38 protein-coding genes (2 of these 38 cut by a window edge) are annotated in these 57,671 nt (G+C 42.6%); 16 read left to right on the forward strand and 22 right to left on the reverse strand.

Going from position 1 to position 57,671, the window contains the following annotated elements; genetic code table 11:
- The 5 genes from BLR84_RS04965 to BLR84_RS04985 all read left to right on the forward strand — a co-directional run.
- Positions 1–3,508, forward strand: the 3' portion of a protein-coding gene (locus BLR84_RS04965) for a hybrid sensor histidine kinase/response regulator transcription factor (protein ID WP_176851951.1). 557 nt of this gene lie to the left of the window's left edge; 3,508 of the gene's 4,065 nt are visible here — the last part of the coding sequence; the start codon falls outside the window, past its left edge; the stop codon is at positions 3,506–3,508.
- A gap of 378 nt (positions 3,509–3,886) precedes the next feature.
- Positions 3,887–6,931, forward strand: a complete 3,045-nt coding sequence (locus BLR84_RS04970) for a SusC/RagA family TonB-linked outer membrane protein (protein ID WP_090465164.1) — start codon at positions 3,887–3,889, stop codon at positions 6,929–6,931.
- A gap of 18 nt (positions 6,932–6,949) precedes the next feature.
- Positions 6,950–8,575, forward strand: a complete 1,626-nt coding sequence (locus tag BLR84_RS04975; protein ID WP_090465167.1) for a RagB/SusD family nutrient uptake outer membrane protein — start codon at positions 6,950–6,952, stop codon at positions 8,573–8,575.
- Positions 8,576–8,659: 84 nt separating this feature from the next.
- On the forward strand, positions 8,660–9,988 hold the full coding sequence (locus BLR84_RS04980) for a BNR repeat-containing protein (RefSeq protein WP_090465843.1): 1,329 nt from the start codon (positions 8,660–8,662) through the stop codon (positions 9,986–9,988).
- Positions 9,961–11,124, forward strand: a complete 1,164-nt coding sequence (locus tag BLR84_RS04985) for a glycoside hydrolase family 43 protein (protein ID WP_255366858.1) — start codon at positions 9,961–9,963, stop codon at positions 11,122–11,124. Before BLR84_RS04980 ends, BLR84_RS04985 begins: the two co-directional genes overlap by 28 nt.
- Positions 11,125–11,638: 514 nt before the next feature.
- On the opposite strand, the gene BLR84_RS04990 is transcribed toward BLR84_RS04985, so the two are convergent.
- From BLR84_RS04990 to BLR84_RS05030, 9 genes are all read right to left on the reverse strand, one after another.
- On the reverse strand, positions 11,639–15,289 hold the full coding sequence (locus BLR84_RS04990; protein ID WP_090465170.1) for a hypothetical protein: 3,651 nt from the start codon (positions 15,287–15,289) through the stop codon (positions 11,639–11,641).
- Positions 15,290–15,310: 21 nt separating this feature from the next.
- Positions 15,311–16,198 (reverse strand): ABC transporter ATP-binding protein, encoded by an 888-nt coding sequence (locus BLR84_RS04995; protein WP_090465172.1) that lies wholly within the window; start codon positions 16,196–16,198, stop codon positions 15,311–15,313.
- Positions 16,195–16,938: a hypothetical protein gene (locus BLR84_RS05000; RefSeq protein ID WP_090465174.1), complete on the reverse strand. Its 744-nt coding sequence runs from the start codon at positions 16,936–16,938 to the stop codon at positions 16,195–16,197. Before BLR84_RS05000 ends, BLR84_RS04995 begins: the two co-directional genes overlap by 4 nt.
- Positions 16,925–17,329, reverse strand: a complete 405-nt coding sequence (locus BLR84_RS05005) for a GntR family transcriptional regulator (protein ID WP_090465177.1) — start codon at positions 17,327–17,329, stop codon at positions 16,925–16,927. Before BLR84_RS05005 ends, BLR84_RS05000 begins: the two co-directional genes overlap by 14 nt.
- Positions 17,330–17,340: 11 nt before the next feature.
- Positions 17,341–18,111, reverse strand: a complete 771-nt coding sequence (locus tag BLR84_RS05010) for a hypothetical protein (protein WP_143013828.1) — start codon at positions 18,109–18,111, stop codon at positions 17,341–17,343.
- Positions 18,104–18,952 (reverse strand): ABC transporter ATP-binding protein, encoded by an 849-nt coding sequence (locus BLR84_RS05015; protein ID WP_090465181.1) that lies wholly within the window; start codon positions 18,950–18,952, stop codon positions 18,104–18,106. The genes BLR84_RS05010 and BLR84_RS05015 overlap by 8 nt, the downstream gene beginning before the upstream one ends.
- Positions 18,953–19,305: 353 nt before the next feature.
- Positions 19,306–20,154, reverse strand: coding sequence for a carboxylesterase family protein (locus BLR84_RS05020; RefSeq protein WP_090465183.1), 849 nt, complete (start codon positions 20,152–20,154; stop codon positions 19,306–19,308).
- 161 nt (positions 20,155–20,315) lie between these two features.
- Entirely contained in the window at positions 20,316–21,107 is a 792-nt protein-coding gene (locus BLR84_RS05025; RefSeq protein ID WP_090465185.1) for a helix-turn-helix domain-containing protein, read from the reverse strand.
- 23 nt (positions 21,108–21,130) lie between these two features.
- Positions 21,131–22,111: a GlxA family transcriptional regulator gene (locus BLR84_RS05030; RefSeq protein WP_090465188.1), complete on the reverse strand. Its 981-nt coding sequence runs from the start codon at positions 22,109–22,111 to the stop codon at positions 21,131–21,133.
- 281 nt (positions 22,112–22,392) lie between these two features.
- Here BLR84_RS05030 and BLR84_RS05035 point away from each other — a divergent pair, with 281 nt between their 5' ends.
- Both BLR84_RS05035 and BLR84_RS05040 read left to right on the forward strand, forming a co-directional pair.
- Positions 22,393–23,268 carry an alpha/beta fold hydrolase gene (locus BLR84_RS05035; RefSeq protein WP_090465190.1) on the forward strand — a complete coding sequence of 292 codons (876 nt, stop codon included), beginning with the start codon at positions 22,393–22,395 and terminating at the stop codon, positions 23,266–23,268.
- 98 nt (positions 23,269–23,366) lie between these two features.
- Entirely contained in the window at positions 23,367–23,960 is a 594-nt protein-coding gene (locus BLR84_RS05040; protein ID WP_090465192.1) for a dihydrofolate reductase family protein, read from the forward strand.
- 362 nt (positions 23,961–24,322) lie between these two features.
- On the opposite strand, the gene BLR84_RS05045 is transcribed toward BLR84_RS05040, so the two are convergent.
- From BLR84_RS05045 to BLR84_RS05065, 6 genes are all read right to left on the reverse strand, one after another.
- Positions 24,323–24,796 (reverse strand): YybH family protein, encoded by a 474-nt coding sequence (locus BLR84_RS05045; RefSeq protein ID WP_176851952.1) that lies wholly within the window; start codon positions 24,794–24,796, stop codon positions 24,323–24,325.
- A 156-nt stretch (positions 24,797–24,952) separates the two neighbouring features.
- Positions 24,953–25,429 carry a hypothetical protein gene (locus BLR84_RS05050; protein ID WP_143013829.1) on the reverse strand — a complete coding sequence of 159 codons (477 nt, stop codon included), beginning with the start codon at positions 25,427–25,429 and terminating at the stop codon, positions 24,953–24,955.
- 208 nt (positions 25,430–25,637) lie between these two features.
- Positions 25,638–27,011 carry a right-handed parallel beta-helix repeat-containing protein gene (locus BLR84_RS05055; protein ID WP_090465201.1) on the reverse strand — a complete coding sequence of 458 codons (1,374 nt, stop codon included), beginning with the start codon at positions 27,009–27,011 and terminating at the stop codon, positions 25,638–25,640.
- 261 nt (positions 27,012–27,272) lie between these two features.
- Positions 27,273–29,027 carry a phospholipase D-like domain-containing protein gene (locus tag BLR84_RS05060; protein WP_090465204.1) on the reverse strand — a complete coding sequence of 585 codons (1,755 nt, stop codon included), beginning with the start codon at positions 29,025–29,027 and terminating at the stop codon, positions 27,273–27,275.
- Between the two features lie 99 nt (positions 29,028–29,126).
- Positions 29,127–29,249: a hypothetical protein gene (locus BLR84_RS30345; protein WP_255366859.1), complete on the reverse strand. Its 123-nt coding sequence runs from the start codon at positions 29,247–29,249 to the stop codon at positions 29,127–29,129.
- 143 nt (positions 29,250–29,392) lie between these two features.
- Complete coding sequence (locus BLR84_RS05065) at positions 29,393–30,565, reverse strand: metallophosphoesterase (protein WP_090465207.1); 1,173 nt, start codon at positions 30,563–30,565, stop codon at positions 29,393–29,395.
- 152 nt (positions 30,566–30,717) lie between these two features.
- Here BLR84_RS05065 and BLR84_RS05070 point away from each other — a divergent pair, with 152 nt between their 5' ends.
- Together BLR84_RS05070 and BLR84_RS05075 are read left to right on the forward strand one after the other, a co-directional pair.
- Complete coding sequence (locus BLR84_RS05070) at positions 30,718–33,168, forward strand: TonB-dependent receptor (protein ID WP_090465210.1); 2,451 nt, start codon at positions 30,718–30,720, stop codon at positions 33,166–33,168.
- Positions 33,169–33,280: 112 nt separating this feature from the next.
- Positions 33,281–33,754, forward strand: a complete 474-nt coding sequence (locus BLR84_RS05075; protein WP_143013830.1) for a hypothetical protein — start codon at positions 33,281–33,283, stop codon at positions 33,752–33,754.
- A 26-nt stretch (positions 33,755–33,780) separates the two neighbouring features.
- Here the strand turns inward: BLR84_RS05075 and BLR84_RS05080 are convergent, their stop codons facing one another.
- Complete coding sequence (locus BLR84_RS05080) at positions 33,781–34,056, reverse strand: DUF4342 domain-containing protein (protein ID WP_090465216.1); 276 nt, start codon at positions 34,054–34,056, stop codon at positions 33,781–33,783.
- Positions 34,057–34,194: 138 nt separating this feature from the next.
- Here BLR84_RS05080 and BLR84_RS05085 point away from each other — a divergent pair, with 138 nt between their 5' ends.
- Positions 34,195–34,491 carry a hypothetical protein gene (locus BLR84_RS05085; protein WP_090465219.1) on the forward strand — a complete coding sequence of 99 codons (297 nt, stop codon included), beginning with the start codon at positions 34,195–34,197 and terminating at the stop codon, positions 34,489–34,491.
- Positions 34,492–34,588: 97 nt separating this feature from the next.
- On the opposite strand, the gene BLR84_RS05090 is transcribed toward BLR84_RS05085, so the two are convergent.
- Positions 34,589–36,229: a serine hydrolase domain-containing protein gene (locus BLR84_RS05090; RefSeq protein ID WP_090465222.1), complete on the reverse strand. Its 1,641-nt coding sequence runs from the start codon at positions 36,227–36,229 to the stop codon at positions 34,589–34,591.
- A gap of 229 nt (positions 36,230–36,458) precedes the next feature.
- Between BLR84_RS05090 and BLR84_RS05095 the strand changes: the two genes are divergently transcribed.
- Positions 36,459–37,262 carry a carbonic anhydrase gene (locus BLR84_RS05095; RefSeq protein ID WP_090465849.1) on the forward strand — a complete coding sequence of 268 codons (804 nt, stop codon included), beginning with the start codon at positions 36,459–36,461 and terminating at the stop codon, positions 37,260–37,262.
- Between the two features lie 138 nt (positions 37,263–37,400).
- Here BLR84_RS05095 and BLR84_RS05100 read toward each other — a convergent pair whose 3' ends face one another.
- Genes BLR84_RS05100 through BLR84_RS05115 form a run of 4 tightly spaced genes read right to left on the reverse strand, consistent with a single transcriptional unit; the run spans position 37,401 to position 48,853 of the window.
- Positions 37,401–38,327 (reverse strand): PorP/SprF family type IX secretion system membrane protein, encoded by a 927-nt coding sequence (locus BLR84_RS05100; protein ID WP_090465225.1) that lies wholly within the window; start codon positions 38,325–38,327, stop codon positions 37,401–37,403.
- Positions 38,328–38,351: 24 nt separating this feature from the next.
- Positions 38,352–47,102: an MBG domain-containing protein gene (locus tag BLR84_RS05105; protein WP_090465228.1), complete on the reverse strand. Its 8,751-nt coding sequence runs from the start codon at positions 47,100–47,102 to the stop codon at positions 38,352–38,354.
- A gap of 10 nt (positions 47,103–47,112) precedes the next feature.
- Positions 47,113–48,276 carry an ABC transporter substrate-binding protein gene (locus tag BLR84_RS05110; RefSeq protein ID WP_090465232.1) on the reverse strand — a complete coding sequence of 388 codons (1,164 nt, stop codon included), beginning with the start codon at positions 48,274–48,276 and terminating at the stop codon, positions 47,113–47,115.
- Between the two features lie 31 nt (positions 48,277–48,307).
- The gene (locus BLR84_RS05115; RefSeq protein ID WP_090465235.1) at positions 48,308–48,853 is read right to left on the reverse strand and encodes a phage tail protein; all 546 of its coding nucleotides are present in this window, start codon (positions 48,851–48,853) and stop codon (positions 48,308–48,310) included.
- A 174-nt stretch (positions 48,854–49,027) separates the two neighbouring features.
- Here BLR84_RS05115 and BLR84_RS05120 point away from each other — a divergent pair, with 174 nt between their 5' ends.
- The 3 genes from BLR84_RS05120 to BLR84_RS05130 are packed head-to-tail and all read left to right on the forward strand — an operon-like array spanning position 49,028 to position 51,696.
- Positions 49,028–49,981, forward strand: a complete 954-nt coding sequence (locus tag BLR84_RS05120; RefSeq protein WP_090465238.1) for a metallophosphoesterase — start codon at positions 49,028–49,030, stop codon at positions 49,979–49,981.
- A 50-nt stretch (positions 49,982–50,031) separates the two neighbouring features.
- On the forward strand, positions 50,032–50,724 hold the full coding sequence (locus BLR84_RS05125; protein WP_090465240.1) for an aspartyl/asparaginyl beta-hydroxylase domain-containing protein: 693 nt from the start codon (positions 50,032–50,034) through the stop codon (positions 50,722–50,724).
- 6 nt (positions 50,725–50,730) lie between these two features.
- Positions 50,731–51,696: a sulfotransferase gene (locus BLR84_RS05130; protein ID WP_176851953.1), complete on the forward strand. Its 966-nt coding sequence runs from the start codon at positions 50,731–50,733 to the stop codon at positions 51,694–51,696.
- 68 nt (positions 51,697–51,764) lie between these two features.
- Here BLR84_RS05130 and mgtE read toward each other — a convergent pair whose 3' ends face one another.
- Complete coding sequence (gene mgtE, locus BLR84_RS05135; RefSeq protein ID WP_090465245.1) at positions 51,765–53,141, reverse strand: magnesium transporter; 1,377 nt, start codon at positions 53,139–53,141, stop codon at positions 51,765–51,767.
- A gap of 270 nt (positions 53,142–53,411) precedes the next feature.
- Between mgtE and BLR84_RS05145 the strand changes: the two genes are divergently transcribed.
- Both BLR84_RS05145 and BLR84_RS05150 read left to right on the forward strand, forming a co-directional pair.
- Positions 53,412–56,081, forward strand: coding sequence for a GH116 family glycosyl hydrolase (locus BLR84_RS05145; RefSeq protein ID WP_143013831.1), 2,670 nt, complete (start codon positions 53,412–53,414; stop codon positions 56,079–56,081).
- Between the two features lie 30 nt (positions 56,082–56,111).
- Positions 56,112–57,671, forward strand: the 5' portion of a protein-coding gene (locus tag BLR84_RS05150) for a family 20 glycosylhydrolase (protein WP_090465254.1). It continues 795 nt past the right edge of the window; 1,560 of the gene's 2,355 nt are visible here — the first part of the coding sequence; the start codon lies at positions 56,112–56,114; the stop codon falls past the right edge of the window.

Consider the following 57,671-nt stretch of genomic DNA (forward strand, 5'->3'; position numbering starts at 1 on the left):
CCTATGGATGTTTGTAAAGGATGTTGGGTTATGTCTGTATGATATACGAAAAAATAGCATTACCGAATTTAACAGGCAACTCCAGTTTGCCAGTTGCCTGATCGATGACGGGCATAATCATATTTGGATAGGAACAGAAAATGGGTTATATATCTGTAATATTAATACCCGGGAAATTAACAGGTTTAATCCGCCTTATAGTAAACTTACCAGTGATAACATCTTTAATTTAAGCCTCGATGAAAAAGCAAATTTATGGATAGCCACCAATGGCGGAGGGCTGAATATTTTAAATACCAACACCAATAAACTAAGCTATATAGTAACCGGCGAAGAAAAAGGATCTTTACGTAGTGGTGCCGTAAACGCAGTTTATGAGGATAAAGAATCAAGAAAGTGGATAGCAACATTGCGTGGAGGGGTTAATATAGTAGATACTGAAAACAAGCCCTTTGATCAGTATAGTCATGATCCGTTTAACAAAAATACCGTCGTCAATAATTTTATACTTTCTTTTTGCGAGGATGAGCTGCATAATATCTGGATCGGAACAGATGGGGGAGGGTTAAGCTACTGGAACACTAAAAATAATGTATATACCCACTATGTACACAATCAGGATCAGGGTTCATTGAGCAGCAATTTTATTGTCAGCCTTATTAAAACCTATGATAATAATATGTGGGTAGCCACATTTAGCGGTGGGATTGATGCATTTAACAAATTAACCGGACGTTTTAAGCACTATACCTGTTATAATACTTACGCTAAAACGGCCGATAAAAATTTATGGAAGTTATATGAAGATTCGCACTACCGTTTGTGGGCCGGAACAACGCGGGGAGGAGCTTTGTATCTATACAACCGGAAAGCTGATAGGTTTGAACTGTTTGATAAAAACCTGGTTGATATACATTCATTATATGAAGATCAGGATGGAAGGCTTTGGGCTGGTGATTACACTCATTTAATTAAAATTGATACCCTGAATAAAAAGCATCAATATTTTACCATAGGATACGCCATACGATCTATCACCGGAGATGAATTACATCGTTTATGGGTTGGAACAGAGGGGGGCGGACTTTTGTTATACAACCCTGATCACAATACCTACAAAAGATATACACAAGTTAATGGTCTGCCCAGCAATTCAGTACTTAATATTCTTGTTGATGATAACAACAATTTGTGGTGTAGTACCTATAACGGGTTAACCCAATACTCGCCGCAGAATAACAAGTTTACCAACTTTAATGTATCAGACGGTTTGCAGAGCCATCAGTTTAATTATAATGCTGCTTTAAAGCTTCAATCGGGAAAAATGCTATTTGGCGGTATTAACGGTTTTAATCTTTTTAATCCGGATAGCATTAAGATCAGAAACCATCAGCCCGGTCTTCGTCTAACCGGATTGAAAATAAATAACATTGATGTTGAGGGCAATAGTTCACATACAGGATATCAACCTATAGTTAGCCTCAAAAAAATTATATTACCCTATGACCAAGCAACTTTAACCATTGATTATACAGCGCTTGAATACTCATTTCCTGATAAAATTGATTATGCTTATTACCTGGAAGGATGGGATCACGGTTGGAATTATGTAGGCAAAATGAAAACGGCATATTATACCCGTTTAAATGAAGGAGATTATACACTTAGAATTAAAGCAACCGATACTAAAGGGCATTGGATGGCCGAACAACTGATAATTAAGGTAACCATTATGCCGCCATGGTATCGGACATGGTGGGCCTATATATTGTATGCACTTATTATTTCGGCAATTGTATATGCCTTCTGGACATACCGCGTAAGGCAGGCAAAGCTTCAATTTGAAATTGAGATTGCCAACCTTAAGGTGGAAAAAGAAAAAGAGCTTAATGAAAAGAAACTATCATTTTTTACAAACGTTTCGCACGAGTTTAGAACACCGCTAACTTTAATTATTAGTCCCATTAAAGATCTGCTCAATCAAAATAAAGGCAATACCGATGAGTTGAATATTATTTACAGCAATGCCCGCCGCCTGCTTGGTTTGGTTGATCACCTGCTGCTTTTCAGAAAAACAGAGAGTGAAAATACACAGCTAAAAGTAAGTAAATTAAACTTTGTAAGTTTATGTAATGAGGTATTTGCCTGCTTTATTCATCAGGCCCGGGTTAAAAAGATAAATTACACCATTTACTGTTCCTGTGATCAGATAGATGTATATGCTGATCTTGAAAAAATAGAAATTGCGCTGTTTAACCTGATATCTAATGCCATTAAGTTTACGCCCAACCATGGAATCATCAATATTATAATTCAGGAAGATGAAGAGCAGGTGTATTTTAAAATCACCGATAACGGCATTGGTATAAATACAGATATAGGCGATAAATTATTTGATAAATTTTATCAGATCAAAGATAAAAACTACTTCAGAACAGGCTTTGGTATAGGTTTATACCTGGTAAAGGTTTTTATTGAAATACATCAAGGCAATATTAGTTATTCAAACAATGTAAACGGCGGAACCACTTTTGTAATGAGTTTACCAAAAGGAAAAAAGCATTTTGCTAATGAGCAATTGGCCGAAGATATTACGCCTGATTATACTTATGTTAATGAATTTATTGACCATGATAACAAAGATGCCATTGTTCAGGAGAAAGGGATTAATAAGCTTGAGTTATTCATTTCAGACAAGTATTCTATTATCATCATTGATGATAATGATCAGATGAGAAGCTATATCAGGAAGATATTTGCGCCTGATTACACTGTTTTTGAAGCTGATAATGGTACAGTTGGTTTTGAACTGATAAAGAAGTACATCCCTGATGTGGTCATTAGCGATATTGTGATGGATGGCATGGATGGGTTGGAATTATGTAAGATGGTAAAGGAGGATCCCGCCATTAACCATATTCCTGTTATTCTGTTAACCGGTGATGCTACCCCTGATATTATGGTAAAAAGTATAGAGGAAGGGGCAATTGACTTTTTGCGAAAACCATTTGAAAAAGAGTTGCTTATAGCCCGTGTCAAAAGTGTTTTACGGAGCAAGACCGAGCTGCAAAAGTATTTTTATAAAGAAATTACTCAAAAAGATGCAACACGCCGGATATCTCAGGAGCATAAGGATTTCTTAAACAATTGCATCGCTGTTATTGAACAGAACTTTACCGACGAGCTTTTTGATGTTGATGTATTAGCAAAAGAAATGAGTATAAGTTATTCAACACTTTTTAAAAGAATTAAAGGCATTACCGGGCAGTCTGTTAATAATTTTATCAGGTTTGTGCGCTTGCGTAAAGCCGCTGAGCTTTTGATCCATACCAATTGTAATGTTAATGAAGCCGCCTTTCAGGTTGGGTTTAGTGATATGAAATATTTTCGCGAACAGTTTAACAAACAGTTTTGTGTAAACCCCTCCGAGTTTATAAAAAAGCACCGGGCAAATTTTCAAACCTCTTACCGGATGAGTGAATTTGTTAAGGAAAATCCAGTTAAGTAATTAATGATTTATTCTGTTGCCTAACGTTTATTGATTTTGAAGGATAGCAGAAGCTATGACAATAAATAAAGGTTCTTTTAACACTTATTTTGCTTGATCTCGCCCAAAAGGGCCGAAAATGCTTTAAACAGGTATTTTAACCCCCACAATTTATAGTTTTACCCCCCTCGTACAACGGTAAATAACGCTTATTTAGTTTCAACCGGTTAGCAATAGTATCAGCTTTTACTATTCTTCTAAAACAATTATAAACTAAGCCATCAGTATGAAATGTTCAAAAACCAATAGCAGGATTTTGCCTCGCTGGATATTAAACCTGTCGGGTTAACACTTATTTATTCTCCTAATCATTATTAAACTTATTTAACCCTAAAAATTATGAAAATAAAATCTACTTATTTAACTCGTTACACCATGTGGTTATTGATGGTAATGCTCACAAGCATAAGCCAGTTAACCTATGCGCAAACAAAAATTAATATCAAAGGCGTTGTAAAAGATGCCTCCGGCAATGTATTACCGGGTGCTACCATTAAGGTGGCAGGTACCAGCCAGGTTACCGTTACCGATGTAAATGGCGTTTTTAAGATCAACGTAAACGATGGCACTACGTTAAGCATATCATTTGTAAGCATGGTTACCAAAACCATACAGGTTGATAAAGAGCATACCGTAATTAACATAGTACTTGAAGATAAAGATAAGCAGCTGAATGAAGTTGTGGTAGTGGGTTATGGTACCCAAAAACGTTCAGACGTAACCGGTTCGGTGGTGTCAGTACCCAAAGCACGTTTGTCGCAATTGCCGGTTACCAATGTGCTACAGGCTTTTGAAGGGGCGGTAGCGGGGGTAAGCGTAACAACTACTTCATCTGTGCCGGGTAGTTCTCCGTCGGCTATTGTGAGGGGGCAAAACTCTATTAACGCAGGTACTGGCCCATATGTGGTGGTTGATGGTATCCCGCTTAGCAAAACCGGCGGCTCGCTTAATGATATTAACCCTAATGATATTGCCTCCATGGAGATATTAAAAGATGCCTCGGCGGTAGCTATCTATGGTACTAATGGCTCAAATGGAGTAATACTGATCACCACAAAAAGGGGTACCAGTGGTAAACCTGTGATCCGTTATAACGCTTATGCCGGTGTTGAAAACATAGCACATATCCTGGAGCCACGTGATCCTTCAGCGTATATACAAAAATATGCAGATTATATGTCTCAAACAGGTCAAAAGCAAACAAGTCCAGTTCCTAATAGTTCTGAACTTCCTAACTATCAGGCTGGTCGTACAATTGACTGGATGAAAGCAGTAACCCAGCAAGGTGTTATGCAAGATCATAACCTGAGCATATCAGGTGGTAGCCCCGATGTTAAATATTATGTTTCTGGTGATTATATGAAACAGAAAGGTGTGATACAGGGCTATCAATATAACCGTATAAGTATCCGCTCAAACCTTGATGTTAATGTTACCAGTTTTTTAACGGTAGGCACATCTGCTTTTTTTACCAATAACAATTATGATGGAGGCCGCGCTAACTTACTGTTTGCGACTGCCATGAGTCCTTATGGTAATAAGTATAATGCTGATGGCACCTATGCAATTTATCCCATGAATCCTGAGCTTTTATATACTAACCCGTTATTGGGCCTTGTTACTGATCAGGTTAACCGCAGTGTAAACCTTAATGGTAATGCCTATGCCGAGCTAAAATTCGGGGGAATACTTAAAGGGTTAAAATATCGTGTAAACGCAGGCTATTCTTATTTACCAACACGTATTGACAGCTACAGCGGCCGTCTGGCCAATACCCCACTTGGCTATGCTACTGCAACCAGCTCTGAAACCAATTCATATACCATTGAAAACCTTTTGTATTACAATAAAGATATAGGTAAGCATCATTTTGATCTTACCGGACTTTACAGTGCCCAACGAAAGCGGTATTTTATTTCAAGTTTTGCCGGAAGTGGTTATGTAAACGATCTGTTGTCATTTAATAATATTGGAGCCGGGGCTACAATATCAGCCCTGAGTATCCCAGGTACAACAGCTTTGGGTACTTATTCAGATCGTTATGCGCTTAATTCCCAAATGGGGCGCATTAACTATTCGTATAACAGTCGCTACCTTTTCACTTTCACGGCCCGGAGGGATGGCTCATCTGTATTTGGCGCTAACACAACAAAATATGGTTGGTTTCCTTCAGCAGCTCTGGGCTGGAATATAAGCCAGGAAGATTTTCTGAAAAATTCAACTATAGTCAATAGCTTGAAATTAAGGGCATCTTATGGTAAAACAGGTAATGAAGCTATCAGCGTTTACCAAACTATTACTACTGATAGCCCCGTTAAATCCCCTTTCAATGGTGTTGGTGTTACAGGTGTACAGGCCAGTAACCTGGGTAACCCCAATTTGCATTGGGAAACAACTGTTGGTACTAATATCGGGGTCGATTATTCGTTATTTAACAACCGAATAAGTGGCTCGGTTGATGCCTACAGTACGCGTACATCCGGTTTATTGCTGCAAAGGAGCCTGCCCCTTATAACCGGTTATTCAAGAATATTGGATAATATAGGTAAGGTGGCTAATAAAGGTATTGAGGTTACGCTTACTACCCGTAATATAACCGGGAGTGATTTCCGTTGGGAAAGTAACATTGTGTACGCAATTAATCGTAATAAAATTGTTGACCTATATGGTGACGGTAAGGACGATTTGGGTAACCGGTGGTTTATCGGGCAGCCAATCAACGTGATATATGATTACAAGATGACAGGTGTTTGGCAAACAGGTGAGGATGCATCTAAACAAGATCCCGGCGCAAAACCCGGCGATTTAAAGTTTGCAGATACTAACGGTGATGGTAAAATCACAGCGGATGACAGAGTAATACAAGGCCAAACCGCGCCGAAATGGACAGGTGGTTTAACTAATACATTTCATTATAAGCAGTTTAATCTGAGTGTATTTATTCAAACCGCCCAGGGCCAGATGAGAAATAATGCTGACTTGAACTACGCAGATGAATCAGGCAGAAGAAACACACCTGCTGAAATTGGTTATTGGACACCTACCAATGGCAATAACTCATTCCAGGCATTATCATATACCAATACCCGTGGGTATGGTTACCCGCGCGATGCCAGTTATACCCGTATAAAAGATGTAACCTTTAGTTATGTTGTTCCGCAAAAAATATTGGATAAAGCACACCTGGCTGGTTTAACTTTTTATGCAAGCGGGCGTAACCTGTACACCTTTACTAAATGGATAGGGTGGGATCCTGAGCAAACCTTTTATACAAGAGGAACCTCAAATTCATCAGCCAATCAGCAAGCCTATGCGTCCGATTGGACTAATAACTACCCCGTAACACGCACATTTGTTTTAGGTGTAAATATCTCATTAAAATAAACTGATAAATATAAAGACATGAAAAAGTATTCAAAAATATTGGTTTCAGTATCAGTGCTTATTATTGCATTTGCATCCTGTAAAAAAAACTACCTGGATGAAAAACCATATTCATCATATACGCCGTTAACACTTACAGATTCCCTTGGGTTTGAAGCTTCTGCTGTAGGTTTGTATAATTATGAAAGCACAATTTTAACCTATTCAAGCGCACAAGGCTGGCCCAGTGTATGGCAGGTAGGTACCGATGTGGCCAACGCCACCGCAAATCAGCAGGGAATTGAAGTGCCTTACTACAACTATGCACAGCTTACGTCAACTGATGGAGCTGCCTCCTATATATGGGGTAAATACTATGCGTTAATAAATAATGCCAATATCATAGTTGATGGCGTAGAAAGCCCCTCAACAACCAAAATTGGGCAGGTAGGTAAAAATGCTTTTGCGGCCGAGGCTAAATTTTTCAGGGCTTATGCTTATAACAACCTAGCCACACTTTTTGGCAAAGTGCCACTGATTATACATACTATTACCGCACCTAAAACAGATTTTGTACGTGCGTCACTTGATGCTGTAAACGCGCAAATTGTAAGCGATCTTACCTTCGCCATCAGTAATCTGGCCGACCTTTCAGCAGGTACAGGTAAATTAAATTCGCAAGGTAAACCCGTTGGCCGTGCCAACAAGTATATGGCTATGCAACTGCTTGCCGAAGTTTATTTGCGTATGGGGAAAAATGATTTGGCCGAACAGCAGGCCCAGGCCGTTATTAACAGCGGTAAATTTAGCCTGATCAAAGCCCGGTATGGTGTGAGGGCAGGCGGAGCAGGCGATTATTATTCTGATATGTTTGTTTACGGGAACGAAAGGCGCGCCCAGGGAAATTCCGAAGCTATATGGGTGCTGGAGCAAGAAAATCCAAGCACGGTGGTGGGTGGTAATACGGATGCCGCGCAACAGCGACGGGTATGGGGAGCCGCTTATTACAATATTAGCGGATTGGTTATTAGCGATACTTTAGGTGGCCGCAGTATTGGCAGGCTCAGGTTGAGTAATTGGGTGTTATACGGTCTTTATCCAACGGGTGACATGCGGAACTCGCAATACAGTATACGTCGCCGGTATTATTATAATGATGTTACTAAACCCGCTACTTATGGCCAACAGGTGCCATTTACCGGTCCGGATACCTTATATAAAATATGCCCGAGCACAACCAAGTGGGGCGCTTATGATCCAAATGATGTTTTTGGATATGCCATGATCAAGGATTTTATGATGATGCGTTTAGGAGAAACCTACCTGTTACTGGCCGAAGCACAGGTAAAACAAGGCAAAACCGCCGACGCTGCAACATCAATAAATGTATTGAGAACAAGGGCAAATGCACCACAGGTTACCTCCGACCAAATGAACCTTAATTTTGTTTTGGATGAGCGTGCCCGCGAGTTGATCGGTGAAGAAAATCGCCGGATGACACTAATGCGTACAGGTACTTTGGTTGAACGCTCCTTGCGTCTTAATTCAAATGACGTACAGCATCCAACAACCGGTTTGGCAGCTAAAAATTTACTCTTGCCTATACCATTGTCAGAAATTCAATTAAATAAGGATGCTGTTTTAGAGCAGAATCCCGGATATTAGTTTTTTTAATAAATAAGGGCTTAAATGTAAGCCCTTATTTATTACTTTATGCCGGTGTAATATATTTTATTGATGAGGCCTTTGATGATTATACGTAAATGCTGTTTGCTTCTTTTGGTTGTTTTATACCATATACTGCCAGGTTACGCACAACTTATTGCTGTTAAAACCACAACCATAGGTATGGGTTGGGCAAATAACTCGGTTAACACGGTTATTTTTCGTAAAAATTCGCTGGTTACTTATAAAGGCACACAGTATGCAGCCTATTATGATAATGATCAGTTTGTGGTACTGGCCAAAAGACCAAGTGGTTTTAATCAATGGCAAATTCTGCGCACACCCTATCAAGGCGACGCCACCGATGCGCATAAAGCCATCTGTATCATGGTTGATGGAGCCGGTTATCTCCATGTGACCTGGGGCCATCATAACCAACCCTTAAACTATGCTGTGGGTACATCGCCGGGCAGTCTTGAACTGTCAGCAAAAAAAGTGATGACCGGCGATAAAGAAAACAAAGTATCCTATCCCGAATTTTATAAACTACCCGGTGGCGACCTGTTATTTCTTTACCGTGATGGTGCTTCGGGTAACGGCAACCTCATGCTGAATCGCTACAGCACAACAACTAAAAAATGGAGTAGGGTACAGGATGGTTTAATTGATGGCGAGGGCGGCCGTAACGCTTATTGGCAAATGGTTATTGATAAGCGAGGTACTATACACCTGTCGTGGGTATGGCGCGAAAGCCCCGATGTAGCCAGCAATCATGATATGTGCTACGCCCGCTCAACTGATGGCGGACTTACCTGGGAAAGATCGACTGGCGAGAAATATGTTTTACCCATAACAGCGGCTTCGGCTGAGTACGCCTGTAAAATACCTCAAAAAAGCGAACTGATTAACCAAACATCCATGTTTGCGGATGATGAGGGTAATCCTTTTATTGCCACTTACTGGCGCGAAGAAGGGCAAACCGTACCTCAGTATCATTTGGTTTATAACAACGCTGGTAAATGGCAGGTAAGTAACCTGGGTTTTCGTAAAACAGCTTTTAATCTTGGTGGGGGAGGAACAAAAAACATCCCCATATCGCGCCCGCAGATCGTTGCCTGGAACCAGGGCAAGTGGATGGCAGCAGCTCTTATTTTTCGTGATGCAGAACGCGGCGACAAGGTTTCTGTAGCCATAACCAATGATCTGAATAGCAATAAATGGCAGGTAAGTGATTTGTCGGCAGCAAATGTTGGGGCCTGGGAACCAACATACGATACAACGCTATGGCAGAATAATAAAGTACTTGATCTGTTTGTACAAAAAGTAGTACAGATTGATGGCGAGGGTCGGGCCAATATTCCGCCTCAACTGGTACAGGTATTGGAATGGAAACCCACCAAACGGATAAGATAAACTTTAGTATGATAGCAGCTTTTTATAAAAAACGAAAACCGTTAGCCCTCTTATTGATGGTGGTAATGATAGGTATTGGCCAATATAGCAGGGCCCAGCAAAAAGAATTTCACCCCGGGCAGTTATGGCCTGATAATAAAGGCGTACATATTAACGCACATGGTGGTGGGATACTTTACCAAAAAGGAACTTACTATTGGTTTGGGGAACACAAAATTGCTGGAGGTGCAGGTAACAGGGCTATGGTTGGTGTGCATTGTTATTCTTCAAAAGATCTTTATAACTGGAAAGATGAGGGTATTGCATTGCATGTCTCTGATGATCTTCAAAACGATATTGCCAAAGGCTGTATACTGGAGCGCCCTAAGGTGGTTTATAATAAACTCACCAAAAAATATGTGATGTGGTTTCATCTGGAACTGTTGAACAAAGGCTACAGCGCTGCACGTGCGGGTGTTGCCATAAGCGATAAAGTAACGGGCCCTTACCAGTTTATAAAAAGCTACCGCCCCAATCCCGCACAGATGCCTTTTTACCCGGCTACTGCTTTAGAAAGCGAGAAGGTGAATTGTGCCAGCCCGACTAATAAAAGTGACAGTTTTTTTTGCCGTGATCTGCCAGGCGGGCAAATGGCACGCGATATGACCGTTTTTGTTGATGATAATGGCAAAGCTTACCATATTTTTTCGTCCGAAGAGAATTTTACATTGGATCTGGCCGAGCTGACCGACGATTATACCGGGCATACAGGTAAATTTATCAGGGTATATGCAGGGCACCAAACAGAGGCCCCAGCTTTATTTAAACGTAACGGTATATATTATATGATTGGTTCAGGTTGTACAGGTTGGGACCCCAATGCCGCACGGTGGTTTTCGGCACCAAATATATGGGGACCCTGGACATATCATGACAATCCCTGTAAGGGCCCCGGCAGTGATAGTACTTATGGTGGTCAAAGCACATATGTTTTACCCGTTGCCGGCAAAAAAGATGCTTTCATTTTCATGGCCGATAAATGGACGCCGAAGGATGCTATTGATGGCCGATATTTGTGGCTACCCATTAGTTTCAAAGGTAATGATATAGAGATAAACTGGATAAATAGCTGGAATTTGGATACATTTAAAAAGTAATATGAAAAGTTTAAAAGTCGTCGTAATCTTTTATGACAACAATTAATTAGCTGTATAGGTCTTATTCTTATAAGGCCCGTTTTCATTTGATCCTGAGCGTTTATTTTGACATTAACCCCAAGAAACATATCCGATTGAAGTTTATTATTAAAGCCCTTGCCGTTTAAAGCAAGGGTTTTATAGTTTTCATTTACCGGCCTAATCCCTTAAGCTACATTCTGTTGAACTTGCATTAAAACCTTTCCGAAACCTATCTGGCCGAAAGAGCCATTCAAAATGCTCCGGCATAATTAAAGATCAGTTCTTATATAATTTGGTATCAAAGCAAAAACAGATAACCGTTTGACACCGACCCATCGTAGTCTTAGCCTGGCTTTATTATGGTACTGGCATTCGGGTAATTATTGATGAGTCTGGTTAAAATACAGTCCATAGGCAATAATATAAAATAAATGTTTGCAGGTGTTTTGATTGCCGTGGAAGAACACTATTATATGCCTCCACGCCAATCATATCAGTTAATCTGGTCAATTGTCTTCATATTATCATTTGGGTTTCTGTCTATCAGCGTACCAAATGGGTCAACTCCAACGGCGTTTGGTTTGCCTTTAGTTATAATGGTCAGTTGGTGATTGCCCCGGGTTAATTTGTATTTTTGGAGATAGAGTAGATTGGCGCGATTCCGTCCGTTTTTATCCTTTGTATCCGCTGCGAAGATTCCAATATCGATGTAATCATTCATCTTTAATGCCGGCACGTCGTTACCTTTGCTATCTATCCAAACTTTGTTAATATTTACTTTCAGGGTTACTTTATACTCGTTCTTGCCGGCTATTTTTGTAGCTGTTACGGTGTTAACCTTGCTGTCATAAAGCGTCACTTTTTGCCAGGTATCGGTCATGTAATACTGCAAAGAATCCGGAACATGTTTTTGCAGGTAATGATAAAGGTTATTTGCACCTGCAAAAGGCGGCTGGCTTTTAAATGCATAAGCGTTTTTAAACTCACGGAGGGCATTGTTCAGGCTGTCTTCGCCAATGAGATTACGTAAACCGTACATGGCCACGCTTGCTTTGCCGCTCCACTCAAACCATTGGTTGGCCCTGATCAGCGAATGCTCCCTTTCTTCCAGCCTGCGCCTTACAAAAAGATAATACCATAACTGGTCGAGCACAATGGCCCGCATGTTGGCTTTTCCATATTTTTTTTCGGCCATTACCAATGCATCGTAATTGGCAAGACCTTCTGGTATCACCAATGAGCCTACGGTATTGTTTGGAGCTACCTGGAAACGCCACCACTGTTGGGCAAGATTACGAGTAGTGGTAAAGTACAGGTAATCAAACTCATTTGGATTAGTGAAATGCGCGTTCCAGCTATTATACTCGGCATAGGTATCAAGTATGGTAGTTGAAGATTCACGCGGACCATAAGTAGAGGTTTCCGCAAGCCGGATGTTTTTGAATGGATATGGCCCATAAACGGAGCTATAATATTTAAGCCCTTCTTTATAAGCGTCTATAAAGCGGGCGGTATTTTCGTTATGTTCCGGGTGATGATAAACGTCAATATATATTTTATGGTCGAGCATGATACTATCACGGCTATCGGCAAACCGGGCCGAAATAATACCGAAAGGCACATACATACCCGGCTTATCCTGAATGTAATGAAAATAGTTGCGACCACTCTGTTTCCATTGTTTTACCAGCTCGCCGTGAGTTACAACAGATTGGTCACCAGAAGTGCTTACCGTAACATCAAGACTTAGCAGGTCAGCAGATTTTCCGGCTTTTAGGGTTTTAATACCAATTGGATCATTTTGAGGTATTTCACTTTCTGCTGTTTTGGGTGGTAAACCTGCCTTTTTACGAACGTATGGACTACCAACCTCATCATCGTCGTCATAGCCCAAACCAGGTAGGCCGCCTGTAAAGAAGGTACCGTTATGCAACAGGTTAACTGAATAAAGTCCGTTGGTGAAGCCAGTATGGGTAACCGACGAATTAACCTCCAAAACAACCGAATCCCCGGGTGCAAGCGACTCCCTCAATTGGTATAATCTAAAATCGGCTGTATCCTGCTTCGGCCTAAACCAGTTAAAAAATCCCCGCGAATAAAATAGCGGATTTGTGAATGGAACTGGTTTCCCATTAACGGCTATGAAATAATTCAGGCCATCGGCATCAAGCAGCATTTTTGAAATGGGCTTATCTGTTTTGTTTGTTATAGTGACCTGGGCTTTTACAAATTCCTGTTGTTTATCTGGGAAAATATCAACTTTCATTTTTATGCGGGTTACCTTGGGCAATGGCAGCGACTGATATTTTTTTAAGACTTTTTCATAAATAATAGCACGGTCTTCCTGCTCATCTTTGCTTAAATAATTATTTAGGTAACTTACATTATAATAGATATATGCGCCTACTATTAAGAACATAGGGATGAGAACCGCTGCAAATAGCTTCGTTTTTTTATTGAACCGTTCAGGTATCAGTTGTAACCGTTCTTTAAATGATGAGCTTACACCACGGTAATAAAACAATGCAGCCACAATGATCAGTACTCCACCCCCTAAAAGCCAGTAAAGGTTAAACCAGCTTATTGGCCCAATCATGTGCCCCATACCGTCCATATCCGAAATGCCTGTGTTTGGTGTGTAGGAATACAGCAATAGATGGTAATTGAACATGCCGGTAAGTTCCAGAAAGAAAAAACCTATCCATAAGGTGACACCTACCGCGTAAGCAGCAAATTTATTGTTGATGATAACATGTACCAGGTAACAAAACACAACGATCAGTAGTAGCTTTGGTAATAGGATAATGAAAATATAACTAAAGTATGTACCTAAATGGAGCGCTGTATATCCTTTAGCAAGCTGTACAATTACACCGATAACAAAAGGGATAAACGACAGGCCGGCGCCAATAACGAGTAAAGGGATCAGTTTTGAACCGTTCAATACCCAGTTTGGTGGTGGTAACGAATCGTTGATAAAGGCATAGCGGGTAAGCCGGTCGCGTTGCAGCGTTTCGCCGGTATAAAACATGATAATAAAGAAGATGAAGAACGGGAAAGCATCATTAAAGATACTTAAAAGCATTACAGTTCGGGGCAGATCTTGTACACCGTAATTTCTTTCGCCCAGCCAAAATACAAAACCCAGAAAGATACTGCCACTGCCTACAATGATCCAGAAGTAATTGTCGCGGATGATGTTTAATAGCTCCAGCTTTACAAGGTTTGATAAAACCCGTCGTTCATATTTACCGGCGAAACTCACCGCAGGTATTTTAATCGCCTTATTGGTTGCCTTTGTATTTATATCATCAATGGTGGCTTTATCGCGCTTGCCGCTAAAGAATTTTTCAAAATTAAAGCGGACGTAGGTAAACAGCAGGATGACAAGTCCCAATCCGGGCCAAATGATCCTGTTAATGGCCATAGGGCCACTGATCAGGATCAGGTTATTGTTTTGTTCGGTGGCTGTTGCATTGTTCATTTGATACCGAACGCCGTTCATTCCAAATGGATCCGATATGCCGATAACCGTTGTATTGTTTGTATGGTTGAGGAAGAATAGGGCGATAAAATAAAACAGGAACAAAAGGATACCGCCAAAATAGATCACCTTCACATTGCGGGTTATGGCTACCAGGCCAAAGAACAACGATGAGGTAAAGAACAGGTTTGGTAACGCGATGGTGAAAAATGGATATAAGTAATATAACAGGTGGTTTGGCCCATATTGAGCGCGATCTGTTTTACCAATAAGTGGGCCTATAATGGTGCCGAGATATATGCCGAGTAAAATAGCCAGCGCTATAACGAGCATAAAAACAAACGAACCCAGGTATCTGCCCCAGAAATAGCCGGGCTTGGTAATAGGGTAGGTGAGGTAATAATCTTTGGTTTGATATTCAATATCGCGGTAAATTGCCGAACCCATAACGGATGAGCTGATAAGCATCATCATCATGGTGATACCCGCACACCAAAACGTTATTAAAAAAGGCGAATTGATATGCTCTTTTTCGGCTACCGGCAAAGCGCCTGTAGAAAATGCGAACACGGTAAAAAGCAATACTGCGAAAAAATACAGGTAAAAGGCTGGCCTGCGGACCCTATTCTGGATCTCGAACAGAAATATTTTCAAGAACATAAGTTATTGTTTTTTAAGTGTTTACATGGTATTTACATCAACCCGTTTGGCGATGTTGCTGAAGTACACATCTTCGAGATTGGGGGTGGCGGGAACAAAGCCATCCTGTAGCCCGGTTTCCTGTAATATCCTGATATGGAGCTTGCCCGTTTTAAGTTGGGTAGATATCACATTATAAACATCGCGGTAATATTTGATCTCCGAGCGATCGATAGCTTTGGAATAGATCTTTCCGTTCAATTCATTTACTGCAGTTTCAGGATCGCCGGCGTAAAGTACTTCACCCTGGCAAATAATGGCAAAGTTGGCGCAAAGCGTACTTACATCCTCAACAATATGAGTTGATAGGATAACGATGGTATTTTCGCCCAGTTGGCTCAATAAGTTGTAAAAGCGATTACGTTCGGCCGGGTCAAGCCCTGCTGTGGGTTCATCGACGATAATCAGTTTGGGATCGCCAATAAGTGCCTGCGCTATGCCAAAGCGCTGCTTCATCCCGCCGGAATATGTGCCGAGGTGTTTTTTACGATCTTTGAACAGGTTAACTTTTTCAAGCAAGCCCTGTACCAGGTCTTTTCGTTCGGCATGATTGCCCACACCCTTTAGCTGAGCTATATGATCTAGCATACGCTCGGCCGATATTTTGGGATAAACGCCAAACTCCTGTGGTAAATACCCCAGCAACTGCCGCACCTGCGTTTTGTTTTTCAATACATTAAGGTCGTCAAGAAACACACTTCCTGAATCAGCCTCCTGTAAAGTTGCTATGGTACGCATCAGTGATGATTTACCTGCTCCGTTAGGCCCAAGCAAACCAAACATGCCATTTGATAGTGTGAGCGATACGTTTTTTAACGCATGCACACCATTGGCATAGGTTTTTGAAAGAGAATCGATAATTAATTTCATGGCTGTTTAAGTTTTAAAATATTTTGCGATGCACCATTTACAATAAGTTTGGCACTATCGGCTATATGGTAATTGAATTGCGTATCGCCAGCCTCCCTGATCCATAAACGACTCTTGTTCCTGATATCAAGCTGGGCTTTGCCGATATGATTACCCTTACCGAGGGTAAGATTTGATGCGCTGCCATTAGTTATACCCGTTACGGCATCTAGGGTACCTATGCTATTATTTTGGAGTAGGATGTTACTGGCATGGTCCTGTGTTATTTTTAAATGGTTGCTTGTAAAACCACTTATAATGGTTGAACGCCATTTAAAATCTTCAGCAGCAAGTGTATCTATCACCTGGTTTTCGCCTGCTGTATAACGGGCATCGGCAATAAAGGCGTGGAGTTCAGGACATGAAACATACATGACGTAGGATGATCGCACGTTATGATAATTGGATTTGAAATGTGCTTCCACATTTAAGGTATCTCCATGCTGGTTTATTTTAGCATATTCAATAGCATCCGGATCGGCAAGTACCTTAAAAGGTCCTTTCACAACTATCATGTTTATAGCGGTAGATGATTTGAGATTGATCACCTTAAAGCCACTTAAATTTAACTTGATAAAGTTGCCATATGGATTTCTGAAATCTCCCTTTTTATATTCGGCCCTGAGCTGAAAATCGTATAAGACAACCGATAGCAGGAGCAGGGTTATGGCGGCTGTTAAAAATTTATTACTTGTTTTCATCCTGATTATGTTTAGGTGTTATGGCGGCCTGGTTGTTTTGAAATTGTGTGTATTGTTCGCTGATCTCTTTTATTGAAATATCAAGCAGGTACATGTTCTTAAATAGCTCTGGCAGGTTTTGGCGTACAAAACTCTCTTTACGATATGCCTTAACTTTAACAAAGCCATCGGTGGCAACAAACAAACCAAGTCCGCGTTTATTGTAAATTATTTCCAGGCCCTGCAAAAACTCGTATGAACGCATAACCGTGTTAGGGTTTACTTCCAGTTCAACAGCCATATCGCGCACCGATGGTATTTTCTGATCGGCGGGCCATTTGCCCATCAAGATCTGATCGCACACAAAAGCAGCTATCTGGAGGTATATCGCTTCGTTATCCTTAAATTCCATTTCGTGTTCCTTTAAGCCTGTTTTTCCTTAAGCCTGAAATAAGTAGCTATCCAGAATAGCAATATCACTATCGATAAGGATGCAAAAATCCAAAGCGTTTGTTCGTAACCGACGCTAAGAGAGTAAAAGTTATGGCCCTCCGTAAAATTCAGGAAGCCGAACGGTGTAGCCGGAAATATATTACGCCCCATAATGGATCGCAAAAAGAACGTATTACAAATAATAAGGAATGCATAGCTTATAAAAAAGCAAAAGGCAATTTTAATAAAATGCAGTTTTTCAAAAACGATTGCGCCATACATGCTAATAGCATGCAGCAGCGAAAAAAGAATAATTAATATCGAAAATCTGTCCTGAAAAATGCTGAAGATTTCGCTGTTATGCCCAGGCCAGTGTTTTATGCTGATGAGGCCAAGCAGAACGATATAAAATACAGTCGTATATACGATCATGAACAAAGGGTAAGAGTAAAACCAGCCTACCAGGTATTTTTCAAATGTAGACGCAGGCAGACTCAAAGCCGGTATGGCTTTTCTTTTATCGCCCATATCGGCAAAAATAGTACTGGTGAAAACACTGCCGGCAATGAGCATGAGTATTGCAAACAACGCGGTTTGAAAGCCGGCATCCATAGGTCCGGGAATCATGTAAAATATAAATGAGCCGCCTAATACCATTACACCGGCCAAAACACTAATCGACATTAAATAAGTTCGATAATGCTCAGCGCTGTGCTTAATGAGTAGTCGCGAAAAACGATTAAAGCTGAAAAAATTATTCATGATAGGCAGATGGCTTTAGTGTATTTAACAATTTAGTATTGCCACTTGTAGCAGCGTTAAAAAGCAGCTCAAGATCCATTTTGCTGAACTTTCCTGCGGTGTTTTCTAATATGGCATATTTGCCTTTAAACGAGTCTTCTTCATACAATACAGGCAAACCATCTGTATCGTTAAACACACCAAAAATTAATTTTTCGGTAAGTTCATCAACTGATTGTTCAATCACTATCCGGTGATCGTCCAGTATCAATACGGTATCAATGAGGCTGTCCAGATCGCGTACCTGGTGGGTTGATATCACAATACATCTGTCATCGTTCAGCACGGATGCTATCAGTTTCCTGAATTGCACTTTCGATGGGATATCCAGACCGTTGGTAGGTTCATCCATGATAAGTGCGCCTGTATTGGTGGCCAGCCCGAAAGCTATAACTGTTTTCTTTTGTTGCCCATATGACATTTTGCTCATCGGTAAAGCATCGTCAATATCCAAAGTTTTCAGGTAACCATAAAAATCAATGGTGCTGAATTTGGGATAAAAGCCTGCCGTACGTTTAAGGAATTGCGCTGGTGTTAGCACTGGTACATGAACCTCTTCGGCAATAAAATAAAGCTCCTGTAAAACAGACACAGATCTTTTTGCACTTTCCACACCATTGATCATACATTTGCCCGACGCGGGAAATGCCAATCCTGCAATGTTTTTTAATAAGGTTGATTTACCTGCCCCGTTTTTTCCGAGCAACCCATAAATATGACCGGCACTAAGGTTTAGGCTAAGGTCCTTAAACAAAGAGCGTTTGCGGTCATAACTGAAATTCAAATTGTTTATTTGAATCATTGTTTTAGTGTATTAGTTAAGTAGTACAGTCAAATGTAAGAAAAGAATTTATAAATCAAATCTTATGATGAAATTATTTTACAATTATATCCCTTGAACTTCTTTACATCACATTTAGCTTGAAATTCTTCTTTTTTTAATCTATGTTGTTCTGATATCGTTTCTTGGAAGGCAATGTATCAGAAGCCGCTGGGGATAGATTTAAGAACAAAAGCTGATAGTTATTCGTCTGACCGAACCGAAACTGAGATTTGTAAATAGCAGAAATTTTATTGCCAAGCCCAACTTGCATAAAACCCAGTGTTAGTGGCAGTTTTTAATCAAGATTGTAGCCTATTATTATTTACTATACCTTATTTTTTAAATGAAAATAGCCATGGGAACAAATCCGGTTCAGCAAATACCTTGGCTTCAATGTCATGTTTTAAGCCTGGGTATTCCGTATATTTCGCATTTTTTGCACCGCTTTGTCGCAATGCTTTTATCAGGCTCCTATCTGGCCATGGGTTAATAATGTCATCGACCGCACCGTGAAAGATCCACACGGGAACGTTGACAGCCCTTTTTGGATATAGCTCTACGTTAGCCTGTCCGCATATAGGAAAAGCAGCCGCAAAATAACCAGGATAATGGATGACCAGATCGTAAGCGCCAAAGCCGCCAAGCGAAGTGCCGCCCAGGTAAATTCTTTTTCTGTCTGCGATTTTATGTTTAGCCAAACTGTCCATTAAAAGTTTTACCATCCGTTCCGGTGTTGAAAGGGCCAGGGTGTTCATCTGATGGTTAAATGCTGCTGTTGTATCGTAGGGCGGCCCCGGAGGGTTTTTGAACCACATACTGTCTGCAGGACATTGCGGAAAAACTACAAGCGCAGGAAATTTTTTCCGGAACCGATCCTTTAAAAAATCTTTGCCGGCTCCGTAATACGGAGCACTTCCGCCGAGTTGCCGTTCATTATCATTCCCCCTAAAGCCTGCACCATGCAAGTAAACAATTAAAGGGTATGGTTTTTTGGAGTCATAGTTTTCAGGATATAATATCCGGTAACGCAGCGTGTCTTTGCCCTGAATAAATAGCGCTTTTTGATATAGATGGAAATCCTGCGCCTGGCAGAAATGAGGACTTATCAACAATGCCAAAACTACCAGGATACCCTTGATCAATGTATTTCCCGTGGTCGAAATTTTAAATCTTGTTTTCATCGTTTATTGAATCTTTTGTTTAAACCAGATGACACATTTGTAGCGTATATATTTTGCCTGGGTGTAACAATGGTGTTTGCATTAATTTGGAAATTAAGAACTAAAGCTACGAAGGGGCGCAGCCTTAAAATAGGATGAGATTAGCCTGATGCCTGAACGAGTTACAATTTCTGATATTGCGCCGGTAAAAATCCGGTCACTTCCTTGAAGGTGCGTGTAAAATGGCTTTGATCAAAAAAGCCACATGCATAAGCAACACTGGTAAGCGAATTACCAGGGGATTTTATAAGCGAAAGCGATTTTTCAATTTTTAATTTACGCATGTATTCGCCCAATGTACAGGAAAAATACCTCGGAAAATATTTTGATATAGTTACAGGGTGAACACCTATAATAGTAGCCATATCGTGCAGCGTTATGGTTTCGTTCCAGTCGTCATGCAATAGTTCTTCTATTTTTTTAACCCAGGAAGGTAGTGCAGATGTATTAGCCAGTTTTTCGGAATGAGCTAACAAGTTAAATAACAACAAATGTATGGAAGGCGAGGAAAATTGATCGTCTGTAACTAGTTCTTTATAGATTTTCAGCATTAAAAATATAAAGTCTGGTTTTTTTGTCAGGACAGAAATGCTGTTTTCAGAAGTTAAATAACGTTCGTAGAAATGCTGTTCGATTTCGATATTAACATGCCTGGAATTATCCGCTACATTCATTACCTCGTGATATTCACCCGCATAATTAAATGTCAGTCTGCCGGGGAGTAACTCACTGGTGTCTTTCTTTTTTAATTTGCAGCCGCCATGAATAACAAAACTGATATTGGTATTATCATGACAATGTCGCTCTTTATTAAAGTTACTTTTTTGGTAACATGTAATGCTGGCAATGACGTCATCGTCACCTACCATTGTCATTATATCTCCGGTATACGTTCCTTTTCCTAATGCTTGCATTTAAATCTGAATAAATCAAAATATCAATTTTCTACTGCCACTTTACTATACTTATTTCTGTATTCAATTGGCGTAATTCCAGTAACCCTTTTGAATACATCCCTGAATGCTTTCATATCACTATAACCAACATCAAACATAACTTCCGATACATTTTTTCTTGAGCTTTCAAAACTGCGTTTGGCGGCTTCAATTCTTACCCTTTGTACATATTCAACAGGCGTATTATTGGTAGCCAGTTTAAATCTTCTTTCAAAGGTCCTTTGGCTAATGTCTACTTTATCTGCAAGGCCATTAATAGTTAATTTATCCTGATAGCTTTTTTCGATATAGTTTTGTGTTTGTAAAATCTCCTTATCATTGTGGGCTTTCTGTCCGGTGAAAATTGTAAAAGCACCCTGACTGTTCCGATCTATATCTATGGCAAAATATTTGGCGGCCAAAATAGCGGTATTTCGATCGGTGTATTTTTCTAATATATAAAGCAGCAAATTCCATATCGAATTTGCGCCGCCACTCGAATAAATTTTACCTTCATCAGTAATAACAGAACCCTCTACAATATTTATTTCCGGGAACATATCACGAAACTGATTATAATAAGCCCAATGAGTAGAGCATCGCTTACCATTTACCAGGCCGGTTTCTCCTAACAGGAAAGCCCCTATGCATAAACTTGCGACCTCGCTGCCATTTTGGTGCATTTTTTTTATCCAGGGAATTACTTTCTCATTTGCTTTTATCGCTGTATCAATTTCTCCATAAATGGCTGGTATTATGATCAGATCAGTTTCCTGAATGTCTTTTATTAGCCGGTCTATTTTTACGGAGTATTCGCCATCATTGGTAGCTATATAATTTTTTAAGCCTACATATTCCACATCAAATAAAGGTTTTTTATCAAATGCTTTTAAAAAATCATTGGCTGTTTTAAACAAACGGTAGGGCGGGGTTACGGCCTCAATGGCCGCATTTTCCGGCACATAAACAGACACTTTTTTCATTGGAATAATTATTCGTTAATAAGTTGTTTTTTTAATAGTACTCATAAGTGCTGCACAGTTTGGTTTTTTAATGGTAATGAAGCTATCATGAGCTGTATTTTTCATTCATGTTTGTGAACTGTAGCTCATGATGGTTTCATTGTTATATTTTCTTTTCCTAAAGATAAATATGTTTTGGCGGAATTTACCCTCTAAGTTGTCGTTTTTACACAGCCCCAGATCCTGAAGTAAATCCCAACTTTGTATTGTCAATAAGTTTCAAACTAAATTTAAATATCGACATGAAAAATTTATTCAAAACACCTAATCCTCTTAAATCAATACTACTAATGGCAATCATGATGTTTGCAGCATCTCAATCAAAGGGGCAACAAAGTAAACCTGCCGACAGTGGCTACGTACCTGTTAATGGAACTAAGGTTTATTACGAAGTGTATGGTGAGGGTAGGCCTATCGTTTTACTGCATGGTGCTTTTATGACCATTGAGGGGAACTGGGGGCAATTAATACCTGAATTGTCAAAAACAAGAAAAGTAATTGCCATTGAATTGCAGGGACATGGACACACGCCGTTTTCAGACAGAAAATTATCACATGCTATTTTAGCCAGTGATGTGGCAGGAGTAATGGATCACCTGAAGGTTGACAGTGCCGATGTGGTAGGATATAGTTTTGGCGGCTCTGTGGCTTACCAGTTTGCTATACAAAGCCCTAAACGGTTAAGAAAATTAGTGATCATCTCTTCTACTTATAAAAGTACTGGTTGGAGGCCCGAAATAGCTAACGCGTTTAAAGGTATGAAGCCTGAAATGTTTGCGAATAGCCCGATGAAAGCAGCATATGATGCGGTAGCACCCGACAAAACAAAATGGACAAAGTTCTTAGAACAAATGATCGCTTTTGCCGGAGAGCCATTCGACTTGGGTGACTCCAATATTGCGAAAATTTCTGCACCGGTATTGATCATCTCAGGCGACAATGATGGCCTGGATAAAGTGGAGTTGGCGAAAACGTATCAATTACTGGGAGGTGGTGTATCTGCTGATCTGGCACCGATGCCAAAATCGCATTTGGCCATTGTTCCTTCGCAGAGCCATGTTGGCCTAATGATGCAAACTAACACCATATTAGGTTATCTGAATGGCTTTTTAAAGTAAGTATAATCGTATCTGGGATTAAAAAGATGCTTCGATAAATACTTTCGAACCATTAAATAAAAAATGAACGACAAGGCAACAATTTCAATTAAACTACTATGAGAAAGATAATTGTTTTAACATTTATGACATTAGATGGAGTAATGCAAGCACCGGGCGGACCTGAGGAAGATCCATCAGACGGCTTTAAATATGGCGGTTGGTCTGCACCTTATGAGGACGAAGTTTCTGGCAAGGTGATGCAAAAACAGATGGAACCTACTGATATTCTTCTGGGCAGAAAAACATTTGATATTTTTGCCTCCTACTGGCCAGCGCATGCCGACTATTGGCCGGGCATCAATGATGTCACCAAATACGTCATATCCAACACCATGAAAGAGTCAGGTTGGGAAAACTCGGTGTTCCTTACAAGCGTGGCAGATATCGAAAAGCTCAAAAATTCAGAAGGGTCCGACATCAAAGTTTGGGGTAGCAGCGAGCTCGTTCAGTTACTGCTGAAGCATGATTTGGCGGACGAACTCTGGCTTAAAATATATCCGGTGCTTCTTGGTAAAGGGAAAAAGTTGTTTAACAACGAAGCGGTTCCGGCGGCATTTAAATTAACAGAGAGCCATGTTACACCAAGCGGCGTTATTTTTGCCAATTACGCACGAAGCGGAAATGTCCAAACAGGTACTATTGGCGCTTAAGAGCGTGCAATAATTTCATTCCCCCCGGAATCTACTGAAAGGACCCTGAGGATGCCCATAGAAAGTCTGTAACTCAGGGTCCTCCGCGAGAGACCCTGAGGGGACCTAAAAAGTGGGTTTACATGGTTTACACAATTTATGGTTGATATTCATATATTTAATTGATAATCAGATAAATATTCTTATAAGAAGTGTAAACCTAACACCGTAGTTGGGTTTACACTTTTCATTTGCCATCACAGAATCGTTTTGGTTAAGCTTGACGTTATATTTATGTTCTATTTACCACAAGTGGAACGTATGCGGTAGCGGCGGATTCACACGCGGCAAGCGTGCGCCAGCAAAAGGAAGAGATCAAAGCATTATCGCACGGCAGGAGTATTGCTATTGAACATGTCGCGGAACATTTTCCAGCCCCCGCTTGTCTTTTTCCAAAGAACGAGGTATTTCCCTTTACCCAAGGTATTATTGTTCGCCCCGAACATCTCATAGTTTCCTTGTTCGGTGACATATTCATCGGTAAGGCCATACAGGTCGAGGGTGTTAAATATGATGTTACGCACGCCTGAACGGTAGGCGAATTTAAAAAAAGCCAATTGACCTTGTTGACCGCAAATTGTCGGTGAATTAGCCGGGAGCAGGCAAGCATCAGCTGTATAGCTGTTTAAAAATAAAGAAGAATCCCCTTTTGCAAATGCTTGACCATAGTTGGTGTTAACGCTGGTCAAGGCAGCTTTAACCTTGCCGATATCGGCGTTTTGTGCAAGGGCTTGTTGGCCTCCTGAAAATAATAGGTAAAAAATGGTTAATGTGAGCAGCCAGCTTTTGTTTGTCATGATGTTTAAGATTTGTTTATAAAATAAAACGGTTTTCTGTGGGCTAATCATAAGTCGTTGATATAGAGTTCGTACCCGCTTATTGACTAAACCTATACAGAGATACAGTTAAAAAATTGTTTTCATTCAGAATAATCCATTAAAAAGCGATCCTATTTATTCTCTTTTAAACAGCAATGTGTCGATGGTTTTCCAACTCTGCCCATCCAGGCTCCGTTCGTAGCTCATTTGGAAATGGTTTTTGTCTATAAGCATGTATCGGAAGCGTTCGAAAGTTTGCTGCGGCTTGGTTTCGTCTTTGCGGGAGAGGATGATCAAATCCGGATTAGTGTTAATTCCAACGAATGTACGGTTGCCACGAAAGTTATCGAAAATGGTAGCTGAAAAACTGGGTTTTGACCGGTCAATACTCCACATAGACAGGGCCTTGTAGGTATTGGGAAGCCTGTCTTCGTGTGTATAGCTGAGCCAGCAACTGTCGAGCGATAAATGGAAGGTGGCTTTTGCCGCGATCTTTCGGCCGTTAGTGAATTCCCCTTCTCCTTGCCAGGAACCCTCGAGGAAACTGGCCATGGCTGGTACGGTAGTCGGAGTAATCGCGTTTTGGGCCTGTATATTTAATGTATTTATCATCAGAAGAATACTGATGATCCCCAATTTGATTTGCATCGCTTTGTTAATTATTATAAAACAAAGTTTTGATAATTTATGGAGGCGGTAAAATTAATTCAATGGTTAGCGGGTTATTTTCAACGGCTAACCAGAAGTGCATTCTGAGGAGACAAAAACAAAAAAGCCTGGCAATTATCAGGCTTTTTATGATCCGGAACACCAGTCATGCTCAATATTTAGCAGCGCCTATATCAAAAGCACTGACAGGAGGGCGTGGAGTACTAAAATAATCAAAACTTACACCATAAGCGGTAGTGTTTTGTCCCGCCCTAATAAGGGGAGATGACGATAATAAATGGAAATCGCCTCCATTATAATTTACATATTTTATATTATTTACATCGTTAGTTATATAATTATTTAAGGCTGTAAGTTTAACACTGCTGCTCTTTCTGATGATGGCAAGGCTTGCACCTCCCGATTGCACAATAACGTTATTGATAACGGTATTCATTGGTATAGTTTCTGAATTTAATTTGATACCGCCCAGTTTAGAAGAGATGATGGCATTATTAATAAACTGAAAGTAGAGGCCTGGCGTATATCTTGAATCGGCAAAAATGCCATAGCTCTTTGAATTTAAAATATAGTTATTAAACACCTGGTTGTTCCCGAGGCCAAGAACAATAATGCCGTTACCAGGTGCATTGGCGATCAGGTTATTATAACACCTGCCTCCGGTTCCTTCGCCTATTTGTATACCGTTATCCTGGTATGCCGAAAAAGGGTTCATTCCAGGGTTTATAACCATATTATTGTAGACCTCGCATCCTGAAACAGCGCAGCCAACCTGAATACCCTCAGAACCGGTAGAATCGACAAAGTTAGCGTATATTTTAGCGTTTACTACATCGTGAGGTAAAACCGTGCCGCATGAAAGTGATACCCCGTCTGCATAAAAAGAATTGCCTATATAAAATCCTTCACCACCCGTTTTATGAACATAATTATTGTGGATAATTACATTTTTCATGGTAAAATGACCACGCCATGTTGCTGCATTACAGGATGGGTCTGTTTTTGCCATAATACCAGCAAAACCGCTGTTACAAACTTCAACCCCGGCAATCTCAAAATCTGAGCTCAGATCATCCATTGTCATACCGATGTTTCCACCAATTATAGCCAACCCATTCTTAATTGACGAAGTCCCTTTGCCTATTACTTTAAAATAGCTACAGTTTTGTGTCTTAAAAGCGTATGAAGCAGTAACGGATGTAGAGATAATTGCTTTACCACCCTGATTAGTAATAGTAATAGGAGCTGCTGCTGTTCCTTTAAGATTTTTAAACAGCAAAGACCCCCTTGTTCCCGTGGGTATAAATATAGTAGCCCCCGCGGGTATATTAGTGCCATCAACCATCCATTCCGAAGGCTTAACAGTATAGGTAAAGGTAGAAACGGCCTCTGTTTGCAGATTTACAGATTCTGTATTCGAAGTTGCGCTTGCCGACTTTTCAATTTTGCTTTTGGTACACATCGCAAAGGATGATATAACCAGCGCACCGGCTATTATGCGGATCAGGTGATTTTTATTTTTCATGTATAAATTAGGGGAGGTCGAAAAAAAGTATTGGATTCAATGCGTTATCATATAGCAAGCTTCACGGGCCTGGTAAAGTAGCTTATTATACGAGGCTTTCGGTATATTGTTACTTGGCCCCGTAAAAATTAATTCATGTTTTTAACCTTTATAGACTTCCTTATAGATAATGGGGTTTACCTATTAATACAGCACGGGGTCTACAAAATACAAAAAAGCCTGCTGATCAACAATCAGCAGGCTTGATGGAGGATCGCATTGTTAGGATACTTTAGAAAACAGGATCCGATCAGCTGCTTTTTGCTTGTCCGTATAATCTTCTTTCCACCAGGGTAATTCCGCAGTGTTCAACGGAGGTTTTTTGAGAAACAAACGCCCTCCGGTTGATTTTTTCGCTTTTTGAACCGCATCGCGCCATTCGTAATGGTCAAACATCGAAACGGCTTCGATCATATAAGCAACCGCAACCCGCCGGTCTTCGATCAGCCAGAGATTCTCGCCATTATTACGATCAGCCGCGATAGAAAAATTATATGAACCCAGATAAACCTTAGCTGATGGCAGGTCAAAATCGATCACTACAAATTTGTGGTGCATCCGGATACCATTACCACCCGCAGTTTCCGGCAGGTAAGGTTGCGGCACATTATTAACCAGGGCCGACGGGAAGGCTATGGGCAGGTTCCCATCAGGGATTTTGACATCCAACCCACCAACACTTTTATCAGATATACCATAAACAAAGCTGCCGGGTGTTTGGGTGATCTTCTTGATCGCATCCTGGATCACTCCCTTAGTCTGGTATAAAAAAGCCAGCGAAAATAACAGGCTCGATCCCGTGCGGTTGATCGTATCGGCTATGCCCTGCAGGCAGCTATTGCTTTTACTATGCGGGGAAAAAGCGATGCTGGCCTTAACGCCGTTTAATTTCAGGTCTGTCCAACTGGCTGAACTTGTTTTGCCAAAGCCGGCCGGATCGTCAGGATGTGCGAATAGGTTGTCGAAATCCGTAAAAAACAGGCCTGCCTGGTCTTTGCCATAAACTACTGCCAGGTTATTGTTTTGCACGAAAAAACCTCGCCATGAAAAATTGGTCGACCCGCCAAAAGCTACCTGTATGTCGTTGCCTATAACTGCAATGGTTTTGTTATGCTGTAAGTTACCACATCGCTGGCGTTGTACATTTGCCCTGCCAGCAGAAATTACCAGCCGTTTTTCGGCAGCAGTTTCAGCAGACGTTGGTGACCCGTGATCGTTAGGCTTGAGGGGTGAACTCGCTGAATTGTCAATGATGATCTTCAGTCGTTTGCCGAGCTTTTCGAGTTTTCCGACCATTTCCGGCAAATTCAGGTCATAAGCTGTTACCCTGACTTGTGCCGTGGTGTCTTTAACGGCAGCATCCAGGATATCACTGATCGTTTTACGCGCTTCAAAACCCATCCACTCCAATGCTTCCGTCGCTAAAGCGTTCGGCGATACATAGGTCAGCGGATCGTCGTTATCACCCGGCAGGATATTTGCCGCCTGTCCATCCTTGTTAAACCGCTGGCTAAACGCCTGGGAAGCTACAAAACCCCGCGTGAACGCGATGTTCAGCACACCCGGATATGTTTCACCCTGGATGGCGATACCGGCTTCCTGGTATTCTCCGTAACTCAGCTTATCATCGGTATCCATATACACCGGTATCACCCGGTAAATATAATCCCCTTCAAGATTAGGGTGGTACGGAAAATGTATCCAGCGAAACTTCTGTATCGGTGACAAACGCGTTGACAGGACATTGGGGTTTACGTTTCCTTTATTGTCCAAAAAAGATAACCGGTTATTCAGCGGGAAAAATTTTGCGCCCTTGGGCTCTTTATATTCGATAGCAAAGCCTACGAAATTAGCCGGAGGTTCGCCGTCGCGCCAGTCCATACCCAGTAGGACCATGCCTTCTCCGCGGAATATTTTCAGGGTAAAAGGTGCAGACACATTGGTGCCATAAACTTCAAAAGGAGGTAAAGTTGCCATAAGTGTGAGGGTTTAGGTATTTAATGTTTTGATTGAATTAAATAATCAATATAAGTGGTTCCCTTCCGGGCGGAGTATCGATATCCGTTGAGTCGTTCGTTAGTTATGGAGCAGGAGATATTTGGCGATAAAGTAGAAAGCAGTGATTTGATCTGCGCTCGCCAGCGCCAGTCCGGTTGGTGCACAAGGCAACCGCGCGAATGGCAATAGGTGCTTTTTCATGATAAGGAGGTTTGTTCCTTAAAAATAAGATAATATTTCTGATAATAAGGTAGTTATGTGATTATTTTTTTACATCAACCAATTGTAATAAAAGAGCCTGCTGATCATAAATCAGCAGGCTCTTTTGTTTGCTATATACCCTCTTAAATCAAGGCCCGGCGTTTTAAGGTAAGCACCGCAATCTCGGGCCAGATACCTATACGGCCTTTTAAGCCAAGAAAGCCAAAACCCCGGTTTACATAAAGGTAAAGGCCGCTTTTTTGATAAAGACCAGCCCATTGTTTATAAACATACTTGATAGGGCTCCATTTAAAGCCGAACAGTTCAAAACCGAATTGTGCACCATGTGTATGCCCCGAAAGGGTGAGGTGGATGGGTTGGTGGTGACCAAGCGTTATCGCATCCCAGTGCGAGGGATCATGTGACATCAGGATCTTGAAGGCCTTGTCTGGTACACTGGCGGTTGCCTTTTTAAGGTCGCCGTATTTATGAAAACCGCCTTTGCCCCAGTTTTCAACGCCGATGAGCGCAATGGCCTGATTGTCTTTTTGAATAGGGGTAGCTTCATTCAGCAGCAATTTGAAGCCGATTTCCTGGTGCACCTGTTTCAGGCGGCTGAGGTTTGCCTGTTGATCGGCCTCATTTTCCCACCGCATATAATCACCATAATCGTGATTGCCCAATACCGAGTATTTGCCATAAGGCGCTTCCAAACCGGCAAATGCCGGTATCCAGGGATCCATTTCGGTTGCCTGGTTATTAACCAGGTCACCGGTAAACAATATCATATCACTTTGCTGCGCGTTAACCAGGTCGAGCCCTTTCTGCACGCCTTTCGCATCACTGAAACTGCCGGAATGAATGTCGGATAACTGCGTGATTGTAAAACCATCAAACCGCTCGGGAAGATCATCAAAAAAGAGCGTTTCCCGGCGTACTTTATAATAGTGCCGCCCGCGCGTAATGCCAAACAGTAACAGCCCGAAAAATATGGCCGCTACTACTAACACTAACTCACTTACGGCATAACTGCGCGGCGGAAAACCACGAAACAAGCGGGTGAAATCTTCCAATACCAATATGATGGAGCTCACCAGTTTGGGTATAAAAGATAACAGCATCAGGGCCATTAGCCAGGATACGAGTTTGGTATTGCGCGTAAAAGCGCTGAATATAATGGTGCCGGCCAGTAAAGCGTCAAACAACCAATAGGCCAGGTATACGGATGTATTGACAGTAAGCGTTGCCAAAGCCGAAAAAAAGTAAATGTCAATAAGGAGCCATAAAAGGATAAGGGCGGAAATTCGTGTCTTCATATATCGCTATGACGAGTATGCCTTCAAAAGATTTTAAAGGCATGAACATGATGGCAATTGGATGACAAAAGGGCCTTATATGTAACAAAAATGTTATGCTAGAAACTATAGCGATCAAGTAACGATATTGACTTAACCGCTGTCTTATAGTTATGAAATTACTGTACCTATCTTTTTTAACCTTATTCGCACTATTTCTATTCAATTTTGCTGATGCTCAAACGAAAGACGGTAAAATTTCTGGAGCGGTTTTAGATGATGCTAAGAAACCACTCGACGGGGCTACTGTAATTTTACTTACCGTAAAAGACTCGGTAGTTTTAGGTACCAAACTGGCCAATCCGGATGGTAGCTTCGCCTTTCAAAACTTAAAGGATAATACCTACATAATCAAGGTAACTTATATAGGTTACAAGAATTACAAAAGCGATCCTGTGCTGGTTAGCGGGCAAAAGTCGGTTAATCTACCACCCTTTATTTTATCTTCAATAGGCAAAAAACTGGCTGAAGTAAACGTAACCGCCCAAAAATCATACGTACAACAAAAAATTGACCGCACAGTAGTTAATGTTGGGGCGCTGATATCCAATACAGGCGCTAATGCTTTGGAGGTATTGGCAAAGACCCCTGGTGTGCAGATAGATGCCGATGGTAATATTACCTTTAAAGGGAAAAGCGGCGTAATGGTGATGATCGACGATAAACCCACCTATCTTTCGGCCGCGAACCTGGCAACTTATCTACGTTCGCTGCCTTCTTCAGCATTGGATCAGATAGAGTTAATGGATAACCCACCAGCCAAGTATGATGCCGCAGGAAATGCGGGTGTGATCAACATCAAAACTAAAAAAAATACCACCCGTGGATTTAATGCAGTAGTATCCGCAAATTTTGCCCAGGGCTTTTATGGCCGTATGGATGAAAGCATCAACTTTAATTACCGGATAGATAAGGTTAACTTTTTTGCCAACGTTGCTTACAATAAGCAGAAAACTTTCAGAAGGCTCGAAATAGACCGCAATTATTTGGATGCGAGCGGTGATATTGCTTCTTCGTTAAAGGACATTTCCTATTTCAGGCCATCCAGTAACAATACCAATATTAAAGCAGGCTTAGATTATTTTATATCGCCAAAAACAACCTGGGGAGTTGTATTTACCGGCAACATATCCCGCGATCATGACAGCAGCCCGGTATATAGCTTATTATATGATAAAAGCGGCGCATTGGACTCAACCATTAACACGCTCAATACATCCAAAAATAAGTTTGACAGCAAAGGCATCAACCTGAACTATACCCATAAATTTGATAGCATAGGAAGAACCCTCACGTTCGACCTGGATTATATTCACGATATAGCAGGCAGCAACCAGCTGTTTGTAAATAATACTTTTTTGCCTGATGGTACTTTAACAAATACACAAACTATAAGTGATAATTTACCTTCCACTATCAATATTTACTCTGCAAAAGTCGATTATACCCATCCGCTTAAAGGTAAGGCGAAACTGGAGGCAGGCGTTAAGAGCAGCTATGTGAATACAGATAATGCAGCCAATTACTTTAATGTGATCGACGGTGTAAACACCATCGACTATAATAATACCAACCAGTTTTTATATAAAGAGAATATAAACGCTGCGTATGTTAATTTCAATAAAACCTTCGGGCGGTTTTCGATACAAACGGGTTTGCGCTTAGAAAACACCAATGGCGACGGCCATCAGCTGGGAAACGCGCAAAAAGCCGATTCATCATTTGTTAAACATTACACCAATCTGTTCCCAACGGCTTATTTTTCCTATAACCTGGATACCGCCGGTCATAATGTATTGGTGGCTTCTTACGGCCGCCGGATCGGGCGGCCGAGTTATGGAAGTTTAAATCCCTTTACCTTTTTTGTAGATAAGTTTACTTATTTCTCCGGAAATCCCTTCCTGAAACCACAGTTTACCGATAATTATAAACTGGCCTATAGTTTCAGGAGTTTATTTACCGTGGCCATTGCTTATAATCTTACAACCGATGTTCAAAATGAAACTATTCATAAAGATGGTAATGTGTTTGTAAGTACTACCGGCAACATAGGGCAACAAAAAACATGGGATTTTTCGGTCAACAGCAATCTTCAGCCGGCTAAATGGTGGTCGGTTAATCTGTATGCCGAGGTGTATAAAAATACTTATCAGGGCGCATTTTATACAGGCTACCTGAATCAGTCGCAATATACTTTTAGTGCCAATGGAAATAATCAATTCACTTTATCAAAAACCTGGAGCGCTGAATTAAGCGGTTGGTATAATACCGGCGGTACTTATGGCCAGTTTGTTTCGATACCCACCGGTATGCTTAATGCCGCTGTTCAGAAAAAAATATTGAATAACAAGGCGTCCATCAAGTTCAATGTACGCGATGTATTGAAATCATTTAGTCCAAGCGGTACCATTACTAATATTGCAAATGCTACTGCAACCTATCACAACTTTGTAGATACGCAGGTGGCAACCCTTTCATTTACCTATAGTTTTGGTAAATCAATCACCATGCCGCATAAACGTGATACCGGCGGTGCCAGCAGTGAACAGGACAGGGCACATTGACATATTAATTATGATTCTGCTCTTGCTTCCTGGCCTTCTTTCTATAAAAGCCATTAACTGTCATTATTAAGGGAAAGTAAAATAATCGCAAATAATTGCGAAGTTTGTGGGGATGACGGAATTGAACGAATACGAGTGTGAAATGCTGGATGCGATGCTGGAGGCTTTTGGGATACCGGACAGCTTAACACGCGTGCAATTGCTCAAACTTTTTGACGGGGACGAGGCCACCGCTTTTGCCATGGTACAAATATTAACATGGGAGGGGCTGATCAAGGAATCGGGTAATCATGGCGATTATGAACTGCCGGAGAAATTGATACTGAAGCCAAAAGGCGAGAAATTCCTTAAAGACGGCGGTTTTAGCCGGCGTTACCAGCTGGAGCAGCAAAAGCCAGTGGAGGTTGGTGGCACGCTGGTTAAATTACAACAGCAAAATATGCGCTTACAAACCGAAAAACTGGCTAACCAGGGTGAGATTTCCCGACTAGAAAAACGGATCAATGGCTACCGCACCCGTCAATATATTTGGTGGGCGCTGATAGTTGTTGCCTTAATCCTGGGTTACTGGCTTGGCCATAAGTAAAAGCGTTCGCCCAGGAAAAAATATCTTTATTCAGCAGGCTCAACACCCTTTTCGGTATTGTCGTCATCTTCTCTTTCCACTGTGATGGTACATTCTGTTACCAGGGCAGCCAGTGTACCAATAGCCGCAAACACCGGTGCCAGTATAACACCCAGCAGACCCACGCTTAATGGAAAGCTCATCAGTTCCTTACCAGTTTTATCACTTATCGTAATGCGGCTCACGTTACCTTCATGAACCAATTCTTTTATTTTTCCCAGTAACGATTCGCCACTGATGGAAAATGATTCTTTTTTACCCATTTGCTGAAATTTATAATTTAGTTATTGGATGATGATCAATGGGGTTTGTTACAGAACCGGGCCTGAACAAATTTTAACTTGATTAGATCGATTTTGGCAAGCCCCGCACCATTGTGTTTTAGATTACTATTTTTGCTTATGCTTTTTGATGTACACTTATACTCCGGAACAGTCCTTATTAGCGAAAAATCAAATACAAAATATCAAATAGGGGACAAACATGCATTTTTGCTTTATGTGAGAGCAGACCTAAATGCTGAATATAACCAAGGCAACGCAGAGGAAATTATTTTCGACTTGGGTTTTGAAGAAATTGAATTTTCAAGAGCCGGAAAAGTAAGCCCTGAAAAAGCAGCTGTTAGCCACAATAAAATATACTATGATAATGCTGTTAAGTCTGGCGCATCATTCGTTTTGTATTCTGACCCAATTTAAATCTCGCGATATTAATATTCGAGATTAGCACTATAAAAAAGCAATATGCTATTATCGGATATTACAAGCATCTGGGGAAGAGGATTACCCAATAAGCTTATTCCACTTTTACAAACGTCACATTTCTGGCCCGGTTAACAGATATTTTAAACCCTTTAATTTTATCATTGGCATCCCTTGTGAAATAGATATCAGCACCGCCGTCGGCACTTTTGAAGCCATCATAATAGGTAGGGTTAATGGCTTGATCGTTTACCGGGTCGATATGAAGGGTGAGTTTGCCGTTTTGGATAACTACCGTATACTTACTTTCTGTCTCTGTAGAATAATATACACCGGTATAGGCTTTAAGATAATCCTCGCCATTGCCTGCAGCTTTTACTGCCGCATAAACGGTGGTATCCTTTGTTTTTGTGATGTGAATAAAGCCTTTATTATTGAATATTATTTGCTCTCCGTTAACACTGAAAGAATTTCGTCCTATAGGTCGAAGTTTAAAACGTGCAGTACACAGCGTATCATTTTTTAGCATCAATTGCAGGCCGGCGCCGTTTTTCTGGTTTTGATACCAGCCTGTAAATGCTCTTAACTGATCGGGTGATAGCGGATAGGTTTTATTCTGTTGAGTTGGTTGAGACAGAGGTTTTTCTTTATCCGGAACAAACAGATCCTCCACCTGGCGGACCAGACTAAAGTCGGCATTGGAAGCATTGCTTAAAAAAGCGATAGACAGCTTTAGCTGCGGATAACACAACAGGAGCGACCGGTAGCCTGCTGTAGCCCCATCGTGGTTAATATAATCCCAGCCACGGCGTTTCTGTATAAATAACCCCATCCCATAAGCGTTTTCCGCACCACTGTTCAGGTGATCAACCGCTATTTGCTGTGGTAGCAGGGAAGGGCTGCCTAATTTGCCGCCCCAGTAATATTCGTTCCATTTCAATAAGTCTTCGGCGGTAGTAAGCAGACCGCCATTGCCATAGGCATATTCATTGGGCATATCGGTTTCATAGCCTGTATCTGTTGTGTGATAAGCTATAGCCCGATTTAAAACGATACGTTTAAAATTGTCGCGCCATTGGGTATGTGTCATCCCCGCGAGTTCAAAAATGTATTTACGGGTAAATTCAGCCAGCTCCATGCCTGTGATGCGTTTAACGATCAGGGCCTGCAGGTTAAAGTTTGAATTGCTGTAAATAAATTCATCGCCGGGTTTATTGTTCAGCGCTTTTTGGTGCGATACAATATACAGCACATCATCATTGTTATAAGTTTTGGTTGATCGTGGCCAGCCTGCAATGTCCATAACTGAACCCCAGTCGCGCAGTCCGCTGGTATGATGAAGCAGGTTGCTTATCCTGATCACCGAACCATAATCAGGTATCTCGGGCAGGTATTTGCGAATATCATCATTAAGCGAAATTTTACCTTGCTGCGCCAACAGCAAAATGGCCGCGGCTGTAAATTGTTTGGATACCGACCCTGCTTCAGTTACTGATGATGTGGTTAAAGGTACCCGGTGTTCCAGATCGGCCATGCCCCATGATTTGGAGTAAATAAGCACCCCGTTCCGGGAAATAGCCAGTTCACAGCCGGGGTTTTGCGGTTGGTAAGCGCTGAATAGTTTATCTATCTGTGCCAGGGTATCCTGCAAAGTTTGTGCATGTGCAAAGGAGGAAATTAATAAGAAGGTAATAAAGGCAAGTGGTTTTTTTATGCAAAATGTTGAGTGGTTCATTTTGTATTCAATTTTTTATAAGTGACGCTAATTTGTTTTACTTCGTTACAGTTGATATCAAATTTATCCTGATCAATTTATTGTATTAACTCCGAAAACCGTAACCAGGAAAAGTTATGTTTGCAAGGGTTAATAAATGCCTAATAAATGGGTAAATTCCTGCTTTAATTCACGGTCGCAGAAAACTACCTTTGCGCCCGATTTTTAGCTTATTTAATAAATGTTTATTATGAACCCCCTACAAAAATTAACATTTTTATTAACTGGTTTACTGTTTTTAAGTGCCGGTTTAGTCTTTGGACAGAAAAAAAATAGCACACACGCCCATAAATTAGCCCTGGTCGACTCCGCCCAATGGCGCAAAGATAACTACATCGTAAATCGGGATTCTGCCTTTGCTAATCCTTATTTTGCCTTGCAAAAGTTAACAGGCGGTAATCGCCGGTTCACCGAAAGCCGGAGTATTTATCCAAGACAAAACCCTGCATTGATCAAAAAACTGGCTTCGGGACAAGCTCCTTTTGCCACCATTGTTGGCTGCTCCGATTCAAGGGTTTCTGCCGAAATTTTGTTTGATCAGGGCTTTGGCGATCTTTTTATCGTTCGTACCGCCGGGCAGGTTATGGCCGAAGCATCTTATGGTACATTGGAATATGGTTTCCTCGCGCTAAAAACAAAATTGATCGTGGTGTTGGGCCACACCAATTGTGGTGCGGTAGATGCGGCTATCAAACGCCCTGAAAACCCGCCGGGTCATATTGTAAGTTTGATCAATGCTATCAAACCTGCGGCTATTGCGGCAAAAAAAATGCCGGGTAATGTACTTGATAATGCCATACGGCTCAACGTTATTAACCAGGTAAACCATTTACGCCAGCTGGAACCTGTACTAAGTAAAAACTATGAAGAGGGTAAACTACTTATTGTAGGTGCTGTTTATGATCTGGGAACAGGTAAAGTAACCTTTCTAAAAGAAACACTGGAACATCTGCCGGCAACCGCCTTTGCCAGGCACGATATTACTGGTAAATAGCTTGCTTTTATTAGCTATTGAAGTGGCCTTTTTTTGAATTATCGGGTAGAAACAGGTAATGCTTTTAATACTGATATGGGTTGAAAGTTATTATCCCCGCAGGCATCCTGAAAAAGGCCCTGCGGGGGATTAGAATAGCTATAATAATTTGGCCTTAACGGCGCCGCTACCAAAGCGATAGCTAAGGGTAACTTCGTGCGTAGGGATGTTAAAACCACCCAGGTTATCAGAGTTTGTACCAAACTGATAACTATAACCTAAGTGGAACCGGCTTACATTGAATGATATAATTCCGGCGACCTCGCCATTTATGCGGTAGCTTGCGCCAAGCCCAAGGGTTTCTTTTAGATAAAATATACTGGAGAAATCTGTAATGAGCGGCACCCCCCGGGCATATGAAAATAAGATGGATGGTTTAACTTTTATATCTTCTGCTATATCTCTGATAAAGGCTCCTGTAAAGTAATAGTGATTTATAAAATTGTTGTTGTTTTGTACTGATGCCGTACCTAAACTGGTGATAGTCAATTCCGGTGCGGATATACCCAAGTAATACCAATCTGTATAATACATGACCGCAAAGCCCAGATTGGGTTTGGTTTGCCTTACATCATTGGCAAATGTTGGATCGGCAGCATCTAAAGTGGAGTAATTGGCCCTGTAGTTTCTTATACCTGCATTTAAGGATACCCCTAAAAAATCCTTTTGCCCCAATTGGATTGATTTGGCAAAATAGGCGTTTACTTCTGTTTGCCGTTCTATAGCAAACTGATCGTTAAGAACGATGAGGCCAGCAGCCGCACTCATTGATTCGATAGGTATGTTACCGTTAAACTGGAAGGTGGTGGGCGCCCCGTCTACACCAACCCATTGTTTGCGCCCCATCATATTCACCGAGGCCGCTTTATCCAGCAAGGAATAAGCGGAGTTAAGCGGGGTGAGGTTATCCATGTATTGCGTATAGCTGAAAGCCTGGCTTTGCGCATGTACTTTTGTTACCAGTGATAAAAACAGTACAAACAGTATAGCTCCTGTATTTTTATGAATGATATATCTTGATTTCATTTCTTTTAATTACTAAAGGTTCATCTATTGATATTTTAATACGAAGAAGCCTGTTTTATGCTTTTTCTCCCCATTTACTACAAAGTCTACTTTATAAAAATAGGTGCCGGCCTGTTGTAAAGCACCTGTAACATTTGAATGCCCGTCAAACACATGGTTACTGTTATCATAGTTATAAGCCTGGAATACTAATACGCCATTGCGGTTAATTAAAGTAACCTCGTTGCCCGGATAGTTTTTGATGCCTTCTATATAAAGGAAATCGTTTATCCCGTCGCCATTGGGCGATACGGCCTGGTGAACAAGTATTTGATCTCCCGCGGCATCGTTTACTATCACCGTTCGTTTCACGCTTGTAGCAGCAAAATAATTGCTGTTACCGCTTTGGGTAGCCGTAATGGTGGTTGTTCCGATATGGATGGCGCTTAACGTTGATCCGCTTATACTGGCAATACCAGGATCGGCAGCCGTAAAAGTGACCGGCAAGCCCGAGCTTGCGGTTACTCCGCTCAGATCAAATGTCGATCCTTTATTTTGAGCCGGAATCGCTGCAAAGTCAATGGTTTGATGGGCTTTGTTAACCACCAGGGCCTGGCTTGCCAATGGGGTATTGCTATAGTTGGCATTGGTCGCTACGGTTGCGGTAATGGTTGCCGCACCGGCACCGGCTATGTGTACTTCGCCATTCACTATAGTTGCAACCGCCACATTATCGCTACTATAGATAATAGCTTCTCCCGAACTTGCAACTGCCCCGGGGGTAAAATCGGCATCGCCATAAGTTTTTGTTGCCAGCGGATTAAATGTTAACGTACGGGTGGCCGGTGTAATGGTCAGCGTGCCGTTTATATAATTAAAACCATAATTACCTGATACTGCCCCAGCCGGAGTTATTGGATAAGTATCTACCGGCGATGCCGCTGTTGCCAGCGTGGTAGCTGTTGCTTTGGTGGTTAAACTGGCTGGTGTATCGCCATTTATAAAGCCGCTGTAAGTTATGGTAAACAGCGGGTTAGCATCTTTATAAATCCTGGTGGCATTACCGGCTGTTACGGTTAGTATAGCAGAGTTAATGGTCAACTTACCATTAACATAAGTAATGGTGTAATTAGCAGCGACGGCCCCGGCCGGCGTAATAGTATAAAACCCGGCTGCCGATGAGGCTGTAGCTAAGGTTGTGGCTGTTGCCGGGGTAGTTAAACTGGCTTTGGTATCGCCATTCACAAAGCCGCTGTAAGTAATGGTTAATGCAGGGTTTGCCTGTCCGTAGGTTTTACTTTGGTTATCGGCAGTTATACTTAACAAAACTTTGCCTATAGTTAAATTGGCACCAACATAAGTAAGGGTATAATTACTGTTCAAAGCTAATGTACCTTGATTAATGGCATAAACACCCACACCCTGGCCGGCAATTCTTGTCAGCGCCCCGGCAAAGACATCCCCGTTAGCCAGACTTCCTGATGTAACGCTATAGGTTAGCGCCGGATCGGCAGCGCCATAAGTTTTGCTTTGGGCGTTGGCGGTTACCGTTATCGCTTTTGCTGTTATAATCAGGTTTGCCCCGATATAGGTAAGCGCATAATTGCTGTTAAGGGCTAGCGTGCCTTTGGTGATGGGATAATTGCCAATGCTTTCGCCCGGACTTCTCGTTAATGCTCCTGTAAAGGCGTCTGTGCCCACCAATGCTCCGCTGGTAATGTTGTAGGTCAACGCTGGGTCGGCATCGCCATAGCCCTTGCTTTGTGCTTTAGCGGTTACGGTAATGGCTTTTGTGGTGATAGTAAGGTTTGCCCCGGTATAGGTAAGCGTATAATTATTGCCGAGGGCCAGTGTTCCTTTGGTTATAGGATAAGAACCTGTGCTTTCTCCCGCAGTTCTGGTTAGGGCCCCGGTAAAAGCATCGGTACCTACCAATGCTCCTGTAGTGATATTATAGGTTAATGCAGGATCAGCATCGCCATAGCTCTTGCTTTGGGCGTTGGCGGTTACGGCAATGGCTGCTTTACCCACGGTAAGTTGCTTGCTTACATTTGCGGCCGCGGTATAAGCCGCGTTACCTGCCTGTGATGCAGTGATGTTGGCTGTACCTGCACCTACAATATGAATTTTTCCGCTTACGATGGTTGCTACCGAAGTGTTGTCACTGCTGTAGGTGATCGGTATAGTATTGTTGGTACTGGTAGCTCCCGGTGCAAAATCAGCATCACCATAAGTTTTCGGAGGCAAAGCTGCGAAAGTGATGGTTTGAGTGGTTTGACCGATGCTCAAATTAGCACCCACATAAGTAAACGCATAGTTACTGTTAAGTACCAGCGTGTTTTGTAAAATGGGATAAGAACCCACGCTTTCACCCGCAGTTCTGCTTAATGCTCCGGTGAATACATCGGTACCAACCAATGCACCGCTGGTTACCTGATAGGTCAATGCCGGATCAGGAGCGCCGAAAGCCTTGCTCTTGCTGTCGGCTGTAACAGTGATAGCTACCTTGCCAACAGTCAATGGCTTGGTTACACTCACAGCCGCGGTATAGTCTGCATTGCCTGCTTGTGATGCAGTGATATTGGCCGTACCGGCACCTACGATATGGATCTTACCGCTTACGATAGTGGCAACCGCAGTATTATCGCTACTGTAAGTAACCGGTATAGTGTTGTTATTGCTGGTAACTCCCGGTGCAAAATCAGGGTCACCATATGTCTTTAACGGAAGGGCCGCGAAGGTGATGGTTTGTGGAACCTGCCCAATGGCCAGGTTTGCACCCACATAAGTTAATGCGTAATTGCCGTTAAGTGCCAGTGTGTTTTGTAAGATGGGGTAAGAACCAACACTTTCGCCCGCAGTTCTGCTTAATGTTCCGGTGAATGCATCAGTACCCACTAATGCTCCTGTAGTGATACCATAGGTCAGTACAGGATCCAAAGCACCAAATGTTTTGCTCTTGGCATCCGCAGTAACGGTTATGGCTACTTTACCTACAGTCAATGGTTTGGTTACATTCACGGCAGCGGTATAGTTTGTATTCCCTGCCTGCGACGCGGTAATGTTGGCTGTACCTGCGCCTACAATATGGATCTTGCCGCTTACTATAGTGGCAACTGCAGTATTATCACTGCTGTAAGTAACCGGTATGGTGTTGTTGGTGCTTGTAGCTCCCGGCGCAAAATCAGCATCGCCATAGGTTTTCAGAGGCAAAGCTGCGAAGGTGATGGTTTGTGAGACCTGCCCAATGGCCAGGTTTGCACCCACATAAGTTAAAGTATAGTTGCTATTAAGTGCAAGGGTATTTTGCAGGATAGGATAGGAGCCAACACTTTCGCCGGGAGTTCTGCTTAATGTTCCCGAGAAAGTATCGGTACCAACCAATGCTCCAATAGTGATCTGATAGGTCAGTGCCGGGTCAGGAGCGCCGAAAGCTTTGCTCTTGCTGTCGGCGGTAACGGTTATGAGTGCCTTACCAACAGTCAATGGCTTGGTTACACTCACCGCAGCGGTATAATTTGCATCGCCTGCTTGTGCTGCGGTGATGTTGGCTGTACCTGCACCAACAATATGGATCTTTCCGCTTACGATGGTGGCTACCGCGGTATTATCACTGCTGTACGTGATCGGGATGGAATTGTTAGTGCTGGTGGCTCCCGGTGCAAAATCGGCATCACCATAAGTTTTCGGAGGCAAGGCTGCGAAGGTGATGGTTTGTGGCACCTGCCCAATAGCCAAATTTGCACCAACATAAGTTAAGGTGTAGTTACTGGTATTAAGTGCCAGCGTATTTTGCAAAATAGGATATGACCCTACACTTTCGCCCGGAGTCCTGCTTAATGCTCCAGTAAAGGCATCGGTACCAACCAATGCTCCAATGGTTACCTGATAGGTCAACGCCGGATCCGGAGCGCCGAAAGCCTTGTTTTTGCTGTCGGCGGTAACGGTGATAACTATCTTACCTACAGTCAATGGTTTGGTTACACTCACCGCAGCAGTATAGTTTGCATTCCCTGTTTGTGAAGCTGTAATATTGGCCATACCTGCTCCAACAATGTGGATATTACCGGCTACAATAGTGGCTACAGCGGTATTATCGCTGCTGTAGGTAATAGGTATCGTATTATTTGTACTGTTAGCTCCGGGCGCGAAATCGGCATCGCCATATGTTTTTAATGGTAGCGCGGCGAACGTAATGGTTTGTGCTGCTTTGTTCCTGGTTACCGTTATGGTATAGGTAGATGTGGTAATACCATCCTGGGCGATTACAACGGTACTAATGATGTTTGCTCCCACAGCCAGGTTTACATTTGCTGCCGACCCCGATGATACTGTTGATCCATTAACCGTTATTGTAGCATGGCTTTCACTTGCTACAGGTGTTACCGATAAGGCGCTGACCGCATTATTTACAGTAACTGCATAGGAAGTTTGGCCTGTTGAAAATACAGGTACTAATGTTCCTGGGTTGATGGGCAGGTTTGATAAGCTGGAATTGCTGGAAGCAAGGGTGGTAAAGGATTGTATAGTACCAGGTGTAGTACCCAGGCTGTTGGTAGCCTTAACCTGGTAATAGTAGGTGGTTAATGGGGTAAGCCCGGTTAATGAATACGAAGCATTACCGCTTGCACCCGCGGCAAGGCTGCCATTGGTTGTGGCAGCTACGGTAGTGGCCCCGGTTAAGGTAGGGCTTAAGCCATAATTAAACACGACGGATGTTGCAGCCCCGTTTGAATTTACAAAGCCACTGATGATAGCCCCGTTTGCTGTAATAGCAGCAGGTGGGGTTAAAGTAGTAGCCGTTGGTGCTGATGCCGGTGCTGTTGAATTAAAGCTCAAGATAACTCCTTTATTGGTTCCGGCACTGTTGGTTGCAACAAGCTGGTAGTAATAGGTTGTAGAGGGGATTAAGCCGGTTAATGTTAAAGAAGCATTGGTTAACCCTCCTCCGGCACTTATGGTGCCACCTGTAGTTGCTTGCAATGTCGTCGTAGTTCCGGAAAGATCAGCGGTTGTACCATAAGTGAAACTCACGGTTGTTGCGCTTCCATTATCATTTGCAGAACCCTTAACAGTTTCGCTTGTGGTGGAAACAAAAGTAGACGAAGTGGTGGTTGCTGTCGGAACCTGGATAATCGTATAGGTTTGCCCGCTGGTAAACCCTGTAGTTGTCAAATTACCTGCCTGGTCGCTTATACCGGTTGGCGGCACTTTCAGATCAAGCTTTAATGTACCCACTCCGGATACATTATTAACGGTTACATCTAATCCGTTTGCTCCTGCCGCGGCAGTTTGAAATATAGTACCCGCGGCGGTTCCTGTTGAAACTAAGCTGAACGCGCCTGTATTACCGCCCGAAATTGGCTCTGAAAAAGTAACACGGTACACTAATGTAGTTGCATTAGTGGGCGAGGTGGCCGGGGTATGTAAATTAATGGCGGTTACTGTAGGCGCTGTTTTGTCAAATACAACAATTTTATTGGTAGTGGATTGGGTATAAGCTGCTCCGTTATTACCGGTAAGATCTGTGAAAAGCAGGTTGAATGGTATAGTGCCTTCCACGTCGCCGGCCGTCATGGTGTAAGCAGCCGACCAGGTAATATGGTCGTTTGAGGCATTTGTAGCAGTTACAGTATGGCCAGCTATAGTTACAGTTGGTGTTTGAACAGCTTCGCTGGTGCTGAAGTTCAGTGTTACGATGTTACCAACTTTAGCTTCTGCAGTGTTGGTGTTGTTGGAAGTAAAGGTTAAATTACTGGTAGTAGGCAAGGTTTTGTCAAATGTGATCAGGTCGCCGGCAGATACATCTGTATAAGGCTGACCATTGATAGCCGGATTACCTGCCAGATCGCTAAACGAAAGGGCAAAAGTTATTCTGCCTTCCGTATCTCCACTGGTCATGGTATAACCTGCCGAATAGTTATTGCCACCCTGGTTTACAGCGGTTACGCTATGCCCGGCAATAAGAACGGTTGGTGTTTGTATAGCTTCGCTGGTGCTAAAAAGCAGTGTTACTATATCGCCTACTTTAGCTAATGCTGTGTTGGCATTGTTCGAGGCGTAAATAAGGCTGGTTGCAGTAGGCGGGGTTTTATCAATGGTATATACCTGCCCGGTAAAAGGTAAAGCTGTACTGATCCCCGGTGTTATACCTGCACTATTAGCCAAATTTAAACCGATGGTGCCATTACCCGTTCCTGTATTTGCAGTTACCGTATAGGTTGCTCCGGAACCGGTTAACGAAGTAATGCTTGCCCCGGCAATACCCGTGGTTGTAAGTGAAAAATTACTGATGGTAAGCCCCGTGATACTCGCCCCGAAGGTTACCGTGTAAGTAACCGTAGCCGTATTGGTAGGACTTGTTGATGTGCGATTTATAGAAGTTACCGCAGCATTTAACACGTTAACCGTACTGGATACGGTAGGTACGTTTACGCTGGTGGCCCCGGCACTGCTCAAAACAACATTGCCCGAGTAGCTCCCTACTGCTGTCGTAGCTGCAAGCCTTACATATACCGGGGTTGAAGTTATATTGCCTGCCGCGCCAAGAGTAACAGTTCCGGTAAACGTGGTATTATTGGTACTTACTTCAAAACCGGTGGGAGGGGTAACTAATATCCCCGCCGTTAAATTGGAACCTGAAACATTAAACGTGGTTGATGACGACGGGGTTCCGAAAGTGGTGGTTAAAGCAGTTAAAGTACCGGTAGCTATGATGTTGCTAATAGGTGTATCAACATCTGTGGCGGTGTTATTTCCTGCATTTTGTTCGGTCACACCGGCAGGGGCGGTTACTGTGGCTGTGCTGGTATAATTACCTATCTGGGTTGATGGTATCGGGGCGACGATAGTATAAGTCACCGTTGCGCCCGATGGAATATTATTGTTTACGTTGATACTAACAGTGCCGCTTGCAGTTCCTGTGGCCCCGCCTGTAAAAGCGGCAGTCCAGGTACTTCCAGTTGGGAGCGGGTTGGCTACAGTTGCTCCTATAACATCACTAGGCCCGTTGTTGGTTACTACCACAGTATAATTATGTGTGGTACCAGATATATAGGTCGCCTGGCCATCGGTATTCGTGATGCTCAGATCGGCTAAACTGTTTTGTGTATCAACATCATTGGCCTGGTCATTTGCCGGGTTTACATCGTTTACCCCGGCGGGGGCTGTTACCGTAGTTATATTGGTAAACGGTCCTGTCTGGTTGCTTGGTATGGGGACGATAGCGGTATAGGTAGCTACACCATTAAAGGGAAGATTGACCAGCTCGTTAATACTGCCGTTGCCGCTCGCTGTTCCCGTTGCACCGCCTGTAAATGCCGCGGTCCAGGTACTGCCCGCTGGGAGGGTAGTAGCTACCGTTTCGCCTGTTACAGTATTAGGGCCATAATTGGTTACCGTTATGACGTAGGTATTGGTGGTGCCTGGTGTGTAAGTTGTTGTATTATCTGTACTGACAACATTGATGTCGGCCAGTGTTAATGTGTTAAAGTTGGCCGGGTTATTTGTAGCTGCTGTGGCCAGATAACTCGTGCCTGCCCCAGTTCCACTGTATTCTACCGTCATTACACGATAGGTATTCCCGGCGCTGAGGTTGGTAATGTTCACAGTTGCACCTGTGCCGTTATAAACGCAGTACCATCCGCTTGCACCGATCTGTGCACCTGAGCTATAAGCCGCGTTAGCAGCATAGGTTGTGCCATCTACAGGAGCCGGACTGCCTGTTGATGAGTTGGATACAAACACTGCACGCGAAGCGCCGTTACCGTTGGTCCAGCTGGCTGTAGCGCCAAAACCACTGATATTTGAAAAAACTAAATTGGAAGCTTGTACAGTAGGAGGGCCTACCAGGTGTATGATGGCGCCCCCGTTAGTACCATCATCGCCATCGGCAACAAAAATATTACTTGCGTCAAATATGACTATACCCCAGGGATAATAAATACCATTGGAATGTAAAGGCCCATAAACCGAGGTGCCGGTTCCTGTGCCATTGGTGTATTTAACCAGCTGATAACCAGCGCCCGCGTTTTCGCTGCTGTAAAGATTACCGGAGGCATCTACAGCCAGTGCGGTGGCGTATTTGCTGGATGATACGGTTGAAACGGAATAAGCTGATGCAGCTGTTAATTTATATACATGTCCGCCATCGGTGATGGAAGGATCATTACTGAAAGCGTCTGCCACATAAATATCTCCGTTTGGAGCAATTGCCAATCCTGTTGGATAAGCATATCCTGGTGCCGATTTTAAATTATCATATAATCGGGTACCCGCTGAACCTGCCGGGCTGCCGGCATTATATTTAACAACGGCATAAGTACCGTGCCCTGCATCATATTCGGCTGTATACAGGTTATTACTGGCGTCAACGGCCAATGCCGAATAGTAATTACCGCTTTGAAAAGTGGAAGGTGTATATACGCCACCACTAATGGTAAGCTTAACAATGACCCCTGCATTGGAGGTGAAATCGGTAGATACATATACATCACCGGTGCTGGTTACCGCCAAGCCCCAGGGATAATCCCCTAACTCGTGGGTAAGTCCGCTGTAAATGCTAACCGGGGTACCCGTACTATTAGTGTATTTTACAACTTCATAAGTGGCTCCTCCGGTACCCGCCTTTACGCGGGTAACATATAGGTTATTGTTGTTGTCTTTTGCTAAAGCCGTATACAGGCCCCCTGTTTCCAGGTTAGTACCTGTAAGACTTGCAAAAGCAGGGAATGTGTTCCCCAAAAAAAAGAAAATTACAGCAACGGTGTAAAGGCCTTTTTTAAATAATTTCTTCATAAGCTTGATGTTAGATACACAAATAAGGGTTTTGCCAGCCGCTTATACTTTCGTCATGAATCTCTTTAAAATCCGGCGAATCGAATTTTAACCCATTTCCCTGGCTTACTACTGTTTTATAAATTTTTTTCAATGATGTTTTAACACGAAGGATATCAACTACCGGTAAAGAAAAACCCGACAATGGATAAAAATTCCGCTCGCCCCTTGGGCCAACTATCGATTCCTTGCGAAGCAGTGATTTAACAGTATCCCAATCCCGTTTTTCCAACTGTGGTTTAACGGCATTTAATGCCAGCCCGGCTTCATAGCCGAGCAGGCCATAAATATTGGCCATTTGGCCGCCGGTTGTTTCAAACTTGCTTACAAACTCCTTATTACGGGCGTTTTCAAACGTGCGGCTCCAGGAGGTTGCGGCATACATTTCAAGATCAAGGTTGGCCGTATCTTCCAGGATATCGTCATATGCCATGTTTTCAACCACGGTAAGGGGGATGTTTTTGGAAAATTCAGATTGTTTCCACTGGTTTAAAAAATCATTGCCCATTTTGCCCGCGAAAATCGCGTGGACATAAGCAGGGGTGTTCTTTTTTATTTCGGTAAAAAACGAATCGAGGTTTAACCGTTTGATATCAGCTGGATCACGTGGAATAACATGTAGGCCCATCCGTGTGGAACCGGCCGTGTTGGCCCCTTTATGAAATGCGCTGTTTAAATGGTAGCCCGCTTCATATACTGGCATCACCATCATCCCGGTATCGCCAAACTCCTTATGGGCCCAATGCCCTAAGGCAAATTGCGATTGCCAGATCTGTTGCGATGAATAAAATATATTCGGGCTTAAATGATTGAAATAGGGGATATACTCGCCCATATCAAAAAAGAAGGCGAGTTTATTAAAGTTTTCCAGCACCGGTATCAGATCCGGTATGGCTTTATAGCTCACGAGGCCGGATATCATATCTACCTGGTCAAAAAACACCATTCTGTTTACAGCCTCGATCGAGCTTTTAGCATCGCCCATTTTGGTATAAGCGGGTACAAACTGAACATCATGCTGTCGCAGCGGATCTTTAAATAAACCCAATAAGATCCCGGCCATTAAATGTTGACCATAAAATGGATAAACACCAGAATAGGGGGTTAGGAAGCCAATCTTCAGCGGCCGTATCATAAAAAATACTTAAAAAACGGTGTAGTTAATTTTAATTTCTACTTGGGAAAATGCCTTGTAAGGTTATAATATAATATAGTGCGAGATAGGGCTGCATGATGGGAAATGGCTGATTGCCGCCACCTCCGGATATACTAAGGGGCCCTAATGGTGTATTAGGTGCGTTAGTGGTGTATATCTTTTCGGTAGTAGCATTTGGCCCTGAACCCGTTGTTGGACCTTTAGCCAGATAGGTGGTATTGCTGGGGGTACCTGTAGTGCCGGCAGCATTATTCACATTAAGTGTATGTGAGTGAGCAGGCAAATTGTTACTTAACAGAGTAATGGTTTCTGAGCCACCGATTTGTCCTTCTACATAAGGTGATAAACCGGGCCCTTGTCCCTGCCCGATAGCCGTACGGCCACGCAGATCAGGTAACGCGAAAGTGGTAGTGCCATTGCCTCCGTAGGTGGTTCCCAAAAGAGAAAATACAGCGGTGTTTTGTGCAATTGACATCAGTTGCCCTTCACAGGATGCAAAACCGCGGGGCGCAAAATTGCCCGCGAATAAAAAAATCATGGCTAAGTCGGCTTCCATAAGTGTAAGTATTTTAGGTTTAAACAATATTAAGAATAATTTTGGAAATTAAGACCAAAAAAAATATTAATTTTAGTACAAAATGTCCACAAAATCAATCACTTAGCCTTTTATAAAGAGCAAGTTAAAAGTTTTTCCATTAACGTAATTTATACAACCTAAATCGTAATTTTTATGAACAAACAGCGACGATTATTTCTTAATCAGATGTCATTGATGGCCGGAATTGCAGCTTTAAATCGGCCGCTGACCTCCATGGCCTCGATTAGTAAGCGTATTTATACATTACATTTAGCGCAGCATGCTGTTACCATTTATCATACGAATGATCTGCATGGAAAAATAAATGCCGTTTATAATAATACGGGAGGTATTAATCATATAAAAAGCATACTCCTGAAACAGGAGACCAGCGGATTACTGCTGGATGCCGGTGGTTTTTTAGATAGCACCCCAAGTTTAGCCCAGCAACAAAGTGTGATACATGCCATGAACCAGATGGGGTACCATGCTGTTACCGTGGGTGATCATGAGCTGGCAAATGGGCAGGCACATTTGGCGGCACTCGCCCCGCTGATGAATTTTAAACTGGTAAATTGTAATTACCGGTTTGATGATAATTTAAGTAAATGGGTAAAACCATACCTTATTATATATAGTGGTAAATTTAAAGTAGGTATTACAGGTGTTGGGTGCCAGGTTCAGGGTGTTTTGTATCATGATGCTATACAAAGTGCCAACCAAATGGCTGCTTTATTGAAAGAAAAAGAAAAATGCGATATGGTGATCTGCCTGTCGCACCTGGGCTACAAACAAACAGGCGATACACCCGATAATAAAAAGCTGGCCCGGCAATCTGAACATATTGATATGATCATTGGGGGGCATAACCGCAAACTTACCGGGGAGCCTATTATATTACTCAATAAACGGAAACATGAGGTTGTTTTGACTCAGGCCGCCTGGGATGGGCTGATGATAGGCAAAACTGAATTTGCTTTTGAAAACGGGAAACAAAAATGTGGTTTAAAAGCACGATACCTGATAGCAGCCCCTCCAGCAAAACAAACTTTTGCAGATTCTTTTGCAGCAATTCGTTTAAAAGAAAATTTGCCTAAAAATGTGTAATAAACAAAACATAGGACGTACTCCTCAACAGAACTTTCCGCTTAAATAATATGATTATCCGTTACGCGAGGTTACCCTTACCATTTGATGCAAAAACGATGCAAACCGAGCTATTGGCTCTTGGTGGCGAATGGCAGGAGCATTTCAATACTTTTTATTACGAGGGATCCTGGACCGTACTGGCCCTGCGGTCGCCAGGAGGAGGTCGTAAAAATATTATCCCTGATCTGATGGTCGATGCCAATTATCAGGATACTTCATTGATGCCCCGTTTTCCTTCGGTAAAACAGCTCCTAGCGGGCCTGGATTGTCCGGTGATGTCTGTGCGTTTTTTAAAACTGCAGGCAGGCGCGATCATTAAACAGCACCGTGATAATGAGCTGGCTTTTGAAAAAGGGGAGGCCCGGCTGCATTTTCCGGTTATTACCAACCAGCAGGTATTGTTTTATATTGAAAATGAACGTATTCCTTTGCAGGAGGGCGAATCCTGGTATGTCAATGCCAATTTACCACACAGAGTATCAAACGAAGGCACTACAGACAGGGTCCATCTGATTATTGATTGCAAAGTAAATGACTGGCTCACCCGGATCATCAATCAATCGGATACGATATCATTTAAAAAAGAAAATACAGGGAGTGACCTGTTAATGATGATCAAAGAATTACGGCTGCAAAATACAACCGCCTCCCATAAATTAGCTGCTGAACTAGAGCAACAGTTGAGCGCTACTGCTATTTAGATGAATATGGACAAATTTCCTCTTAAAAACTGGATCCCATATAAATTGGTAAACCTGCAGGGCCAAATATACTGCCGCTGGTTAAATGCTTTTAATAAAACATTTACCGAACCTTTTTTTGATGAAACCATTTTGAAGCTTAGAGGGCTCAACAGCGCTCATTCCGCTATATCGTCGGTAAGTGATCTCTCCATGTTGGAGGAATGGGTAGGTGGTTTAAATTCTGTCGAACCAACAGCTTTCATTTTTCATATTTCACGCTGTGGCTCCACGCTTGTTTCGCAATTGCTGGCCACATCAGATCAGCACATCGTACTCCCGGAAGTCCCATTTTTTGATGACTTGCTTCGGTTGCCATACCAACATACCGGTTTTAGTCCAAAAGATGCTTCCAGCTTATTGATGACCGCTGTTAAGTATTATGGCCAAAAGAGGACGGGCCGCGAGCAGCATTTAATAATTAAAGCCGACAGCTGGCACATGTTTTTTTATGAGCAGTTACGGCCGCTTTACCCAACTGCACCTTTTATTTTGATGTACCGTGATCCGAATGAAGTGTTTAGCTCGCTCAAAAGGATCCCGGGTTTGCAGTCGGTACCGGGCCTGATCGAACCCGAAGTATTGGGATTTGCTGCTGAGGAAGAAGTACCGCAAGCCCTGGATATTTACATTGCAAAGTTGCTTGAAAAATATTTGCAGCAATATCTTAAGATCATAACAACTGACAATCACTTTCTGCTTCTTAATTATAGCGAAAGGGCTATTCCCATGATTAAAAAGATAGCCGATTTTGCCCATATAACTCTTAGTCGGCAGGATCTGGTGGATATGGATGAAAGAAGCCGTTATCATTCCAAAAAACCAGGAGAAACGTTTTCTGAAATAAGCCCGGCAGCCACACCACTATGTCTTCGCAAAGCCATGGAGCTTTATAAAGAACTGGAAGAAAGAAGAAAGGCTATTTTGGTTTGATTTATTTTATGGAACAGATGACTTACGAGTATTTTGATATCAATCAAAAGGTAATGGCTAATAGTTTATTATAACAAAGTCCCTTTTAGCATAATGGCGGCTATACTAAAATAAATAACCAACCCGGTTACATCCACCAAAGTGGCTACAAATGGGGCTGAAGATGTCGCAGGATCCAATTTTAATCTTTTTAATACCATCGGTATCATGGAACCGCTTAAAGTTCCCCATAATACGATCCCGATGAGGGAGAAAAATATGGTGATAGCCATGAGCTGCCAATGTTGTCCGTAATTATACCAGTGTAAATATTGCCAGAGGGTAATGCGCAAAAAGCCGATGGTTCCTAAGATAGTACCCAGGCATAAGCCCGATAATATTTCCCGGCGCATCACATACCACCAATCTTTTACCGATAGTTCTTTTACCGCCATAGCCCTGATGATGAGCGTCGCCGCCTGTGAGCCGCTGTTGCCACCACTAGAAATAACCAAAGGAACAAACAGGGCCAGTACCACCGCCTTGGCAATTTCAACCTCAAAATAACCCATGGCGGTTGCCGTTAGCATCTCGCTTAAAAACAAGATGATGAGCCACCCCGCCCTTTTCCTGATCAGCGAGAAGATGGGGGTATGCACATAGGGATATTCCAAAGATTCCAGACCACCAAAACGCTGCATTTCGCGCGTATCCCGCTGTTCTTCTACATCCAGCACATCATCAATACTCACCAGGCCTAATAACAGATCATCATTATTAACCACAGGCAGCGCTGTACGGTCATACTCTTTAAATTTAGCAATTGCTTCCTCCGTACTTTCTTCCATACGCAGCTGTAAACAAACCCCGTCCATAATATCGCGGATCAGTTTGTTGGGCTCATTCAATACCAGGCGCCTCACGGGGATATCATCCAATAATTTACCCTGGTCGTCCACTACATAGATCACGTTGGCAATATCAGTATCCGCATGGTTTTTTCGTAAATACTCATTGGCTTCGGCAATGGTCATATCAGCTTTTACGGTGGCAAAATCATTGTTAACCAGGCGCGCGATACTTTGCCGGGGATAGCCCAGCGTATCCTGTGTTTCTTTTTTATGCTCATCATCCAGGTACTCCAGGTAGTTTGACCGTTCCAGCGTATTTAACGAAATAAAAAAGCTGTAGCGGTCGGTAGAGTTCAACTGGTTCAGGATCCTGGCCGATTCTACTGGTGGTAAACGCTGAATGATCTTTCGCTGTAAGAAATGGGTGATATAAGGAAATAAGGTTACTTTTTTCTTATCGGCGAAGGCTTCGAAAGAACTAAACGCGGTATCGGCAGGGAGGGAGTTTAATATTTTAGCAACATCCGTAGGGTGGATCTCGGTATTTGTTCCTTTATAAAACAACGACTTTAGATCGCCACTGATGATTTTATCCTTGATTTCTGTTAAATTCATAGACATGGGTTATAGCTAAACGAATATATTCAGTTATACTTTAATACCCAACACAAATCATTTTATTGAGATTTAAATATCCTGACTTATTGCTCCCTGATTTTATTATCACGCAAACGTTTGTTTAATAACCATATATCCTGTTGATAATATTGATATTAGAAACTGCCAAATCTGGGTTTAAATCCAAGCGATTAAATCCTGGAAAACCTATTGAAACATGCAGAAGAAACCCATCCACCGCAGAGATTTTATTAAAAAACAGGCTTGTTGACAGCTGGCTTAGCTGCTGTACAGTTCCCGGCATGGAGCAAGGGTCTATTTAAACAAGACTATCCGTTGCATAATATACCGGTACAGAAAAATATTGACCCTGCATGGGTAAAATCGTTGTACAATCGTGGCGAAATAACGGCATATTATAAAAGCAAAAACGAACTTAAATATATAGGCATGCCCGTTGGTGGCCTGCATGCTGGAACGGTTTATGCCGGTGGCGATGGCAGGCTTTGGCTATGGCAAATTTACAACGAAACCTTTGAGGGCAGTCATGAAGGTATTGAACCCAAAGCCGTAAAATGGAACGACGGCACGTCAGAACGAACCATACGGGCAAGGGACGGTTCGGCCTATATAGAGCCTGCTATAGCTGATAATCTGCGGGTATTGGAGCAAGGCTTCGCCATAAAAGTAATTGTTGATGGGAAAACGTTTATTAAAGAACTGAACGAAGATCAGTGGGAAGAGATCATCTTTAAACCGGCATACCCCTTAGCCACGGTAGAGTACAAGAGTAAGGATTTCCCGGTAGCTGTGAGTTTAAAAATATACTCGCCATTTATTCCCCTCGATGCCGAAAACTCGGCCTTGCCGGCTACTATTTTAAGGCTTACCGTAAACAATACCACCAATAGCCATATCCAGGTTTCGTTACTGGGCTGGATGGAGAACGGGGCCAATAAACTTTCCGGAAAGGAAGGCACAGGTAAGCGTGTTAATCAAGTGTCGACCGCGGCTAAATCAACCAGCGTGTTTTCGTCATTTGATACAACTAATGAAGAATTGAGAAAAGTGCCGGATAGCGGTACCATGTCTTTTACCTTGCACAATAGTAACGGTAAAGCCATAGCCAGCATATCACCCTGGCCGGTTACCGGCCAGCACTTTGATCTGCCTGCTACCTCATCAGCAAGCGCAGATGCGCCTGAAAAACTCGTGGGTGGTATTTCCTTCCAACAGGATCTTGCACCCGGCAAATCACTCACTGCCGATTATTCCATCTGCTGGCATTTTAATAATCCGCACCCGAAACTGAAAAATTTAGTAAAAGATGCGGAGGCCGGTTTTCACTACGGTGCACGTTTTAAAGATGCGCAGGAGGTAAGCCGGTACCTGGATACCAACTTTGAAAAATTAAGTACTGCAACGGAACTGTGGAGTACCACCTGGAACAACTCCACATTGCCGCATTGGTTCCTGGAGCGCACCTTTGTCAATATAGGTACGCTGGCAACGGCCAATACCTATCGTTTTGCAGATGGCCGCTTTTGGAGCTGGGAAGGGGTGGGAGCCTGCCCGGGTACCTGTACACACGTATGGCAATACGCGCATTCGGTTGCCCGTATATTTCCGGAACTGGAAAGAGACCTCCGGCAGCGGGTTGACCTTGGGGTTGGTTTTAAAGAAGATACCGGGGCTATTCTTTTCCGGGGCGAAGATGAAACTCACCCGGCTATTGACGGGCAGGCCGGAACCATATTACGCTTTTACCGGGAACATCAGATGAGCGCCGATAATACCTTTCTGCAAAGCAACTGGTCTAAAATAAAAAAGGTAGTGCAGTTTATGCTGGCCCAGGATAAGAATGGCGATGGCATGACTGATAGTCCTATGGAAAATACACTGGATGCGGTGTGGGAAGGTGAAATTGCCTGGATAGTTGGCCTGTGTATAGCCGCCGCCAGTGCAGCCCATGCCATGGCTGTTGAGATGAACGACCATCCCTTTGCAAACGTTTGTGAGAAATATGTAAATGATGGCAGCAAAAACATGGAGCAGGAATTGTTCAACGGCGAATATTTTATCCACCGCGCAGACGCGATAAAGGGGCGTAAAGAACTGGGCTCCTACAATACCTGTCATATCGACCAGGTTTACGGGCAAAGCTGGGCCTTCCAGGTTGGCTTGCCACGCATCATCAGTAAGGAGAAATCGATATCGGCATTGAAGGCTTTATGGAAATACAATTTTACCATGGATGTGGGGCCCTATATCAAAACTCATATTGGAGGCAGGCCTTATGCCTTACCAGGCGAAGGCGGGATGATCATGAATACCAATCCGCATAATGAACCCAACCCTTACGGCGAAAATACCACCTGGCAATTGGGCTATTTCCATGAATGTATGAGCGGTTTTGAACACCAGGTAGCCGCCCACCTGATGGCTGAAGGTATGGTGGACGAAAGCCTGATACTTACCCGGGTTATCCATGATCGTTACCATGCCGCCAAAAGAAACCCTTTTAACGAAATAGAATGCAGCGACCATTACGCCCGTGCCATGGCCAGTTACGGCACGTTTATCAGTGCCTGTGGCTTTGCCTGCCACGGCCCGAAGGCTTATATCAAATTCGCCCCAAAATGGAACAGCACTCATTTTAAAGCGCCTTTCACCGCTGCCGAAGGATGGGGTACCTACAGCCAAAAACAAGCAGGAACAAAACAAAGCCACAGCCTGGAATTGAAATATGGTGAATTGAAGCTTAATGACATCGCTTTTGAACAAATAGCCGGAAGCCAAATAAATTCCGTAGCGGTAAAGCTGGGTAATGCCAATATCCCTTTCGCTTTTAAACGGGATGGTATCAACTTGTTCTTATCCTTCGATAAAACGATAACCATCCTCACAGATCAAACTTTAAATATCATTTTTTCCTGATCACCATCAACAGAAACATTAAACAATAGCATGTCTGTACTAAAACTATCACATCTTCCCAAGGCTCTTTTACCAGCAATCCTGCTCATTTCTGAGGTGGGCTTTGCTCAAACCAACAATAAAACGGTTCCGCCGGTACCGGAGATTCGCGCCATACAGCCGGGCGATAAAAAGATCGTTGTTCCGCAAAGCCCGGGAGGGTATCATCTGTTGTTTAAAGGCAGCGATCGCTCACCCATCATTGATAGCACGGGGGCAATTATTACCCCTTTGGTGGAGAGCAAGGTGAACCTGTATTTTCAACTGATCAGCAATCAAACAGATACGCTTAAATACGATGTTTCTAAACAAGTAACCGTTCCCGGGAAATTTGCCAATCAGGGTATCAATCCACAGCCTTTTATCATTCCGGCCCTGCGCGAATGGCATGGCGGTCAGGGTAATTATGCCTTAACATCCTCCGACCGTATAGTAGTCAATACAGCCAATAGAACTACCCTGCAAAAAGTAGCCGCTATTTTAAAAAAAGAGATCAAACAACAAACCGGGTTTAATTTAGCCATCGTAACCGGAAGGCCCGAAAAGGGAGATATTTTCTTGACCCTTAAGGAACAAGACAAAAGCATTGGCGAAGAGGGTTATTATTTTAAGGTTAATCAATACATCACTATCAGCGCGCTTCAATACCAGGGTTTGTTTTGGGGCACACGTACCTTATTGCAGCTGCTGGAGCATCAAACACACATCCCCAAAGGTATAGCCCGCGATTATCCCGAATTTAAAGTGCGGGGTTTTGTGTTGGATGACGGTCGTAAGTTTTTTAGCCTCCAATTTTTGAGGGACTATGTGAAGCTGATGTCCTACTATAAAATGAACGATTTTCAGATCCATTTGAATGATAATGGCTTCAAAAAATATTTTAATAATAGTTGGGACAGCACCTATTCGGCCTTCCGGTTAGAAAATGCCACCTATCCCAGTCTGACCGCTAAGGATGGTTCGTACACTAAAAAAGAGTTTATCGACCTACAGCAATTAGGCAACGACTATGCCGTCCGCATCATCCCCGAAATTGATGTGCCCGCGCATGCTCTCGCCTTTACCAAGGTGGTTCCCGAAATTGGGAGTAAACAATATGGCATGGATCACCTCGATCTGCATAACCCGCTTACCTATACCATCATCGAAAATATACTGAAGGAGTATCTGGGGGGAGATCATCCCGTATTTACAGGTAAGGAGGTGCATATCGGCACCGACGAATACGCCAAGAAAGATGCGGAAGCTTTCCGTGCTTTTACCGATCATTTTATCAAATATGTACAAGGCTTTGGTAAAGATGTACGGGTTTGGGGAGCTCTGACCCATGCGGCGGGTACCACACCGGTGACCGTTAAAAACGTCACCATGAATACCTGGTATAACGGTTACGCCAATCCCGTCGACATGAAGAAGGTGGGCTACAACCAGATCAGCACACCCGATGGCTGGTTATATATTGTGCCCGCCGCCGGTTATTATTATGATTACCTGGATTATAAAAATATTTACGAAAACTGGACACCATCCATGATTGGCGATGTGCGCTTC

The sequence above is a fragment of the Mucilaginibacter sp. OK268 genome, assembly GCF_900103125.1.
In the GTDB taxonomy this organism is placed as follows: Bacteria; Bacteroidota; Bacteroidia; order Sphingobacteriales; family Sphingobacteriaceae; genus Mucilaginibacter.

Coding starts and splice junctions, on each gene's coding strand:
- BLR84_RS04970 (WP_090465164.1), top strand. CDS start 3,887: ATGAAAATAAAATCTACTTATTTAACTCGTTACACCATGTGGTTATTG.
- BLR84_RS04975 (WP_090465167.1), top strand. CDS start 6,950: ATGAAAAAGTATTCAAAAATATTGGTTTCAGTATCAGTGCTTATTATT.
- BLR84_RS04980 (WP_090465843.1), top strand. CDS start 8,660: ATGATTATACGTAAATGCTGTTTGCTTCTTTTGGTTGTTTTATACCAT.
- BLR84_RS04985 (WP_255366858.1), top strand. CDS start 9,961: ATGGAAACCCACCAAACGGATAAGATAAACTTTAGTATGATAGCAGCT.
- BLR84_RS04990 (WP_090465170.1), bottom strand. CDS start 15,289: ATGTTCTTGAAAATATTTCTGTTCGAGATCCAGAATAGGGTCCGCAGG.
- BLR84_RS04995 (WP_090465172.1), bottom strand. CDS start 16,198: ATGAAATTAATTATCGATTCTCTTTCAAAAACCTATGCCAATGGTGTG.
- BLR84_RS05000 (WP_090465174.1), bottom strand. CDS start 16,938: ATGAAAACAAGTAATAAATTTTTAACAGCCGCCATAACCCTGCTCCTG.
- BLR84_RS05005 (WP_090465177.1), bottom strand. CDS start 17,329: ATGGAATTTAAGGATAACGAAGCGATATACCTCCAGATAGCTGCTTTT.
- BLR84_RS05010 (WP_143013828.1), bottom strand. CDS start 18,111: ATGAATAATTTTTTCAGCTTTAATCGTTTTTCGCGACTACTCATTAAG.
- BLR84_RS05015 (WP_090465181.1), bottom strand. CDS start 18,952: ATGATTCAAATAAACAATTTGAATTTCAGTTATGACCGCAAACGCTCT.
- BLR84_RS05020 (WP_090465183.1), bottom strand. CDS start 20,154: ATGAAAACAAGATTTAAAATTTCGACCACGGGAAATACATTGATCAAG.
- BLR84_RS05025 (WP_090465185.1), bottom strand. CDS start 21,107: ATGCAAGCATTAGGAAAAGGAACGTATACCGGAGATATAATGACAATG.
- BLR84_RS05030 (WP_090465188.1), bottom strand. CDS start 22,111: ATGAAAAAAGTGTCTGTTTATGTGCCGGAAAATGCGGCCATTGAGGCC.
- BLR84_RS05035 (WP_090465190.1), top strand. CDS start 22,393: ATGAAAAATTTATTCAAAACACCTAATCCTCTTAAATCAATACTACTA.
- BLR84_RS05040 (WP_090465192.1), top strand. CDS start 23,367: ATGAGAAAGATAATTGTTTTAACATTTATGACATTAGATGGAGTAATG.
- BLR84_RS05045 (WP_176851952.1), bottom strand. CDS start 24,796: ATGACAAACAAAAGCTGGCTGCTCACATTAACCATTTTTTACCTATTA.
- BLR84_RS05050 (WP_143013829.1), bottom strand. CDS start 25,429: ATGATAAATACATTAAATATACAGGCCCAAAACGCGATTACTCCGACT.
- BLR84_RS05055 (WP_090465201.1), bottom strand. CDS start 27,011: ATGAAAAATAAAAATCACCTGATCCGCATAATAGCCGGTGCGCTGGTT.
- BLR84_RS05060 (WP_090465204.1), bottom strand. CDS start 29,027: ATGGCAACTTTACCTCCTTTTGAAGTTTATGGCACCAATGTGTCTGCA.
- BLR84_RS30345 (WP_255366859.1), bottom strand. CDS start 29,249: ATGAAAAAGCACCTATTGCCATTCGCGCGGTTGCCTTGTGCACCAACC.
- BLR84_RS05065 (WP_090465207.1), bottom strand. CDS start 30,565: ATGAAGACACGAATTTCCGCCCTTATCCTTTTATGGCTCCTTATTGAC.
- BLR84_RS05070 (WP_090465210.1), top strand. CDS start 30,718: ATGAAATTACTGTACCTATCTTTTTTAACCTTATTCGCACTATTTCTA.
- BLR84_RS05075 (WP_143013830.1), top strand. CDS start 33,281: ATGACGGAATTGAACGAATACGAGTGTGAAATGCTGGATGCGATGCTG.
- BLR84_RS05080 (WP_090465216.1), bottom strand. CDS start 34,056: ATGGGTAAAAAAGAATCATTTTCCATCAGTGGCGAATCGTTACTGGGA.
- BLR84_RS05085 (WP_090465219.1), top strand. CDS start 34,195: ATGCTTTTTGATGTACACTTATACTCCGGAACAGTCCTTATTAGCGAA.
- BLR84_RS05090 (WP_090465222.1), bottom strand. CDS start 36,229: ATGAACCACTCAACATTTTGCATAAAAAAACCACTTGCCTTTATTACC.
- BLR84_RS05095 (WP_090465849.1), top strand. CDS start 36,459: ATGAACCCCCTACAAAAATTAACATTTTTATTAACTGGTTTACTGTTT.
- BLR84_RS05100 (WP_090465225.1), bottom strand. CDS start 38,327: ATGAAATCAAGATATATCATTCATAAAAATACAGGAGCTATACTGTTT.
- BLR84_RS05105 (WP_090465228.1), bottom strand. CDS start 47,102: ATGAAGAAATTATTTAAAAAAGGCCTTTACACCGTTGCTGTAATTTTC.
- BLR84_RS05110 (WP_090465232.1), bottom strand. CDS start 48,276: ATGATACGGCCGCTGAAGATTGGCTTCCTAACCCCCTATTCTGGTGTT.
- BLR84_RS05115 (WP_090465235.1), bottom strand. CDS start 48,853: ATGGAAGCCGACTTAGCCATGATTTTTTTATTCGCGGGCAATTTTGCG.
- BLR84_RS05120 (WP_090465238.1), top strand. CDS start 49,028: ATGAACAAACAGCGACGATTATTTCTTAATCAGATGTCATTGATGGCC.
- BLR84_RS05125 (WP_090465240.1), top strand. CDS start 50,032: ATGATTATCCGTTACGCGAGGTTACCCTTACCATTTGATGCAAAAACG.
- BLR84_RS05130 (WP_176851953.1), top strand. CDS start 50,731: ATGGACAAATTTCCTCTTAAAAACTGGATCCCATATAAATTGGTAAAC.
- mgtE (WP_090465245.1), bottom strand. CDS start 53,141: ATGAATTTAACAGAAATCAAGGATAAAATCATCAGTGGCGATCTAAAG.